This window comes from Streptococcus mitis (assembly GCF_005844455.1).
GTDB classification, from domain to species: Bacteria; Bacillota; Bacilli; order Lactobacillales; family Streptococcaceae; genus Streptococcus; species Streptococcus mitis_BF.
Genome location: NZ_SPGF01000007.1, coordinates 1 through 54279 on the forward strand (window position 1 = coordinate 1; position 54279 = coordinate 54279).

At 40.7% G+C, this 54279-nt stretch carries 49 protein-coding genes, 1 tRNA gene and 4 pseudogenes; 17 read left to right on the plus strand and 37 right to left on the minus strand.

The window, feature by feature from the left end:
* Nucleotides 1-475 (plus strand): annotated as a pseudogene (locus FGQ53_RS02375) (transposase family protein); the annotation flags it as partial.
* 69 nt (nt 476-544) lie between these two features.
* On the opposite strand, the gene hemH reads toward FGQ53_RS02375, so the two are convergent.
* The gene (hemH, locus tag FGQ53_RS02380) at nt 545-1639 is read right to left on the minus strand and encodes a ferrochelatase (protein WP_138335465.1); all 1095 of its coding nucleotides are present in this window, start codon (nt 1637-1639) and stop codon (nt 545-547) included.
* A gap of 153 nt (nt 1640-1792) precedes the next feature.
* Between hemH and pepT the strand changes: the two genes are divergently transcribed.
* A complete protein-coding gene (pepT, locus tag FGQ53_RS02385) occupies nt 1793-3013 on the plus strand; it encodes a peptidase T (protein ID WP_138335467.1) in 1221 nt (406 codons plus the stop codon).
* Nucleotides 3014-3275: 262 nt separating this feature from the next.
* Here the strand turns inward: pepT and pta are convergent, their stop codons facing one another.
* Genes pta through FGQ53_RS02405 form a run of 4 tightly spaced genes read right to left on the minus strand, consistent with a single transcriptional unit; the run spans nt 3276 to nt 6660 of the window.
* Entirely contained in the window at nt 3276-4250 is a 975-nt protein-coding gene (gene pta / locus FGQ53_RS02390) for a phosphate acetyltransferase (protein WP_138335469.1), read from the minus strand.
* A gap of 43 nt (nt 4251-4293) precedes the next feature.
* Nucleotides 4294-5190 (minus strand): RluA family pseudouridine synthase, encoded by an 897-nt coding sequence (locus FGQ53_RS02395; RefSeq protein ID WP_138335470.1) that lies wholly within the window; start codon nt 5188-5190, stop codon nt 4294-4296.
* On the minus strand, nt 5187-6005 hold the full coding sequence (locus FGQ53_RS02400; RefSeq protein ID WP_138335472.1) for an NAD kinase: 819 nt from the start codon (nt 6003-6005) through the stop codon (nt 5187-5189). The genes FGQ53_RS02395 and FGQ53_RS02400 overlap by 4 nt, the downstream gene beginning before the upstream one ends.
* On the minus strand, nt 5989-6660 hold the full coding sequence (locus FGQ53_RS02405) for a GTP pyrophosphokinase (protein ID WP_050242979.1): 672 nt from the start codon (nt 6658-6660) through the stop codon (nt 5989-5991). Before FGQ53_RS02405 ends, FGQ53_RS02400 begins: the two co-directional genes overlap by 17 nt.
* 127 nt (nt 6661-6787) lie before the next feature.
* On the opposite strand from FGQ53_RS02405, the gene FGQ53_RS02410 reads away from it, so the two are divergent.
* The 7 genes from FGQ53_RS02410 (at nt 6788) to FGQ53_RS02440 (ending at nt 11559) form a co-directional block, all read left to right on the plus strand.
* A complete protein-coding gene (locus FGQ53_RS02410; RefSeq protein WP_138335474.1) occupies nt 6788-7357 on the plus strand; it encodes a CYTH domain-containing protein in 570 nt (189 codons plus the stop codon).
* 111 nt (nt 7358-7468) lie between these two features.
* Nucleotides 7469-8428 carry a ribose-phosphate diphosphokinase gene (locus tag FGQ53_RS02415; RefSeq protein ID WP_138335476.1) on the plus strand — a complete coding sequence of 320 codons (960 nt, stop codon included), beginning with the start codon at nt 7469-7471 and terminating at the stop codon, nt 8426-8428.
* 9 nt (nt 8429-8437) lie between these two features.
* Nucleotides 8438-9553: a cysteine desulfurase family protein gene (locus tag FGQ53_RS02420; RefSeq protein ID WP_138335478.1), complete on the plus strand. Its 1116-nt coding sequence runs from the start codon at nt 8438-8440 to the stop codon at nt 9551-9553.
* A 4-nt stretch (nt 9554-9557) separates the two neighbouring features.
* Nucleotides 9558-9905, plus strand: a complete 348-nt coding sequence (locus tag FGQ53_RS02425) for a DUF1831 domain-containing protein (protein WP_000863509.1) — start codon at nt 9558-9560, stop codon at nt 9903-9905.
* Nucleotides 9906-9912: 7 nt separating this feature from the next.
* A complete protein-coding gene (locus tag FGQ53_RS02430; protein ID WP_171019062.1) occupies nt 9913-10128 on the plus strand; it encodes a DUF4649 family protein in 216 nt (71 codons plus the stop codon).
* A gap of 82 nt (nt 10129-10210) precedes the next feature.
* Nucleotides 10211-10852, plus strand: coding sequence for a redox-sensing transcriptional repressor Rex (locus FGQ53_RS02435; RefSeq protein ID WP_000653417.1), 642 nt, complete (start codon nt 10211-10213; stop codon nt 10850-10852).
* 17 nt (nt 10853-10869) lie between these two features.
* Nucleotides 10870-11559: a gamma-glutamyl-gamma-aminobutyrate hydrolase family protein gene (locus tag FGQ53_RS02440; protein ID WP_138335482.1), complete on the plus strand. Its 690-nt coding sequence runs from the start codon at nt 10870-10872 to the stop codon at nt 11557-11559.
* Here the strand turns inward: FGQ53_RS02440 and radC are convergent.
* From radC to FGQ53_RS02455, 3 genes are all read right to left on the minus strand, one after another.
* Nucleotides 11556-12236 carry a RadC family protein gene (gene radC / locus FGQ53_RS02445; RefSeq protein WP_138335484.1) on the minus strand — a complete coding sequence of 227 codons (681 nt, stop codon included), beginning with the start codon at nt 12234-12236 and terminating at the stop codon, nt 11556-11558. The two genes, FGQ53_RS02440 and radC, sit on opposite strands and share 4 nt — an antisense overlap.
* Before the next feature lie 42 nt (nt 12237-12278).
* Complete coding sequence (gene pcrA / locus FGQ53_RS02450; protein WP_138335486.1) at nt 12279-14570, minus strand: DNA helicase PcrA; 2292 nt, start codon at nt 14568-14570, stop codon at nt 12279-12281.
* 185 nt (nt 14571-14755) lie between these two features.
* On the minus strand, nt 14756-16426 hold the full coding sequence (locus FGQ53_RS02455) for a formate--tetrahydrofolate ligase (RefSeq protein ID WP_138335488.1): 1671 nt from the start codon (nt 16424-16426) through the stop codon (nt 14756-14758).
* A gap of 229 nt (nt 16427-16655) precedes the next feature.
* On the opposite strand from FGQ53_RS02455, the gene coaB reads away from it, so the two are divergent.
* The 5 genes from coaB to FGQ53_RS02480 all read left to right on the plus strand — a co-directional run bounded on the left by coaB (nt 16656) and on the right by FGQ53_RS02480 (nt 19688).
* Nucleotides 16656-17345 carry a phosphopantothenate--cysteine ligase gene (coaB, locus tag FGQ53_RS02460; protein ID WP_138335490.1) on the plus strand — a complete coding sequence of 230 codons (690 nt, stop codon included), beginning with the start codon at nt 16656-16658 and terminating at the stop codon, nt 17343-17345.
* An 11-nt stretch (nt 17346-17356) separates the two neighbouring features.
* Nucleotides 17357-17908 carry a phosphopantothenoylcysteine decarboxylase gene (gene coaC / locus FGQ53_RS02465; RefSeq protein ID WP_138335492.1) on the plus strand — a complete coding sequence of 184 codons (552 nt, stop codon included), beginning with the start codon at nt 17357-17359 and terminating at the stop codon, nt 17906-17908.
* The gene (locus tag FGQ53_RS02470; protein WP_138335494.1) at nt 17892-18455 is read left to right on the plus strand and encodes an ECF transporter S component; all 564 of its coding nucleotides are present in this window, start codon (nt 17892-17894) and stop codon (nt 18453-18455) included. The genes coaC and FGQ53_RS02470 overlap by 17 nt, the downstream gene beginning before the upstream one ends.
* A gap of 177 nt (nt 18456-18632) precedes the next feature.
* Nucleotides 18633-19160, plus strand: coding sequence for an ECF transporter S component (locus FGQ53_RS02475; RefSeq protein WP_101784782.1), 528 nt, complete (start codon nt 18633-18635; stop codon nt 19158-19160).
* A 12-nt stretch (nt 19161-19172) separates the two neighbouring features.
* Nucleotides 19173-19688, plus strand: a complete 516-nt coding sequence (locus FGQ53_RS02480) for a transcription repressor NadR (RefSeq protein WP_101784780.1) — start codon at nt 19173-19175, stop codon at nt 19686-19688.
* Here FGQ53_RS02480 and FGQ53_RS02485 read toward each other — a convergent pair.
* The 5 genes and pseudogenes from FGQ53_RS02485 to FGQ53_RS02505 all read right to left on the minus strand — a co-directional run.
* Nucleotides 19685-19837, minus strand: a pseudogene (locus tag FGQ53_RS02485) (NUDIX hydrolase); the annotation flags it as partial. The gene FGQ53_RS02480 and the pseudogene FGQ53_RS02485 overlap by 4 nt on opposite strands.
* Before the next feature lie 118 nt (nt 19838-19955).
* A complete protein-coding gene (locus tag FGQ53_RS02490; protein WP_138335496.1) occupies nt 19956-20723 on the minus strand; it encodes a class I SAM-dependent methyltransferase in 768 nt (255 codons plus the stop codon).
* Nucleotides 20724-20929: 206 nt separating this feature from the next.
* Nucleotides 20930-21397: an 8-oxo-dGTP diphosphatase gene (locus FGQ53_RS02495; RefSeq protein ID WP_138335498.1), complete on the minus strand. Its 468-nt coding sequence runs from the start codon at nt 21395-21397 to the stop codon at nt 20930-20932.
* 22 nt (nt 21398-21419) lie between these two features.
* Entirely contained in the window at nt 21420-23408 is a 1989-nt protein-coding gene (uvrB, locus tag FGQ53_RS02500) for an excinuclease ABC subunit UvrB (RefSeq protein ID WP_138335500.1), read from the minus strand.
* Between the two features lie 76 nt (nt 23409-23484).
* Nucleotides 23485-24438, minus strand: coding sequence for a CPBP family intramembrane glutamic endopeptidase (locus tag FGQ53_RS02505; protein ID WP_138335502.1), 954 nt, complete (start codon nt 24436-24438; stop codon nt 23485-23487).
* A 167-nt stretch (nt 24439-24605) separates the two neighbouring features.
* On the opposite strand from FGQ53_RS02505, the gene FGQ53_RS02510 reads away from it, so the two are divergent.
* The 3 genes from FGQ53_RS02510 to zwf all read left to right on the plus strand — a co-directional run bounded on the left by FGQ53_RS02510 (nt 24606) and on the right by zwf (nt 29149).
* Nucleotides 24606-26771, plus strand: a complete 2166-nt coding sequence (locus FGQ53_RS02510) for an ABC transporter substrate-binding protein/permease (RefSeq protein ID WP_138335504.1) — start codon at nt 24606-24608, stop codon at nt 26769-26771.
* Nucleotides 26771-27511, plus strand: a complete 741-nt coding sequence (locus tag FGQ53_RS02515; protein ID WP_138335506.1) for an amino acid ABC transporter ATP-binding protein — start codon at nt 26771-26773, stop codon at nt 27509-27511. Before FGQ53_RS02510 ends, FGQ53_RS02515 begins: the two co-directional genes overlap by 1 nt.
* Before the next feature lie 150 nt (nt 27512-27661).
* Nucleotides 27662-29149, plus strand: coding sequence for a glucose-6-phosphate dehydrogenase (gene zwf / locus FGQ53_RS02520; RefSeq protein WP_138335508.1), 1488 nt, complete (start codon nt 27662-27664; stop codon nt 29147-29149).
* A gap of 45 nt (nt 29150-29194) precedes the next feature.
* On the opposite strand, the gene ftsY is transcribed toward zwf, so the two are convergent.
* The 24 genes and pseudogenes from ftsY to FGQ53_RS02645 form a co-directional block, all read right to left on the minus strand.
* Nucleotides 29195-30484 carry a signal recognition particle-docking protein FtsY gene (gene ftsY / locus FGQ53_RS02525; RefSeq protein WP_138335510.1) on the minus strand — a complete coding sequence of 430 codons (1290 nt, stop codon included), beginning with the start codon at nt 30482-30484 and terminating at the stop codon, nt 29195-29197.
* 3 nt (nt 30485-30487) lie between these two features.
* The gene (locus tag FGQ53_RS02530) at nt 30488-31306 is read right to left on the minus strand and encodes a Cof-type HAD-IIB family hydrolase (protein WP_138335512.1); all 819 of its coding nucleotides are present in this window, start codon (nt 31304-31306) and stop codon (nt 30488-30490) included.
* Nucleotides 31306-32100 (minus strand): Cof-type HAD-IIB family hydrolase, encoded by a 795-nt coding sequence (locus tag FGQ53_RS02535; protein WP_138335514.1) that lies wholly within the window; start codon nt 32098-32100, stop codon nt 31306-31308. Before FGQ53_RS02535 ends, FGQ53_RS02530 begins: the two co-directional genes overlap by 1 nt.
* Nucleotides 32097-35636 carry a chromosome segregation protein SMC gene (smc, locus tag FGQ53_RS02540; protein ID WP_138335516.1) on the minus strand — a complete coding sequence of 1180 codons (3540 nt, stop codon included), beginning with the start codon at nt 35634-35636 and terminating at the stop codon, nt 32097-32099. Before smc ends, FGQ53_RS02535 begins: the two co-directional genes overlap by 4 nt.
* Nucleotides 35627-36325, minus strand: coding sequence for a ribonuclease III (gene rnc, locus FGQ53_RS02545; protein ID WP_138335518.1), 699 nt, complete (start codon nt 36323-36325; stop codon nt 35627-35629). The genes smc and rnc overlap by 10 nt, the downstream gene beginning before the upstream one ends.
* Nucleotides 36326-36690: 365 nt before the next feature.
* Nucleotides 36691-36762: transfer RNA gene (locus FGQ53_RS02550), tRNA-Arg, on the minus strand.
* A 66-nt stretch (nt 36763-36828) separates the two neighbouring features.
* Nucleotides 36829-37815: a GMP reductase gene (locus FGQ53_RS02555; RefSeq protein ID WP_000931191.1), complete on the minus strand. Its 987-nt coding sequence runs from the start codon at nt 37813-37815 to the stop codon at nt 36829-36831.
* Nucleotides 37816-38014: 199 nt separating this feature from the next.
* Nucleotides 38015-38794: an L-threonylcarbamoyladenylate synthase gene (locus tag FGQ53_RS02560; protein ID WP_049546504.1), complete on the minus strand. Its 780-nt coding sequence runs from the start codon at nt 38792-38794 to the stop codon at nt 38015-38017.
* A 27-nt stretch (nt 38795-38821) separates the two neighbouring features.
* Nucleotides 38822-39415, minus strand: coding sequence for a 3-isopropylmalate dehydratase small subunit (gene leuD / locus FGQ53_RS02565; protein ID WP_138335520.1), 594 nt, complete (start codon nt 39413-39415; stop codon nt 38822-38824).
* A gap of 9 nt (nt 39416-39424) precedes the next feature.
* Nucleotides 39425-40807 carry a 3-isopropylmalate dehydratase large subunit gene (gene leuC, locus FGQ53_RS02570; protein ID WP_138335522.1) on the minus strand — a complete coding sequence of 461 codons (1383 nt, stop codon included), beginning with the start codon at nt 40805-40807 and terminating at the stop codon, nt 39425-39427.
* Between the two features lie 3 nt (nt 40808-40810).
* A complete protein-coding gene (locus FGQ53_RS02575; protein ID WP_138335524.1) occupies nt 40811-41080 on the minus strand; it encodes a DUF1294 domain-containing protein in 270 nt (89 codons plus the stop codon).
* Nucleotides 41077-42114 (minus strand): 3-isopropylmalate dehydrogenase, encoded by a 1038-nt coding sequence (leuB, locus tag FGQ53_RS02580; RefSeq protein WP_138335526.1) that lies wholly within the window; start codon nt 42112-42114, stop codon nt 41077-41079. Before leuB ends, FGQ53_RS02575 begins: the two co-directional genes overlap by 4 nt.
* An 11-nt stretch (nt 42115-42125) precedes the next feature.
* The gene (locus tag FGQ53_RS02585; RefSeq protein WP_138335528.1) at nt 42126-43688 is read right to left on the minus strand and encodes a 2-isopropylmalate synthase; all 1563 of its coding nucleotides are present in this window, start codon (nt 43686-43688) and stop codon (nt 42126-42128) included.
* Nucleotides 43689-44107: 419 nt separating this feature from the next.
* Complete coding sequence (locus FGQ53_RS02590; RefSeq protein ID WP_138335530.1) at nt 44108-44764, minus strand: MmcQ/YjbR family DNA-binding protein; 657 nt, start codon at nt 44762-44764, stop codon at nt 44108-44110.
* Between the two features lie 43 nt (nt 44765-44807).
* On the minus strand, nt 44808-45440 hold the full coding sequence (locus tag FGQ53_RS02595; RefSeq protein WP_138335532.1) for a copper homeostasis protein CutC: 633 nt from the start codon (nt 45438-45440) through the stop codon (nt 44808-44810).
* A 93-nt stretch (nt 45441-45533) separates the two neighbouring features.
* Nucleotides 45534-45893 (minus strand): YbaN family protein, encoded by a 360-nt coding sequence (locus tag FGQ53_RS02600; protein WP_001220352.1) that lies wholly within the window; start codon nt 45891-45893, stop codon nt 45534-45536.
* A gap of 220 nt (nt 45894-46113) precedes the next feature.
* Entirely contained in the window at nt 46114-48201 is a 2088-nt protein-coding gene (gene topA, locus FGQ53_RS02610) for a type I DNA topoisomerase (RefSeq protein WP_138335534.1), read from the minus strand.
* Nucleotides 48202-48318: 117 nt separating this feature from the next.
* Nucleotides 48319-49167, minus strand: a complete 849-nt coding sequence (gene dprA, locus FGQ53_RS02615) for a DNA-processing protein DprA (protein WP_138335535.1) — start codon at nt 49165-49167, stop codon at nt 48319-48321.
* An 87-nt stretch (nt 49168-49254) separates the two neighbouring features.
* A complete protein-coding gene (locus FGQ53_RS02620) occupies nt 49255-49944 on the minus strand; it encodes a sugar phosphate nucleotidyltransferase (RefSeq protein ID WP_138335537.1) in 690 nt (229 codons plus the stop codon).
* Between the two features lie 11 nt (nt 49945-49955).
* Complete coding sequence (locus FGQ53_RS02625; RefSeq protein WP_138335539.1) at nt 49956-50834, minus strand: DMT family transporter; 879 nt, start codon at nt 50832-50834, stop codon at nt 49956-49958.
* Nucleotide 50835: 1 nt separating this feature from the next.
* A complete protein-coding gene (locus FGQ53_RS02630) occupies nt 50836-51693 on the minus strand; it encodes a phosphotransferase (protein ID WP_138335541.1) in 858 nt (285 codons plus the stop codon).
* A 16-nt stretch (nt 51694-51709) separates the two neighbouring features.
* Complete coding sequence (locus FGQ53_RS02635) at nt 51710-52732, minus strand: ribitol-5-phosphate dehydrogenase (protein WP_138335543.1); 1023 nt, start codon at nt 52730-52732, stop codon at nt 51710-51712.
* Between the two features lie 4 nt (nt 52733-52736).
* Nucleotides 52737-53339 (minus strand): annotated as a pseudogene (locus FGQ53_RS02640) (D-ribitol-5-phosphate cytidylyltransferase); the annotation flags it as partial.
* A 105-nt stretch (nt 53340-53444) separates the two neighbouring features.
* Nucleotides 53445-53549 (minus strand): annotated as a pseudogene (locus FGQ53_RS02645) (2-C-methyl-D-erythritol 4-phosphate cytidylyltransferase); the annotation flags it as partial.
* Between the last annotated feature and the right edge of the window lie 730 nt (nt 53550-54279).

The window sequence follows — 54279 nt, forward strand, 5'->3', positions numbered from 1 at the left end:
TGATTATGGATGCAACAGAGGTAAAAATCAATCGTCCTAAAAAAATCAACTAGCCAATTATTCTGGTAAAAAGAAATATCATGCTATGAAGGCTCAAGCGATTGTCACAAGCCAAGGGAGAATTGTTTCTTTGGATATCGCTGTGAACTATTGCCACGATATGAAATTGTTCAAAATGAGTCGCAGAAACATCGGACAAGCTGGTAAAATCTTGGCAGACAGTGGTTATCAAGGGATCATGAAGATGTATTCACAAGCGCAAACTCCGAGGAAATCAAGCAAACTGAAGCCGCTAACTCTTGAAGATAAAACCTATAACCATGTGCTATCTAAAGAGAGAATCAAGGTTGAGAATATTTTTGCCAAAGTAAAAACGTTTAAAATATTTTCAACAACCTATCGAAATCGACGCAAACGGTTTGGATTACGAATGAATTTGATTGCTGGAATTATCAACCGTGAACTAGGATTTTAGTTTCGCAGGAAGTCTAATAGTTAGATCACTAACTTAATGACATTGAGCACACAGCTAAATCCTTTTCCTTTACTCTTTCGGCAACTTGCCTGCTTTCTCTAGCATTTTCTTAATCAGATAAGGCATCTTAACATTTTCACGACCTTTTTTCTCAATCAGTTTTTTCACAAATTCTGGCATTTGTAAATCTTCAGATTCAGCCAAAATGTTTTTAGTCTCGTCTGAAGGAACTAATTCATCAAAGGTTTCTTCTTCTGGGAGAAATTCCTTAAATTCTTGATTTTCATTGGCTCTAACTGTATTGACTAAGGAATCAATTAAACGAGAATCTGTATTTGGCATTGGTGGACGATGGTAGTTTACTCCAAATTCCTGACATAAGTCATAACATTCCACATCATTGTCAAACAAGACTTCAATATGCTCACTGATGAAGCTGATAGGAACAAAAATATAATGGTCTGGATGTTCTTTCTGTTCTCTGAGATACTCTAAAACATCTGGCTTAATCCATGGAATACCTATATCACTTTCACTCTGCCAAGTGTTTGTGTATTGTTCTGAATTCAAGCCTAGTTTTTCAGCGACTAGCTTGCTATTTTCAAAAATTTGGTCGATATAAGGATCACCAAAGTCCAAGGCAAAAATGGGCACACTGTGCGCTGAAAAGATGACTTTAAAGCTATCCTGCTTTACTTTTTCTTTTAAAATCTTAGCAATTTCATCTGCCCAATAGTTTAAGAGCGCTTCTTCCTGATACCAAGCCTTAATAACCAAAAATTGAATTTGTTTGCTTTCTAAAAATTTCTCATAGCCCATGACAGAGTAGAAAGAATAATGGGGCTCCAAAATCAAGCAAATACACTGTTCAATGCCGTCTGCTTCCATCTGACCGATCACATCTGGAATAAAAGGACTGGAAAACTTATTGGCAAAATAAACACTGTATTCATTACCTAGCCTAGATTCAACCAAGGCAACCTCTTCACGCGTAATTCTTTGCAGAGGCGTGCCTCCAATTCGTACATAATTATCATATAGAGTTTGAATCTCGTGGTCTTGAGGTCTCACTCCACGACGAATATTTGTAAAAAAATCAGCCACACCTTCAAAGGTAATCTCTTCTGGCGAACCGAAAGTCATCATTAAAATTGCTTTTTTCATAATTGCTTCCTTGTGATATTTTTATCAAGTTTATTTTATCATTTATCCATTAATAAGTAAACGCCAACATAGTGAATTTCCCGAACTTCTGTCTTTTGTTTTTCTCTCTTTTCTATGATACAATGGAAAAAATGAATTCAAAAGGAGTTTTTTATGACTTATCCCAATCTCTTGGACCGCTTCTTGACCTACGTTAAGGTCAACACGCGCTCTGATGAACGCTCTACTACTACTCCAAGTACACAGAGTCAGATTGACTTTGCAACCAATGTCCTGATTCCTGAAATGAAACGCGTTGGACTTCAAAACGTCTACTACCTTCCAAATGGTTTTGCGATTGGGACCTTGCCAGCCAACAATCCGTCTTTAACACGTAAGATTGGCTTCATCTCCCACATGGATACTGCTGATTTTAATGCCGAAGGAGTCAATCCTCAGGTGATTGAAAACTACGATGGTGGTGTGATCGAACTAGGGAATTCTGGTTTTAAATTAGATCCAGCTGACTTCAAGAGTCTTGAAAAATATCCAGGACAAACGCTCATCACAACTGACGGAACAACCTTGCTCGGTGCTGATGACAAGTCAGGGATTGCTGAAATTATGACAGCTATTGAATATCTGACTGCTCACCCTGAAATCAAGCACTGTGAAATTCGTGTTGGTTTTGGACCAGATGAAGAAATCGGTGTTGGTGCCAATAAATTTGATGCAGAAGATTTCGATGTAGATTTTGCCTATACTGTTGATGGTGGGCCACTAGGTGAGCTTCAGTACGAGACATTTTCAGCAGCGGGTGCTGAATTGCATTTCCAAGGACGCAATGTCCACCCTGGTACTGCCAAAGGACAAATGGTCAACGCCCTTCAGCTAGCAATTGATTTTCATAATCAACTTCCAGATAATGACCGACCTGAGTTAACAGAAGGTTACCAAGGCTTCTACCATCTAATGGATGTGACTGGTAGTGTCGAAGAGGCGCGTGCAAGCTACATCATTCGTGATTTTGAAAAAGATGCCTTTGAAGCGCGTAAAGTAGCTATGCAGTCTATCGCTGATAAGATGAATGAAGAACTTGGTAGCGACCGTGTCACTCTCAACTTGACAGACCAGTACTACAATATGAAAGAAGTCATTGAAAAAGATATGACTCCAATTACCATTGCCAAAACTGTTATGGAAGACCTAGAAATCACACCTATTATCGAACCAATCCGTGGAGGGACAGACGGCTCTAAAATTTCCTTTATGGGAATCCCAACTCCAAATATCTTTGCTGGTGGTGAAAATATGCATGGACGTTTTGAATACGTCAGCCTTCAGACCATGGAACGTGCAGTTGATACTATCATTGGTATCGTAGCCTATAAATAATCAGTCATATCCACTCGTGATTTATACTCAATGAAAATCAAAAAGCAAACTAGGAAGCTAGACGCAGATTGCTCAAAACACTGTTTTGAGGTTGCAGATGGATGCTGACGTGGTTTGAAGAGATTTTCGAAGAGTATTAACCACACCTAATGAAGCGAGATTGACTAATAGTCATATAATAAAACGCATAGTATAAAGTTGTCAACACTTGATACTATGCATTTTTTGATTATAAATACGAATTATTTAGGATAATTTTTCTTTATTGATGAACTGCTTGGGCCGCTGTGATAAGAGTCAACTTGTAGACATCATCCGCATTACATCCACGAGAAAGGTCGTTAACTGGCTTGTTCAAACCTTGCAAAACAGGTCCTACAGCCGCAAAACCACCAAGACGTTCTGCCATCTTGTAACCGATATTTCCTGCCTCGATACCTGGGAAGATGAAAACATTTGCTTGACCAGCTACTGTACTTCCAGGAGCTTTTAGAGCTGCAGTTTCTGGAACAAAGGCCGCATCAAATTGCAACTCACCATCGATTTCGAGGCCAGGACGCAAGTCGTGAGCAATTTTAGTAGCTTCCACTACCTTATCAACGCTTTCACCAAATCCTGAACCTTTAGTAGAATAGCTTAGCATAGCAATTTTAGGCTCGATACCAAACATCTTAGCTGTGATTGCTGAGTTGATGGCAATTTCAGCCAAGGCTTCTGCATCAGGATTGATGTTGATAGCACAGTCTCCAAATAGGTAACGTTCCGTACCACGAACCATGAGGAAGGCACCTGAAGTACGAGTTACATTTGGACGAGTTTTGATAATTTGAAGGGCTGGGCGAACTGTTGAAGCTGTTGAGTGAATCGCACCTGATACCATTCCATCAACCAAGCCCAGGTAAACTAACATAACACCAAAGTAGTTGACATCTTCAACCAGAACCTTGCGTGCTTCTTCTTCAGTCATTTTACCTTTACGACGCTCCACCAAGGCAGCAACCATTTCTTCAAATTGAGGATAATTTTGAGGGTCGATGACTTCATAACCATCCATGATCCCTTCGATTTCAAGATAAATTTTAATTTTTTCAGTATTTCCAAGCAAAACGGGAATCACTTCTGTTTCTTTTACCAAGCGTTTAGTCGCTTGAAGAATACGTGGCTCTTCCCCTTCAGGGAGAACGATACGAGCATTTTTACCAACAAGGTTGGCTTTGAGACTTTCAAAAACTTCCATGAGTTTTCTCCTTTAAGATAATAAATTATACTCCAAATAGTTTTTAAAGAGTATTAGTTGATAACTGGGTAATAAGGTTACTGAAATCATCCGGCAAGGGACTTTCTAACTGCAAATTTTGCTCTAAAAACGGATGATAGAAGGATAGGTAATGGCAATGCAGAGCCTGACGTTGGATGCCGTCATTCAGACTACCACCATACAAATCATCTCCCAACAAAGGAAAACCGATATGAGAAAAATGGACTCGGATTTGGTGGGTCCGACCAGTGTGCAAACGAATATCTACCAAGTGAATATTTCCATATGAAGCCACAATCTTGTAGGATGTATGGGCATACTTTCCACCTTTAGCTACTCTTCTAGTAATAATGGAGTCTTCATCACGCGCAATCGGAGCAATAATTTCTCCTTCAGGATCTAAATATCCATCTCCTTTAACCAAAGCAAAGTAGCGCTTCTCAATAGACTTTTTCTGCAACTGTTTGTCTAATCGTGCATGGGCATAGCCGTGCTTGGCAAAGAGCATCAAGCCAGAAGTGTCCCTATCAAGTCGGGTCACAATGTGAACCTGCTGATTTTCGTAATTATGCTTGACATAGTAACCCTTGATAAAATTAGCAATGGTATTGGAATGGTTGACACTAGGAATAGAAGCCACTCCATAGGGTTTATTCAAGACTAGAAAATGGTCATCCTCATAGAGAATGTCTAGTAGGCGCTCGATTGCTTCTAGAGTTTCAAATCCTTCCTCAGCAGGAATATCGATAGTAACGCGGTCTCCAACGTCCAATAAATAAGTTGCATTTTTCGGTTGGTCATTGACCAGAATTGCACCACCTCGAAACTTAATCTTGGCCAAAAGTCCCTTAGAAACCTCGTGCTTTTTCAAAAAGGTCTTAACCTTGACGTGCTCATCTGCGATAAATTCAAACCTCATTCATCCACCTCGCCGATGAAAGCATCCTTAACACGGTTCCAGAAACTGGTATGGCTAGGAGTCGCAACAAAGTGAATCTTATGATGATCAATTTGATACTCGATTCGCTCGATATTGCGGAAAGAATACACACTATTATCCACCGAAATGGTATGGTAATCGTTTCTCGTTGGAATGAGTTCAATCTTATCCTTCTTAGGCACAATAATGGATGAACCCAGCGTTCGATAGACACGATTATTAAGGCTAGCAATTTCCGTCAACTGAAGAGCTTCAATGGTAGGGTGTAACACTGCACCACCGAGCGACTTGTTATAGGCTGTACTACCAGTCGGTGTTGAAACTGTTAAGCCATCTCCGCGAAAACGTTCAAAGGGAACACCATTGATAACAATATCTGCTACCATGGTTCGATCAGACCTGCGGATGCTGGCTTCATTAAGGGCACGAAAAATCTTGACTTCTCCATTTCCAAGAAAAACCTTCACATTCAAAACAGGATAAGAAACCCTTGCTCCAGTATCTAGCTGCAAATTAGTCATTAACTTATCCAACTCAAAATCACGATAGTCGGTATAAAAACCCAAATGTCCAGTATGAAGACCGATAAAGCGCACCTTATCAAGCTGGTCTTCGTACTTATGAAAGGCCGACAAGAGCATGCCATCCCCACCAATAGAAATGACAATGTCCGGATTGGTATCATTGAGTATAAACCGATTTCTCCTCAAACGATCTCGTAATTCATACAAAACCCTTTGACTCTGCGGTTTTCTATTGGCTATCAGATCAATTCGTTTACCTGTATTCTTCATCTGTATCGTCACTGTTTCCTACACCGTCATTTAATTTTCTACTCAAAGGATCAAAAAGAGCCTGAGCTTCTTGGATATCGTCACGAATTTTACCCATTTCTTCATCCAATTGATGAGCAATCTTGGCCGTAATCTCCAGTCGCTTCTTAATCTCCTCTGGGAAATCACCTTGGTACTTGTAGTTGAGAGAATGTTCTATTGTTGCCCAGAAATTCATAGCCAAGGTACGTATTTGAATTTCCGCCAAAATGGTCTTGGCTCCATTGATAGTATCAACCGTATATTCTACTACCACGTGATAGGAACGGTAGCCTGATGCTTTTCGATGAGTAATGTAATCTCGCTCCTGTATGATCCGCATATCCTGACGCTTGTGCAAAATCTCCACCACTTCTCGGACATCATCTACAAACTGAACCATCACACGCAAACCAGCAATATCCTGCAAATCGTGTTCCAAGGTTGCATAAGTAATGCCGCGACGGGCCATTTTTTCTTTTATACTCTCAATTGGCTTGACCCGACCAGTCACAAACTCAATCGGAGAATGCTTATTTTGCTTACGATATTGCTTACGAATACCACGAAGTTTAATCTTTAACTCACCAACAGCTTGAATGTAAGGATCTAGAAATTCTTCCCATTCTAAGGTCATATATTCTCCCTTGTTCTCATATTATCCTTCAAAAATATCTTTGATTTTTTCTCCAGATTTATATACAATAAATACAAAGCTATTATATCATAAATCCGCTTTCAACGATAAAGAAAAGGTAAGAAAAATGAAACATTTAGAAATTGAATTGAAAACACTCTTGAAAAAAGATGAATACAATCGTCTAAAAGACCAGTTCACAGACGTCACTCCTGTTCTTCAAAAAAATTACTACATAGACACGCCTGATTTTGAACTGCGAGAAAAGAAAGTTGCTATGCGCATTCGAACTTTTGAAGACTGGGCGGAATTGACACTCAAAGTCCCCCAAAGTGTTGGAAACATGGAGTACAACCAACAATTGATACTAAAAGATGCTGAAGATTATCTGAGTAAAGAAGAACTTCCTCAGGGACTGGTGCTGGATGAATTGGCTAAACATGGTATCCAAAGTAAAAAATGGCAGGTTCTTGGTTGTCTAACAACGCTTCGCTATGAAATACAAACACCAATTGGCCTCATGGCACTGGATGAGAGTCAGTACTTCGATATTAGAGATTACGAATTAGAGCTTGAAGTGGAAAATCACAAGAAAGGGAAACAAGATTTCCAGCAATTTTTAGAGGAAAATCAAATTTCTTACCAAAAAGCTCCTTCAAAATTGGTTCGATTTGTCAAAAGTATGAAAAATAGCTGAAATAATCTCCATATTTTGGTAAAATGGAAAAGATAAAATACAAAAATCCAAGTTCATATAGGCTAGGCAGATATAGCTAGGATTTAAAAAGTTTACAGAGGACGGTCTATAATGTCAGATAGAAAAAACATGAAACTTTTCGCACTAAACTCTAACCAAGAGATTGCACAGAAAATTGCCCAAGCTGTTGGTGTCCCACTTGGAAAACTATCATCACGTCAATTTTCAGATGGAGAAATCCAAGTAAATATCGAAGAAAGTGTCCGTGGTTATGATGTTTACATCATCCAGTCTACAAGTTTCCCTGTTAACAACCACCTGATGGAATTGTTGATCATGGTCGACGCTTGTATGCGCGCAAGTGCCCACAGTATCAACGTTGTCCTTCCATATTTCGGCTATGCACGTCAAGACCGTATTGCTTCACCTCGTGAGCCACTTACAGCTAAACTAGTTGCTAATATGCTGGTTAAAGCTGGTGTTGACCGTGTCCTTACGCTTGATTTGCATGCTGTCCAAGTTCAAGGTTTCTTTGATATTCCTGTCGATAACCTTTACACAGTTCCCCTATTTGCAAAACATTACTGCGATAAGGGCCTACTTGGCTCAGATGTTGTTGTCGTTAGCCCTAAAAATTCAGGTGTGAAACGTGCTCGTAGCTTGGCTGAATATCTTGATGCTCCTATCGCCATTATCGACTATCCTCAAGACGATGCAACTCGCAACGAAGGTTATATTATCGGTGATGTTGAAGGTAAAAAAGCCATCTTGATTGACGATATTCTGAATACAGGACGTACCTTCTCTGAAGCTGCTAAAATCGTTGAACGTGAAGGGGCTACAGAAATTTATGCTGTTTCTAGTCACGGTCTCTTCGTCGAAGGTGCTGCTGAACTTCTTGATAATACTAAGATTAAAGAAATTCTTGTGACTGATTCAGTAGCAACAAAAGAAAAAACTCCTAAAAACGTATGCTACATCACTGCTAGTGAGTTAATTGGTGATGCTATCGTCCGTATTCACGAAAGAAAACCAGTCAGCCCACTCTTTGCCTACAACAAAAAGAAATAAGGTGATTCTTTGATTTATTTGGACAATGCTGCAACGACTCCTATGTCAGCAGTTGCAATTTCAGCTATGACCAAGGTGATGCAAGAAACTCATGGCAATCCTTCTAGTATTCACGGTCATGGTCGTCAAGCTGGTAAACTCTTGCGTGAAGCTCGTCAGGAACTAGCCCAGTTGCTGGGAACAAAACCTCAACATATCTTTTTCACTTCTGGTGGGACTGAAGGCAACAATACTGCCATCATTGGCTACTGCCTTCGTCACCAAGAACAAGGAAAACATATCATCACAACTGCCATCGAGCACCATGCTGTCCTGGAAACGATTGACTACTTGGTTCAACACTTCGGTTTTGAAGTAACCATTATCCAACCAGAAAATCAAGAAATCACAGCCCAACAAATTCAAGAGGCCTTACGTGACGATACGATTTTGGTTTCTACCATGTTTGCTAATAATGAGACAGGAAACCTACTGCCCATTGCTGAAATTGGCCAAATACTCAAGCAACACTCTGCCGCCTATCATGTTGATGCAGTTCAGGCAATCGGCAAAATTCCTATTCATCCAGAAGAATTGGGCATTGATTTTCTCACTGCTTCAGCCCATAAATTCCATGGTCCTAAGGGAATCGGCTTTCTCTACGCATCTAGCATGGACTTTGATTCCTATCTTCATGGCGGAGACCAAGAACAGAAAAAACGTGCAGGGACTGAAAATCTAGCTGCTATTGTTAGCATGGTTGCAGCCCTAAAAGAAGACCTAGAAAAACAAGAAGAACATTTTCAACATGTACAAAATCTAGAAACTGCCTTTCTTGCAGAGCTAGAAGGAATTCAATATTATCTGAATAGAGGAGAACATCATCTTCCTTATGTTCTAAATATTGGATTTCCTGGTCAAAAAAACGACCTTTTACTCCTCCGTCTAGATTTAGCTGGAATTTCTATCTCTACTGGCTCAGCTTGCACTGCAGGCATTGTCCAATCCAGCCATGTTCTCGAAGCCATGTACGGGGCAAATTCAGAACGCTTGAAGGAATCCGTTCGCATCAGTTTGTCTCCACAAAACACTGTTGAAGACCTACAAACCCTCGCAAAAACCTTAAAAGAAATTATCGGAGGTTAGCCATATGGCATTTGAAAAAATCATTCAGTTAAAAAATTGTCGTTACGACTATACTCTTAGCCCTTCTGTAAAAAAATTCACCCTCAAAGACAACACCTTTTTTGAGACTAAGGTTGGTAACTATGAACTGACTCGCCTACTTGAAAAAGTGCCAAACAGTGGTGAAGGCTTCCAACTCAAAATCATCATTAACAAGGAACTCACAGGGGCTAAAATCAATATCACTGACAAGTTTGGTCTTCGTCTGGTTGATATTTTCAAATCAGAAGACCACCATATTCATCAGGAAAAATTCTACTTCCTCATGGATAGCTTAGTAGAACGTGGTGTCTTTACAAAATCTGAAAGATAGGTCCAAGATGTTTGAACTAACCTATAAAGATAGCTATCATGTAGAGCGGACTCTCAAGTACGAGGATTATGAATCACTCATGCTGGCTTTGTCAGGCTGTGTGACCCTACCAGATACACTTTATGTGACTTCTTTGACCTTTAAGGGCCAGGAAGTTTACCAGGGTCTGATTGGAGACCTCTACCGTTTTCTATCACATGCAGATTTTTTACATCAAAACTAAGATTTTTCTTAGTTTTTTCTTGTTTTTGTTGATTTTTTCACAATGTTTCTATAAAATAGAAGAATAGAAAGGTTGTGATTTTGTGAAAGATAAACAGTCTGCTATTCCAAAAGCTACAGCGAAAAGACTCTCTCTCTACTATCGAATTTTTAAGAGATTTCATGCAGAAAAGATTGAACGTGCCAACTCTAAGCAAATTGCAGAGGCTATCGGTATTGACTCAGCGACCGTACGTCGTGATTTTTCCTATTTTGGTGAACTAGGTCGTCGTGGTTTTGGCTATGATGTCAAAAAACTGATGACGTTTTTTGCCGATTTACTTAATGATAACTCTATTACCAATGTCATGCTAGTTGGCATTGGAAATATGGGCCATGCCCTTCTCCACTATCGCTTCCATGAGCGTAACAAGATGAAGATTATCATGGCCTTTGACCTTGATGACCATCCTGAAGTCGGTACCCAAACTCCTGATGGAATTCCTATTTACGGGATTTCTCAAATTAAGGATAAAATAAAGGATGCTGATGTGAAGACTGCTATCCTGACTGTTCCTAGCGTTAAATCCCAAGAGGTTGCCAATCTCTTGGTGGATGCTGGTGTGAAAGGGATTCTCAGTTTTTCACCAGTCCATCTGCATTTACCAAAAGATGTGGTCGTTCAATATGTCGATTTAACAAGTGAACTACAAACCCTCCTCTATTTCATGCGAAAAGAGGATTAGAAAGCGAAAATCATTTTATGAAAAAACCAGTTATTGGGATTACAGGAAACGAAAAAACTCATCCAGATGATGACATCATGATGAGCTACGCAGCAAAAGGCTTTGTGGAAGGCGTTAAAGACGCTGGAGGGATTCCCATCATCCTACCGATTGGTGATCAAGAAATGGCCTGCCACTATATTAGTATGATTGACAAGCTCATCTTGACAGGTGGGCAAAATGTTGATCCAAAATTCTATGGTGAACCAAAAAACATTGATAGCGATGACTACCACCTTCAAAGAGATATCTTCGAACTGGCCCTCATCAAGGAAGCTATTAAACAGCAAAAGCCGATTTTCTCTGTCTGCCGTGGGACTCAACTCTTTAACGTTGCCATGGGCGGAACTCTGTACCAAGATATCGAAGACCACTGGCAGGATTGTTCAGCTGAATACACAACCCAACGCTTGGTGACAGAACCAGATACTGTTCTTAGAGAAATCTATGGAGAAATCTCCCATATCAACTCCTTCCACCACCAGAGTATCAAGGATTTAGCTCCCAACTTAAAGATTGCAGCTCATGATCCTAAGGATGGTATCATTGAAGCTGTCATAAGTACGGATGATGTTGCCTTCCTCGGTGTCCAATGGCATCCAGAATTTCTATTTGAAAATCGTCCCAAAGATAAAAAACTCTTTGACTATGTCGTTAATGAACTTTAGATTAAATCTGTTTTTTCACGGTAACTAAAGTAACTAGAATGTGAGACAATCAAATGGTCCAAGAGCACAATCCCCATCAGGTCACAGGCGTCTTTTACAAGTTTTGTAACTTGATCATCATTTCGGCTAGGCGCTACCGCTCCTGAAGGATGATTATGGACCAAGATGAGAGAGGTTGCCATATGCTTGATAGCATAGTGAAGAATCTCTCGCGGTTCAGCGATACTACGAGTTGCAGAACCGATAAAAATGGTCTGTTGATGGATGATTTGATTTTGAGTATTGAGATAGAGCGCCACCAGGTGCTCTTGTTTTTTGTCCCCCAATTCCTGTTGCATCTTCTTGGCTAACTTTTGACTGCTGAGAATACTTTCCATCTCAAGGGTCTCATGTTTGTGAATACGATGCCCTAGTTCAATCATGGCTTGTAATTCTATGGCCTTAACACGACCGATGCCAGATAGACTCTGCAATTCCTGCAGGGTCATTTTTTTCAAATCTGTTAGGCTTGAAAGATTGTTCAAGACTTTTTGGGCAATTTCAAAAACACTGGCTTGCCGTGTTCCTGTTCTGAGTAAAATAGCTAGCAACTCTTGGTTACTGAGCGCTTCTACTCCTTCTTGGGCCAGTCTCTCTCTTGGTAATAGTGAATCTTCTTGGAATGAAATACTGTACATAAAAATCCTCCTCACTTTATTATTCGTGAGAAGGATGAAAAATTAGATTTTTTTCTCAATTGGGGCCACACTGGCCAAAAGTTTTTTCAAACCAACTTCTGGGAAATTGATTTTTAATTCCTGCGTAGCACCGCTACCTGAAACTTCCAGAACAGTTCCCTCTCCCCATTTCTTGTGGAGAGCAATGTCTCCAATGGACCAATTTGCCTCGCTTGATGCTGATTTTGCCCCAGCTGAAAATTGACCGAACGGCAGACCATTTGACTGGATAGATTTTGGTGCCGCGCCACGTTTACGGTCTTGGATGGCCTGGGCAAGACTCATACCTTGACCGAAGGCAAGGCCACCACTGCTATAAGATGCCTTAAAGCTTGAATTTGCAGGACGAGCCAGACCTTGATACTCAAGCAAGTCTGAACTAATTTCGTTAATAAAGCGAGTAGGACGGTTGTAGTTAGTACGACCGAAAAGCAAGCGCGAGTTGGCATTAGTCAGATAGAGAATTTTCTCTGCACGAGTAATTCCTACATAGGCCAGACGGCGCTCTTCTTCCAACTCATCTTGATCTTCAGCCGCACGACTAAGCGGGAAGACATTTTCTTCCATCCCAATCAAAAAGACAACTGGAAACTCGAGACCTTTGGCAGCATGCAGGGTCATCAAGGTCACTTCGGATGTCTCCTGACTACCTGAATCTGTGTCCGCAATCAAGGCCAAGTCATTTAAGAAACGACTCAGTTTGTCCAAACCAGTTTCCTCTTCTGGCACATCAGAGGTGTCATCAAAGTTTTTCGTAACAGAAAGGAACTCTTCGATGTTTTCTACCCGAGCCTTGCTTTCTAAGGTCGCTTGGGCATTAAGAATATCGACGTAACCTGTTCTTTCTAGAACCGCCTCAACCAACTCTGTAATAGTTAATTGGTCCAACTGCTCCCGCAAATCCAGAACCATATTGGCAAAATCCCAGATAGATTGGGCTGCCTTACCTTTGATTCCAGACAACATAATATTTGCTGAAGCATCTAGCATAGACATATTTTGCATATTGGCAAAATCACGGATTTTCTCAACAGTACCTGGGCCAATTCCACGTTTAGGCTCGTTAATAATACGTTCAAAACTAATATTGTCACTCAAATTAGCAATGAGGTTAAGATAAGCGATAATGTCACGAATTTCCTTACGGCTGTAGAACTTGGTCCCACCAACCATGGTATAAGGGATATTTGACTTGAGCAGGGCTTCCTCAATAGTACGAGACTGGGCGTTAGTACGATAGAGAACTGCAAAATCCTTGTGAAGGAAGTTTTGACTGCGACTAAGTTCATCGATGGTTCTGGCTACAAATACAGCCTCATCCAACTCGTCATTAGCACGATAGTAAACGATTTGCTCACCATCAGCATTTTGAGTCCAGAGATTTTTAGGACGGCGGTTTTTATTGTTTTTAATAATCTCATTGGCCGCTTGGAGAATGGTCTTCGTTGAGCGGTAATTTTCCTCCAACAAGACAACCTTGGCTTGAGGATAATCCTTTTCAAAATCCAAGATATTCTGCATATCAGCACCACGCCAACCGTAGATAGATTGGTCCGCATCCCCAACTACACAGATATTTTTAAAGCGCGAAGCCAAGAGTTTGACCAGTTGGTACTGAGCGTGGTTGGTATCTTGGTACTCATCAACGTGGATGTATTGGAATTTTTGCTGGTAGTAGGTCAAAACATCAGGATTTTGATCAAAAAGACGCAAGGTCAGCATAATCAAATCATCAAAGTCAACCGATTCTGACTGGCGCAGTTCTTTTTGGTAAGCCGTATAACACTGGGCCACGATTTGCGTGTACATATCGCCAGCTTGGGCAGCATAAGCCACGTCATCAATCAAATCATTCTTAGCATTGGAAATAGTCCCCAAGATGCTCCGCTCATTCCATTTTTTAGGATCCAAGTTCAACTGCTTGAGAATACGTTTCATGAGAGTTCGCTGCTCCCCTGGATCGACAATAGTAAAATTACGATTGTATCCAATATGGTCCGCATCACGACGCAAAATACGCACACACATGGAGTGGAAGGTCGCAATCAGACAGTCCTGAGTAGCTGGATTAAGGTTATAAGCACGCTCTTTCATCTCACGCGCAGCCTTATTAGTAAAGGTAATGGCCAAGATATTCCAAGGATTGACCAGCTTTTCATCAATCAGATAAGCAATGCGGTGGGTCAAAACCCGGGTCTTTCCAGAACCAGCTCCCGCCATGATCAACAAGGGACCTTCTGTCGTTTGCACCGCCTCAGCCTGACGGTCATTCATTCCATTTAATAATGCGTTCATCTTCTCCTCCTTACTCTTGAAGTCAATATTTCTATTATATCAGAATTCAGGGAAAATATCTTTACCTAGACTGATTGCTTGTAGAAGGCAACTCTTTTATCAGCTGAAAAGTAAGTCCTTGTATCTAGATAAGAAAATGAGCTTGGATAGTGTTTCCAAACTCATTTTAATTCAATTGCAATACACTAGAACAAGCCTAAAACTGTTCCGTCACTTTCAACATCCATATTGAGGGCTGCTGGTCGTTTTGGAAGTCCTGGCATGGTCATAACATCACCAGTTAAGGCAACGATGAAGCCTGCACCTAATTTTGGCACCAATTCGCGAATGGTAATTTCAAAGTTTTCAGGTGCTCCAAGTACATTTGGATTGTCTGAGAAACTATACTGAGTTTTAGCCATACAGATTGGCAATTTATCCCATCCGTTTTGAACGATTTGAGCGATTTGCATTTGAGCTTTCTTCTCAAAGTTCACTTTGCTACCACGGTAGATTTCAGTAACAATTTTTTCAATCTTTTCTTGAACAGAAAGGTCATTGTCATAAAGGCGAGTGTAGTTGGCTGGATTTTCAGAGATTGTCTTAACAAGTGTTTCAGCAAGCGCTACACCACCTTCTGCGCCATCAGCCCAAACACTAGCCAGCTCAACTGGAACATCAATTGAGGCACAGAGTTCTTTCAAGGCTACGATTTCAGCTTCTGTATCAGAAACAAATTCGTTGATCGCAACAACTGCTGGAATGCCGAACTTGCGGATATTTTCAACGTGGCGTTTCAAGTTGGCAAAACCTGCACGAACTGCTTCTACATTTTCTTCAGTCAGAGCATCCTTAGCCACGCCACCATTCATCTTAAGGGCACGAAGGGTTGCGACAATGACTACAGCATCTGGAGAAGTTGGCAAGTTTGGTGTCTTGATATCAAGGAATTTCTCAGCACCAAGGTCTGCACCAAAACCAGCTTCAGTAACTGTGTAGTCCGCTAAGTGAAGGGCTGTTGTCGTCGCCAAAACAGAGTTACAGCCATGAGCGATATTGGCAAATGGACCACCGTGTACAAAGGCAGGTGTACCGTAAATTGTCTGAACCAAGTTTGGCTTAATAGCATCCTTCAAAATCAATGCTAACGCACCCTCTACCTGCAAATCACCAACAGAAACAGGGGTACGGTCATAGCGATAACCGATAACGATATTAGCCAAACGGCGTTTCAAGTCCTCAATGTCCGTTGCCAAGCAAAGGATAGCCATGATTTCAGAAGCAACTGTAATGTCAAAACCATCCTCACGTGGAATACCGTTTAGAGGACCACCAAGTCCAACCGTCACGTGACGAAGAGCACGGTCATTCAAGTCCACAACACGTTTCCAGAGGATACGACGTTGGTCAATTCCAAGCTCATTCCCTTGGTGCAAGTGGTTGTCAATCAAGGCAGAAAGAGCATTGTTAGCAGTTGTAATGGCATGCATATCTCCAGTAAAGTGGAGGTTGATGTCTTCCATTGGCAGCACTTGGGCGTAACCACCACCAGCAGCACCCCCTTTAATACCCATGACTGGACCAAGAGATGGTTCGCGAATGGCAATCATGGTTTTCTTACCAATCTTGTTCAAGGCATCCGCAAGACCAATGGTAATGGTTGATTTTCCTTCACCTGCTGGTGTTGGGTTGATGGCAGTAACCAAAATTAATTTCCCAACTGGATTGCTCTCAACTTCACGAATTTTATCAAAGCTGAGCTTAGCCTTGTACTTTCCATACAACTCCAAATCGTCGTAAGAAATACCCAGTTTCTCAACAACATCAACGATTGGCTTCAACTCAATACTCTGTGCGATTTCAATATCTGTTTTCATTCAAAACTCCTCTAACCTCTTATATGATAATTCATTATAACACAAAACAAGATTTTTAACACCCTTAAACTCTCTAAACGTTCGTGAATATCCCTGTTTTTAAGACTTTTAGAGTCCTTTCTTAAATTTTATATGGCTTTATAGTTTGAAACTATAGTAAATCTTCGTTTTTACCAAAAATTTATCGCTTTCATTTTACTTACCGTTTATTTTTGTGTACAATAGTGCTATGAAAATTTTAGTTACATCGGGCGGTACCAGTGAAGCTATCGATAGCGTCCGCTCTATCACTAACCATTCTACAGGTCGCTTGGGGAAAATCATTACTGAAACCTTGCTTGCTGATGGGCATGAAGTTTGTTTAATTACGACAAAACGAGCTCTGAAGCCAGAAGCCCATCCCAACCTAAACATTCGAGAAATTAACAATACCAACGACCTTCTAGTGGAAATGCAAGAACGTGTCAAGGAGCATCAGGTCTTGATTCACTCAATGGCCGTATCAGACTATAGTCCTGTTTATATGACAGGGCTGGAGGAAGTTCAGGCTAGTTCCAATCTAGAGGAATTTTTAAGCAAGCAGAATCATCAAGCTAAGATTTCTTCAACTGACGAGGTTCAGGTTTTGTTCCTGAAAAAAACACCCAAAATCATCTCTCTAGTCAAGAAATGGAATCCAGCTATTCATCTGATTGGGTTTAAACTGCTGGTTGATGTTACCGAAGATCATCTAGTTGAGATTGCTAGAAAAAGTCTTATCAAGAACCGAGCAGACTTGATCATTGCAAATGACCTGACTCAAATCTCAGCAAATCAGCATCGTGCAATCTTTGTTGAAAAAGATCAGCTTCAAACAGTCCAGACTAAAGAAGAAATTGCAGAACTCCTCCTTGAAAAAATTCAAGCCTATCATTCATAGAAAGGAAAGCTATGGCAAACATTCTCTTGGCTGTAACGGGCTCAATCGCCTCTTACAAGTCGGCAGATTTAGTTAGTTCGCTTAAAAAACAAGGTCATCAAGTCACTGTCTTAATGACCCAGGCTGCTACAGAGTTTATCCAACCTTTGACACTACAGGTCTTATCACAGAATCCTGTCCACTTGGATGTCATGAAGGAACCCTATCCTGATCAAGTCAATCATATCGAACTTGGAAAAGAAACTGAACTATTCATCGTGGCCCCTGCAACAGCTAACACTATTGCAAAACTAGCCCACGGCTTTGCGGACAACATGGTGACCAGTACAGCTTTAGCCCTGCCAAGTCATATTCCAAAACTCATCGCACCAGCTATGAATACAAAAATGTATAACCATCCAGCAACTCAGGCTAATCTGAAAACATTAGAAACCTACGGCTATCAGCTGATTACTCCTAAGGAATCCCTACTAGCTTGTGGAGACCACGGAAGAGGAGCCTTAGCTGACCTCACAATTATTTTAGAAAGAATAAAGGAAACTATCGATGAAAAAACGCTCTAATATTGCACCCATTGCTATCTTTTTTGCAACCATGCTTGTGATACACTTTATGAGCTCGCTTATCTTTAACCTTTTTCCATTTCCAATCAAACCGACCATCGTTCATATTCCTGTCATTATTGCCAGCATTATTTACGGTCCACGAGTTGGAGTCACACTTGGATTTTTGATGGGACTACTTAGCTTGACAGTTAATACGATTACGATTCTACCGACAAGCTACCTCTTCTCTCCATTCGTGCCAAACGGAAATATCTACTCAGCTATCATTGCCATTGTCCCACGTATTTTGATTGGTTTGACTTCTTATCTAGTTTATAAACTGATGAAAAATAAAACTGGTCTGATTCTAGCTGGTGCCCTTGGTTCACTGACCAACACAGTCTTTGTACTTGGTGGAATTTTCTACCTTTTTGGAAATGTCTTTGATGGTAATATCCAAAAACTCTTAGCAACTGTTATCTCAACAAATTCGATTGCCGAATTAGTCATTTCCGCAGTTCTAACCCTAGCTATTGTCCCAAGGCTACAAACCTTAAAGAAATAAAAATAATCTCCGCTTTCAAGCTTGAAGGTGGAGATTTTGCTTGATGTAATTTGTGTTTTTAGTGAAATTTTTACCAATATCTAACTAAAAATGACCTATAAACCTAAGTAAATCCTTGCTTTATTGTCTTCTTTATTGTACTATACTAGTGTATATACAGATAAAAAGGAGATTCTTATGAATACACGGAAAAAGACACAATTTATGACAATGACAGCCCTCTTAACGGCTATTGCGATTTTGATTCCAATTGTTATGCCCTTTAAGATTGTCATTCCACCTGCTTCCTATACGTTGGGTAGTCACATCGCTATTTTTATTGCCATGTTCCTGTCTCCCTTGATGGCTGTTTTTGTCATCCTAGCCTCTAGTTTTGGATTCTTGATGGCCGGCTATCCCATGGTTATCGTTTTTCGAGCTTTTTCCCATATCTTTTTTGGGACTTTTGGGGCTCTTTACCTACAAAAATTCCCCGATACCCTAGATAAACCAAAAGCTTCCTGGATTTTCAATTTTGTGTTAGCGCTTGTCCATGCCCTTGCTGAAGTATTAGCCTGTGTCCTTTTTTACGCAACTTCTGGTACCAATGTAGAAAATATGTTTTATGTTCTATTTGTACTAGTTGGATTTGGCACAATTATCCATAGTATGGTAGACTATACATTAGCACTAGCTGTCTATAAAGTGCTTCGAAAACGCCGTTAAAAAGGAAAAGCTATGACAAAAGATCGCAAACATGCTCTGCTCCAACTCTTGAGAGAAGCTTCTAAAGCCCTTAATGGCCAAAGTTTGGCGGAACATTTTCATGTCACACGTCAGGTCATTGTGCAGGACATTGCAATTTTGAGAGCCGATGGCGCTCCTATCCTATCCACCAATCGTGGCTACATCTATAAGCAAATTGAAACCAATCCTTATGTTCACAAACTTTTCAAAGTGAAACATGAAGTTGAAGAAATCGGTCAAGAACTCCTTGCTATCGTAGATAATGGTGGACGTGTTCAAAACACTTTGATTGACCATCCCGTTTATGGAGAAATCGAAACCTTGCTGAAACTGTCTTGTCGCCGAGACGTGCAACATTTTCTTGAACAAGTCGAGCATTCTGACTTTAGACCTCTGTCTGAATTGACAGATGGCATCCATTACCACCTAGTCGAAGCTGAAACACAACAAGACCTCCGCTATATCGAGGAGGCCTTGGATCAGCTAGGTTATTTAGTAAAGGATTAGAAAATTTTCTTTTCCCAATCGACTTCTGTACGGCGAGGGTAGAAAAATTCAGATTTGTCCGGAACTTCCATTATCTCCATCAAAGGTAGCATATCATAGGCCAGATCCAAGTTTGGAATCTGGTCTTTTTGCACCCAAGAAAGTTCTCCAAATCCAAAAGATTGAGACCTTTATATAGAATCAGCTATAGCAGGCTCTAAAGACTATCCGCTTGATTTTATATTGAAAAGCTTCTCCTTAATTTTTCACAATTTCGTTCCCTTAATTTTACTTTCGAGCAATAAACATACCATATTCTTTAGGAATAATTAACTTACCCTTATGAAAATGTACTTCCAATCTTTTACGAATGACTTTTTCTTCTAGCGAACCTATTTCTGAAATTCCTTTAAAGGATTGGATGTATTTAACTAGATCATCTATGCTAGTTACCTGTAACTCATCATCATAGAGTAATGTATCGACAGAGTTAAAATACCTACTCAGGTAGCTTTTACCATTTTGTAAAGTAAAAGTTTTATTTTCCAAATCTTGATTAACCTCATCTTTAAATAAACTTGCCAAATAATCTACAACTCCATTTTCACCAAATGTAGCACAGTAAAAAATTTCGCCTGTTTTTAAGACTCTATTCACCTCAGAGAGAGCTTTAGGAATATCATTCACATGATGTAGAAGCATATTAGCAATAACAATATCAAACGTTTCATCCTCAAAAGAAATCTTTTGAATATCCATTATCTCATAGTTAACATTGTCTCTATTTCCAATCACTGATCTCGTTGTTCTCACCATATCTTTAGAAAAATCTGTAATAACCAACTGCTTCATTTTATCTATAGAATCACTATTACTTTTCCACAGTTCTCCTGTACCACATCCCAATTCTAGAACCTTTACTTCATTAGTGATTTGGTAGTTGGAAAATATCCAATTATTAAATCCTAATTTATTTTTTGAATACTTCTTATGCAATTCTACTCGAATATCAAGATTATCATGACTTTTATATTGTTCAATTACTTTATCAATCATTTTCTGGTACTTCCTTTCATATTTGAAGATTATACCATAAAAATAAAACAATCTCCGATTTCAAAATTGAAGGTGGAGATTGTTCAAAATATAGATCGAAAAGAATAATAAGAAATTTAGAGATATTCAGTTGACTTACACCACCATACTTAGCCTATATTCAATACCTTACTTTAAAAGATAACACCTATCGACTAATCATAGAACTAAAAAATCTCTTTCTCCCAGCCATCTTCTGTACGGCGAGGGTAGAAAAATTCAGACTTGTCAGGAGCTTCCATCATTTCCATCAAAGGTAACATATCATAGGCCAGATCCAAATTTGAAATCTGGTCTTTTTGCACCCAAGAAACTTCTCCTTCATCTGAAGAGCGAAGGGTACCAGAGAACTCAGTCGCCTTATAGCAAAAAACAATGTAGCGCCCACCAGTATCCAGAGGCCAATTTTTAATGCCGACAAGTTGAGGATTTTGGATACTTAACCCTGTTTCTTCATATATTTCACGAATAACAGACTCTGCGAAAGACTCGCCATTTTCTACATGGCCTCCTGGAAAGGCATAACCAGACCAGCGATTGGTTTCAGGAGCGCGATACTGCATCACCACGCGCTGGTTTTCGAGGTCTTCAATCAGACAAATATTTGTTAAAATCGTTAATTGGGAACGGGACATATTTTCTCCTTTAAGTACTATTCTAATCCAACGTCTTGACTTCCAGCATCATATCACGTATCTGAGCTGCTAGTTCAAAGTCAAGCACCTCAACGGCTTCTTGCATTTGTTTTTCCAGTTTCTTGACGAGTTCTTTGCGTTCTTGTTTGTTAAGGCTATTGATATCGACTTCCTTGTCTTCTTCCTTAGAAACTGCCTTGGTCACAGCAATAAGGTCACGGATTTCTTTCTTGATTGTCTGAGGTACGATACCATGCTCTTCATTATAAGCCATCTGGATTTTCCGACGACGGGCCGTTTCATCGATGGCACGTTGCATAGACTGGGTTACGGTATCCGCATACATGATGACATGCCCTTCGCTATTACGAGCAGCACGACCAATGGTCTGGATGAGACCACGTTCGTTACGAAGAAAGCCTTCCTTGTCAGCATCGAGAATAGCTACGAGACTTACTTCAGGCACATCAATTCCTTCGCGCAGTAGATTGATCCCGACCAAGACATCAAAGACACCCAAGCGCAGGTCACGGATAATCTCTGTCCGTTCCAAGGTCTTGATATCCGAGTGCATGTACTTGACCTTGATGCCCATTTCTTTGAAGTAGTCCGTCAAGTCCTCTGCCATTTTCTTGGTCAAGGTGGTGATAAAGGTTCGCTCGTTCTTTTCAACACGGGCATTGATTTCACCCAAGAGGTCATCAATCTGTCCCATAGTCGGACGGACCTCCACCTCTGGATCCAAAAGACCTGTCGGACGAATGATTTGCTCAATCACTGTCTCGGTCTGTTCATTTTCATAGTCACCAGGTGTCGCTGAAACGTAAACAATCTGGTGCACATGACTTTCAAACTCCTCACGACGGAGAGGACGATTGTCCAGAGCAGACGGCAAACGGAAACCATAATTAACCAGCATCTCCTTACGCGAACGGTCACCATTGTACATACCCTTGATCTGCCCCATAGTCATGTGACTCTCGTCAATCATAATTAAGAAATCATCTGGGAAGAAGTCAAGCAGCGTATAAGGAGGCTCTCCTTCGCTCCGTCCATCCATGTGGCGAGAATAATTCTCAACCCCATTGGTATAGCCCATCTCGCGTAGCATTTCAATATCATACTCTGTCCGCTGTTTCAAACGTTGAGCTTCTAGCAATTTGCCTTCCTTCTCAAAGACTGCTAACTGCTCTTCTAATTCTGCTTGGATTTTCGCAATCGCAACTTCCATATGGTCGTCATTGGTCACAAAGTGAGTGGCTGGGAAAATCGCCAAATGATCCACTTCGCCAAGGACTTGACCTGTCAGAGCCTCAACTTCACGAATACGGTCAATTTCGTCTCCAAAAAATTCTACTCGAAAAGCATGTTCATCACGGGAAGCTGGGAAAATCTCCACTACATCCCCACGAACACGAAATCTTCCCCGTTGGAAATCAATATCATTACGCTCAAACTGGATATCTACCAAGTCATTCAAGAGTTTATCACGAGAAATTTCAAGACCTGGACGGAGACTAACGACACTATCAGCGTATTCCTTAGGCGAACCCAAACCATAAATACAAGAGACAGAAGCTACGACGATGACATCATTACGCTCCAGAAGTGCTGAAGTAGCTGAGTGGCGGAGCTTGTCAATCTCGTCATTAACAGAGCTGTCCTTCTCAATGTAGGTATCGCTAGAAGGCACATAGGCCTCTGGCTGGTAATAATCATAGTAAGATACAAAATACTCAACAGCATTCTCAGGAAAAAATTCCTTAAACTCCCCATAGAGTTGTCCTGCCAGAGTCTTATTGTGGGCAATGACCAGAGTGGGTTTATTGACTTTGGAAATGACCTGACTCATGGTATAGGTCTTCCCTGTACCAGTCGCCCCCATCAGAATCTGAGCTTTTTCACCTCCCTCGATATTATCTACCAACTGTTCGATAGCTTGAGGTTGGTCTCCTGATGGTTGATATTTTGATACTAGTTTAAATTGATTATCTGTAATGCGGTTAATCATAAGAATCCTCTCTCTATGTGCTATTCCTATTTTAGCATACTTGTAGCATTTTCACGCAGAAAAGGACGGACCGAAGTCACATCCTTTCATTTTCTTTCTTTAATTGATGAGCGAGATAGACAATCAGCAGTAGCAAGACCAGACTTGTCATGATAGATCCTTCTATCCCAAAAGAGCCACCTGATAGCCAATCTTGATTACCTTGTGGTAAAAAGGTCATCAGCGATGTTCCTGACGGCTGACCGCTAACCAAAATCCCAAAAAGATTTCCCTGAGCAAAATTCCAAGCGCCATGAATACCAGCAACACCCCAAACTGCATCTGTTTTGAGGAGGTAAAGAGCCATGGCAACTCCGAATAAAAAGAGATTCACTAGAGATAGAGGTGTTAGACCAGAATTGCCCATATGAAGCAGGGTAAAGAATAGGCTAGATATAAGAACAGCAAGTTTTAGATTGGTTCTTGAGGCCAATTGAGGAAGGAGCCAAGTACGGGCCACCACTTCTTCTGTTGTTCCCTGTAAAATCCAAAAAGGTATTGTAAATAAAGTAAAAGCTAGCGAATAAGGATTCAAGTGAATGGACTCAAAACGATATTGCCCTAATGCTACTAAACCTAACAAGGTCAGGAGAAAAAGTGCCAGGCCTAGACCAAATCCTTTCAGAAGACTGCTGAGGAAATTTTCTCTATAAAATCCCAAGGTTCGAATAGGTCTTTTCTCAACTTTTCTAGTCCATCTGAACACCGTGTTGAGAACAAAACCAAAGGCCAGCAATTCTAAAATTAAACGAAAATCACCTGTTTTATCCGTCAAGCTCTGATGCAAGGTCTGCAAGTAGGTTGCAAGATTTTGACCAGCCTCTCCAAAATTTCTAGCAAGTCCGATGAGAGCTAACAAACTAATACCATACAGAGTATAAGCCACAAACTCTCCTATGAAGACAAAAGCAAAGGCTAACAAGGGGCTTGTGTAAATGTTTAAACTCATTTTTGAAACTTGGAAGTCATTAAATATTCTTTTGTTCTTCATATCCCTGTCCTCTTTTCTTCTATCATATACTATTATTATAGCACTTTATAGTAGCAATTCAAGAAAGAAAAGATAAATGTTATATTTTCTGACACAAAAATATAAAAATTTGCCTTTTTTTAATTTTTCTGATATAATGGGAAAATATTCGGAAAAGGAGACTAAAAATGAAGAAAAAATTTCTAGCATTTTTGCTAATTTTATTCCCAATTTTCTCATTAGGTATTGCGAAGGCAGAAACGATTAAGATTGTGTCTGATACCGCCTACGCACCTTTTGAGTTTAAAGATTCAGATCAAACTTATAAAGGAATCGATGTTGACATTATCAACAAAGTCGCTGAGATTAAAGGATGGAATGTTCAGATGTCCTATCCTGGATTTGACGCAGCGGTCAATGCGGTTCAAGCTGGTCAAGCTGACGCTATCATGGCAGGTATGACAAAGACTAAAGAACGTGAAAAAGTCTTCACCATGTCTGATACTTACTATGATACAAAAGTTGTCATTGCAACTACAAAGGCACACAAGATTAGTAAATATGACCAATTAACTGGCAAAACCGTTGGTGTTAAAAACGGAACTGCTGCTCAACGTTTTCTTGAAACAATCAAAGATAAATACAGCTTTACTATTAAAACATTTGATACTAGTGATTTGATGAACAACAGCTTGAGTGCTGGTGCCATCGATGCCATGATGGATGACAAACCTGTTATCGAATATGCCATTAACCAAGGTCAAGACCTCCATATTGAAATGGATGGGGAAGCTGTAGGAAGTTTTGCTTTCGGTGTGAAAAAAGGAAGTAAATACGAGCACCTGGTTACTGAATTTAACCAAGCCTTGACTGAAATGAAAAAAGATGGTAGTCTTGATAAAATCATCAAGAAATGGACTGCTTCATCATCTTCAGCAGTGCCAACTACATCTACTCTAGCAGGCTTAAAAGCCATTCCTGTTAAAGCTAAATACATCATTGCCAGCGATTCTTCTTTTGCACCTTTTGTTTTCCAAAATTCAAGCAACCAATACACTGGTATTGATATGGAATTGATTAAGGCAATCGCTAAAGACCAAGGTTTTGAAATTGAAATCATCAACCCTGGTTTCGATGCCGCTATCAGTGCTGTCCAAGCTGGTCAAGCAGATGGTATCATTGCTGGTATGTCTGTCACAGATGCTCGTAAGGCAACTTTTGACTTCTCAGAATCATATTATACTGCTAATACTATCCTTGGTGTCAAAGAATCAAGTACCATTGCTTCTTATGAAGATTTGAAAGGAAAGACAGTCGGTGTTAAAAACGGAACTGCTTCTCAAACCTTCCTGACAGAAAATCAAAGCAAATACGGTTATCAAATTAAAACCTTCGCTGATGGCTCATCAATGTATGACAGTTTAAACACTGGTGCCATTGATGCTGTTATGGATGATGAACCTGTTCTCAAATATTCTATCAGCCAAGGTCAAAAATTGAAAACACCAATCCCTGGAAGTCCAATCGGAGAAACAGCCTTTGCCGTTAAAAAAGGCACAAATCCAGAATTGATTGAAATGTTCAATAACGGACTTGCTAACCTTAAAGCAAACGGAGAATTCCAAAAGATTCTTGATAAATACCTAGCTAGCGAATCATCAACTGCTTCAACAAGCACTGTTGATGAAACAACAATCTGGGGCTTGCTTCAAAACAACTACAAACAACTCCTTAGCGGTCTTGGTATCACTCTTGCTCTAGCTCTTATCTCGTTTGCTATTGCCATTGTCATCGGGATTATCTTCGGTATGTTTAGCGTTAGCCCATACAAATCTCTTCGCGTCATCTCTGAGATTTTCGTTGACGTTATCCGTGGTATTCCATTGATGATTCTTGCAGCCTTCATCTTCTGGGGAATTCCAAACTTCATCGAGTCCATCACAGGCCAACAAAGTCCAATTAACGACTTTGTAGCTGGTACCATTGCCCTATCGCTCAATGCAGCCGCTTATATCGCTGAGATCGTTCGTGGTGGTATTCAGGCCGTTCCAGTTGGTCAAATGGAAGCCAGCCGAAGCTTGGGTATCTCTTATGGAAAAACCATGCGTAAGATTATCTTGCCACAAGCAACTAAATTGATGTTGCCAAACTTTGTTAACCAATTCGTTATCGCTCTTAAAGATACAACCATCGTTTCTGCTATCGGTTTGGTCGAACTCTTCCAAACTGGTAAGATTATCATCGCCCGTAACTACCAAAGTTTCAAGATGTATGCAATCCTTGCTATCTTCTATCTTGTAATTATCACACTTTTGACTAAACTAGCGAAACGCTTAGAAAAGAGGATTCGTTAATGGCAAAATTAAAAATTGATGTAAATGATTTACACAAAAGCTACGGAAAAAATGAAGTTTTAAAAGGAATCACAACTAAGTTCTATGAAGGAGATGTTGTTTGTATCATCGGTCCTTCAGGTTCTGGTAAGTCAACCTTCCTTCGTAGCCTTAATCTTCTAGAAGAAGTTACGAGCGGTCACATCACTGTGAACGGTTATGACTTAACTGAAAAAACAACCAACGTTGACCACATCCGTGAAAATATCGGAATGGTGTTCCAACATTTCAATCTCTTCCCACACATGTCTGTTTTGGACAACATTACTTTTGCTCCTATTGAGCACAAGTTGATGACTAAGGAAGAAGCTGAGAAATTGGGAATGGAGTTGCTTGAAAAGGTTGGGCTAGCAGATAAAGCTAATGCTAACCCAGATAGCCTATCAGGTGGTCAAAAACAACGTGTGGCTATCGCTCGTGGACTAGCAATGAATCCAGACATCATGCTCTTTGATGAACCAACTTCTGCCCTTGACCCTGAGATGGTTGGAGACGTACTGAACGTTATGAAGGAATTGGCTGAGCAAGGCATGACTATGATTATTGTAACCCATGAGATGGGATTTGCTCGTCAGGTTGCCAACCGCGTTATCTTTACTGCAGACGGTGAGTTCCTTGAAGACGGAACACCTGATCAAATCTTTGATAACCCACAGCACCCACGTCTGAAAGAGTTCTTGGACAAGGTCTTAAACGTCTAAGCTCAAACTGTAAGGATTTCCTTGCAGTTTTTTTCTATCTCGTATTGGATTTTTTGATTTTTCGGAAAATTATGTTAGAATTAAGTTTATGAAATGAGGTTTCCTCATACCTAGCAAGACTAGGAATAAAAATAGAAATTAGGTAGCTAGATGTCATCTAAGGTTATTGTTACAATTTTCGGTGCGAGTGGAGACCTGGCTAAACGCAAGCTCTACCCTTCCCTATTTAGACTATATAAATCCGGCAATCTTTCCGAGCACTTCGCCGTTATTGGAACTGCTCGTCGTCCTTGGAGCAAGGAATATTTTGAATCTGTTGTAGTCGAATCTATCCTTGATTTGGCAGATAGTACCGAACAGGCTCAGGAATTCGCTAGCCACTTCTACTATCAAAGTCATGATGTCAATGATACAGAACACTACATTGCTCTACGTCAATTGCAGGCTGAACTTAATGACAAGTACCAAGCTGAACACAACAAGCTCTTCTTCTTGTCTATGGCTCCTCAATTCTTTGGAACCATTGCCAAACACCTCAAGTCTGAAAACATAGTAGATGGTAAAGGTTTTGAACGCCTAATCGTTGAGAAACCATTTGGTACAGATTACGCAACTGCAAGCAAGTTGAATGACGAACTCCTAGCAACATTTGACGAAGAACAAATTTTCCGTATCGACCATTATCTTGGTAAGGAAATGATTCAAAGTATCTTTGCAGTTCGCTTTGCAAACCTGATTTTTGAAAACGTTTGGAACAAGGACTTTATCGACAATGTGCAAATTACTTTTGCAGAGCGTTTGGGTGTAGAAGAACGTGGTGGCTACTATGACCAATCTGGTGCCCTCCGTGACATGGTACAAAATCATACTTTGCAACTTCTTTCTCTCCTTTCTATGGATAAGCCAGCCAGCTTCACAAAAGACGAGATTCGTGCTGAAAAGATTAAGGTCTTTAAAAACCTCTATCATCCAACTGATGAAGAACTTAAAGAATACTTTATCCGTGGTCAATACCGTTCTGGTAAGATTGATGGCATGAAATACATCTCTTATCGTAGCGAGCCAAATGTTAATCCAGAATCAACAACTGAAACTTTCGTATCTGGTGCCTTCTTTGTGGACAGTGATCGCTTCCGTGGTGTTCCTTTCTTCTTCCGTACTGGTAAACGTCTGACTGAAAAAGGAACTCATGTCAACATCGTCTTTAAACAAATGGACTCTATCTTTGGAGAACCACTTGCTCCAAACATTTTGACCATCTATATTCAACCAACAGAAGGTTTCTCTCTTAGCCTAAATGGGAAGCAAGTAGGAGAAGAATTTAACTTGGCTCCTAACTCACTTGATTACCGTACAGATGCGACTGCAACTGGTGCTTCTCCAGAACCATACGAAAAATTGATTTATGACGTCTTAAACAATAACTCAACAAACTTTAGCCACTGGGATGAAGTTGGTGCGTCATGGAAATTGATTGACCGTATCGAAGAACTCTGGTCTGAAAATGGTGCCCCACTTCATGACTATAAAGCTGGAAGCATGGGACCTCAAGCAAGCTTTGACTTACTTGAAAAATTCGGTGCCAAATGGACTTGGCAACCAGATATCGCCTATCGTCAAGATGGTCGTTTAGAATAAAAAAATTTCCTGCAAGTTTGTGCCTTGCAGGATTTTTGATTCTGATTAGATTAAGCCTTCCAAGAGACCCTTCATAAAGTTTTCTGAGTTAAACTCTCCAATATCATCTATTTTTTCACCAAAACCAATCAATTTTACAGGAATATTGAGTTCTTCTCGGATAGCTAGAACAACACCACCTCGAGCAGTTCCATCAATCTTAGTCAAGACAATTCCTGTTAAAGGAGTGATTTTTGAAAATTCTTTGGCCTGTACAAGAGCGTTTTGACCTGTTGATGCATCAAGTGCTAAGAAGGTTTCATGGGGTGCTTCTGGCACAACACGTTTGATGATACGACCAATCTTTTCCAACTCAGCCATAAGATTGTCCTTATTTTGCAGACGACCAGCGGTGTCAATCATGAGAATATCAATACCTTCAGTCACGGCACGTTCCATGCCATCAAAGACCACGCTGGCTGGATCAGCTTTTTCAGGTCCAGTCACAACTGGAACGTCCACACGACGCCCCCATTCAGCAAGCTGGGCTACTGCTCCTGCACGGAAGGTATCTGCCGCAACCAGCATGACCTTCTTACCAGCTTGTTTGTAGCAGTGGGCTAGTTTCCCGATAGAAGTTGTTTTCCCGACACCATTAACACCGACAAAGAGCATGACTGTCAAGCCATCTTGGAAGTGGATACTTTCATCGTAGTTGCCATCCTTTTCATAAAGCTCAACCAATTTCTCAATAATAACACGACGAAGGGCGTCAGGTTTCTTGGCGTTTTCAAGCTTGGCTTCGTAGCGTAGCTCCTCTGTTAAGTTAGAAGCAACTTGGACACCAACGTCACTCATGATCAGCAGTTCTTCTAGTTCCTCGAAAAATTCTTCGTCAACAGAGCGGAAATTAGCAAAGAAGGCGTTCAAGCGAGCACCGAAGCCTGTACGAGTTTTCTTAAGGCTACGGTCATATTTTTCCTGAATAGTTTCTTCTACCTGAGGCGTTTCTGCTTCAAGAACTTCAGAACTATTTTCTTCTACAGTTTCTTCGTGTTCAGAATTCTCTTCATCTGAGACTTCTTCTGAGTTTGTCAATTCTTCTATTTCTTCTTGATGAACCTCAACAACTGGCTCTGAATCCTGACTTTCTTCAACTGTGTCTTGATTAGCCTCTTCTTCGAGCAGAGCTTCTTCAGAACTTTCAACTTCTGCTTCTTCTTGAATAATTCCCTCAGCTTCTGTTAAGGCAGGCTCAACATCTTCAGACAAATCAAGATTTTCCAGAGCTTCTTTTACAACTTCTTCGATTTTAGGTTCTTCTTTTTTTCCGAATAGACGGTCAAATAATCCCATATCTTAGTTCTCCTTTAGCACATATTCTTCGATAGACCAGGCGACAGCATCTTCATCGTTGGTCATTGGCGTCACTACATTTGCGACTGCCTTGACTTCAGGAACAGCGTTTTGCATGGCAACACCAAGCCCTGCCCATTCAATCATAGAAAGGTCATTAGCCTCATCACCACAGGCCATGACTTGGCTTTGGTCGATTCCAAGATGGCTGATTAGTTTTGCCAAACCTGTTGCTTTATGAACATTCTTTGGTGACCACTCTAGCAACATTTCACGTGATTTAAAGATTTCATATTGGTCAAACAATTCTGGAGAAATCTTCTGAATGGCTGCATCCAAGGGTTCTTGAGCAAAGGCAGTCACGCACTTATTGTAGGTCATTTGACTAGACAAGTCTTCAAAGTCCACTGGAACAAAGGTCAATGCTGGATTGAATTTGGCATAAAGACTTTCTTGGTCAGATTGAATTTGATAAACTGTTCCTTCTGAGATAGCGTCAAGAGGCAGTGATAATTTCTCTGTTTCTTCATACAAGCGTGCCACATCATCATATGAAAAGACTGTTTTATCAAGGATCTCACCTGTATTTTTCTGAACTAATCCACCATTAAAAGTAATCGTATACTCATCTTCGTGGCCGTCAGTTCCTAGCTCATGGAGAAAGAAATCCATAGCTTTTAAGGGACGACCAGTTGTCAATACGACCTTGATGCCACGATCACGTGCAGCTTTCAGGGTTGCCTTGGTACGATCCGTCAGCTTTTTATCAGTAGTCAGCAAGGTCCCATCTAGGTCTAATGCAATTAATTTTATATCTGCCATTATAATCCCTCCATATAAGCTATAACCGACTGGTCCTTATGGTGACCAATCACAATCTCTGCTAATTCTAAAATTTCTGGTCGTGCATTCTCAGGAGCTACTGGATGTCCCACAACCTGCATCATATGCAAATCATTAAGATTATCTCCAAAACCCATGACCTGATCCATTGTGATGTCAAGTTTTTTAGCTAATTCAACAATAGCCACACCCTTATCGACATAGTCCAGAACAATATCAATAGATTCAAAGCCAGTTGTCATGGCCTTAACACCAGGAACATGTTCATTGACCCAAGCTTCACCAGCTTCCAGCGTTTCTTCTGTGAAGTTGGTTGTAAATTTGAAAATGTCATCTGTGATATCTTCCAAACTTGCTACTTTTTGGATATTTTCATTATAGTGCTGACTCACTTTTAAATAGGTCTCATCAACCGTATCTAGCACATAAGAGCCTTTTTCCCCCGTCAAGAGCAGTTTATTGATATCTACATAAGGTGAAGTTTGTAGCTTTTCAAAAGTTGCCAGATAAAACTCACGAGACATGGTCGCTTCATACAAGTCTTGACCTCGATATTCTACCAAACTACCATTTTCCGCAATGAAAATAATATCATCACGAACATCAGCAAATAATTTTTCTAAAGATAGAAATCCTCGACCCGAAGCCACCGCAAAATAAATCCCTTTTTCCTTGTAGGAAGTCAAAAGAGACTTGAGGCGGTCCATATCAAAGCGCCCATTCCCATCTAGGAAGGTTCCGTCCATATCCGTTGCTACTAGTTTAATTGTCATCCTTCAATACTTTCTAAATCTTTTAACTTAACTGAAACAATTTTTGAGACACCTGATTCTTGCATGGTCACTCCATAGATAGAATCGGCCGCTGCCATGGTTCCCTTACGGTGGGTTACGACGATAAACTGGCTGTCCTTGTCAAAGCGGTTTAGGTAATCCCCAAAGCGTTTGACATTGGCTTCGTCCAGCGCAGCCTCTACTTCATCCAAGATAACAAACGGGATAGTCTTAACTCGAATGATAGAGAAAAGCAAAGCAAGAGCCGATAAGGCTTTTTCCCCACCACTCATGAGGTTGAGAGACTGAATTTTCTTACCTGGTGGTTGGACAGAAATCTCAACCCCAGCTGTCAGCAGGTCTCCCTCAGTCAAGATCAGGTCCGCCTGACCTCCGCCAAACATCTGCTTGAAGATCACTTTAAAGGACTCACGAATAGCCTCAAAGGTTGATTTAAAGCGTTCCTTGACCTCATCATTCATTTCTGTGATGGTCTCAAGAAGTAGATTTTTCGCTGATAAAATATCATCTCGCTGGCTATTTAGGAAATCCAGACGGTTGTGGACTTCTTCGTACTGTTCAATAGCATCCAAATTGACAGGCCCCAGTGAGCGAATAGCCTTCTCCAAATCCTTAACCTCTTGCTCTGCCAGATTGAGATTTTCCAATTCATGCGCCTTTTCTAGAGCTTCAGTATAGCTAATCTGGTACTGGTCTGTTAATTGACTTTGTAGATAGCGCAAGCGCTCGCTGACCTTTTCTTTCTTGGCTTCAGCACGTGTTTGCTTGCGAATCCACTCTTCATTCTGCTGGCGAGCCTGGTCCAAATGACTGGCAATATCATCCAACTGACCTTCTATATCATCCAATTCAAATTGCTTGCGAATCAAACCTTGTTGGAGATTTGTTTTCTGAGATTTGGCTTCATCAGCCTGTTGACTGAGCAAATCCGTATCAACTTTCTCAATATTATCAACCTTTTCTTGAAGAAGGCGCTGGATTTCCTCTTGATCGATATTCAGGTTGTCCAATTCCTTGCCTAAACGCTCAATATCAGCTACTTCATAACGCTTTTGTCCTTGCAGTTCTGTCTTAAACAAGCGAGCTTGTGCTACCTCTTCCTGCAAGTTTTGATAGCGTTCTTGAATGGCGTTTTTGTTAGACTTAATCTCTTCAATCTCAGCCTCCAGATTTTTCTTGTCGCTGGCGATAGTAGTAAGGCGCTCTTGGCATTTTTCCTTATCCGCTTGACAATCTCCCTCAGAAAGACGATTTAATTCCTCTTCTTGGAGTTTCCAAAGAGTTTCCAGTTCCTCAACTTGCTGACTAGTCTGCTGATAAGCGAGGGACAAGCCCTGCTCCTGAATACGAGCCTGCTCTCCCTGAGATTTGATGGCTTCTAATCTTTCTGTCAATGAAACCAGTTCATCTTGCAAGGTCTTCAAACTCGCTTCATCTGAACGCAAACTTGCTTCTTCTTCAGCGATTTCTTTTTGTAATTGCTCCAATTCTGGCTTGATAAAAATACTGTTATTCTGGCGATTGGCTCCACCTGCATAGGAACCACCAGTGCGCAGCTCTGTCCCATCCAGTGTCACCATGCGCACCTGATAACGAACCTGGCGCGCTGCTGCACGCGCATGTTCTACAGTATCAAAAATAGCTGTTGTTGCTAGCAAGTTCTTGAAAATAGCTTCCAGTCTAGTATCAAAAGTAACCAGCTCATCAGCCATACCCAGAAATCCTGGACTTGTAGCAATAGCCTCTTGGTTCTGACTAGAAATCGTACGCGTCTTGATAGTGGTCAAAGGAAGGAAAGTCGCACGACCAGCTCTATTTCGTTTGAGGAAATCAATCGCCTTGGTTGCCGCCTCTTCATCTTCTACGATGATATGCTGACTGCTGGCTCCAAGCGCAATCTCTAGAGCAGTTTGATAATGCACATCAAAGGTCAGATGCTCACTGACTGCCCCAATTATTCCACCTAGACGATCTTTCTCTTGGAGAACACTCTTGACACCTGCATAAAAGTTACTATGATTTCTTAGGATATTTTCCAAACTTTGGGCTCTAGCCTGCTTGTTTTTGAGACTATCTAGACGGTCAAAGAGTTGACTTTGTTGAACCTGATAGGAAGTTTTCTGCTCCTCTTGCTCCTTAGCACAGACTTGATAGTCGGCCAATAATTTCTGAACCTGCTCCTTGGCAGTTTCAAGCTCAGCCTTTTGCTGACCAGCCTTCTCTTTAGCTGTAGCCAACTGTTCTTTCAGCTTTTCTAATTGATCGGCTTGTTTTTGAGAAAGCTGACGACTGTTCTCCAGTTCATTTTCTATTCGTGTCAACTGGTTTGAGACATCCGCTTCTTCTTGTAAAAGAGCGACAAAGCGTTCACGTAAAATCTCAATCATCTGATCAGGATTATCTGAAAAAGCCAGCAATTCAGCTTCTAAACGATTGAGTTTTTGATTATTTTGGATTAGATTTTCTTCCAAGAGGGCTAAAGAGCTTTCTTTATCAGATTTTTCTTGGCTGAGTGAATTTCTCTTATCCTCTAAAGCAGCCAAACGGGCTTGTGCTTCCTGTTGATTCAGGGCTACTTGCTCGGACTCCAGTTTCGATAGGGCTAATTTTCTCTCTAAATCACTGATTAGACTAGTCAAATCCATCAAACTGCCTTGGTCTTTGACCATTTCAGCCTGTAAATCTTGGCGTTCTTTTTTAAGATTCTGATTTTCTTCTTCTAATTTTTCACGCTTTTGGTAATAACTAGTCAATAGTTCCTGAACCTGAGCCAACTCTTCTTCTGTCGACTCTAGTTCAGCCTTATTTTCCTTGATTTGAGCAGCCAAAACATCCAAGTAAATAGCCTTACGTTGACCTTCCAAATCTAGAAACTTACGAGCATTCTCAGCTTGTTTCTCAAGAGGCTTGATTTGATTATCCAACTCGTAGATAATGTCTTCAAGACGGTCTAGATTGTCCTGAGTTTGCTGCAGTTTGCTCTCAGTTTCTTTTCTGCGAGTCTTGTATTTTAAAACTCCAGCAGCTTCTTCGAAAATGGCACGACGTTCCTCAGGCTTGGAGTTGAAAATCTCCTCAACCTTCCCTTGGGAAATGATGGAGAAGGAATCTCGTCCCAAACCTGTATCCAAGAAAAGATCATGAATATCACGCAAACGGACTTTCTTACCGTCAATCTTGTATTCGCTATCTCCGCTACGATAGATATGGCGTTCGACCCTGATTTCTTGACCAGCATCCTTGATAAATCCGTCATGATTATCCAGAGTCACAATTACAGAAGCATAATTGAGCGGTTTGCGACTTTCGGTCCCAGCAAAGATAACATCCGGCATCTTGCCACCACGTAGGCTCTTAACACTGGACTCTCCCAAGGCCCAACGCAGACTTTCTGTAATATTCGACTTTCCAGATCCATTGGGTCCAACAACTGCCGTCACACCTTGGTCAAAGACGACCTTAGTCTTGTCAGCAAAAGACTTGAATCCCTGAATTTCGATTTCCTTTAAATACATGAATCCAGCCCTTTCTCAACGGCATTTTTGGCAGCTTCCTGCTCTGCTAATTTCTTAGAACGACCTTGACCTTGACCAATGCTCTTACCTTCGACAAGAACTTCTACATCAAAGACCTTATCGTGAGCAGGACCCGTTTCAGAAATCACCTGATAACGAATAGCCACATCACCATTGACCTGAAGTAACTCTTGAAGATGGGTTTTGTAGTCTGTAATCATCTCAAATTTGCCTGCTTCAACTTTGGGAATCATGACTTGGTAGATAAATTCCTTGACCTTTGCCACATCCTTGTCCAAAAGAAGGGCACCAAGAAAGGCTTCGAAGGCATCACCAAGAATGGTATCACGATTACGACCCCCAGACTTTTCTTCCCCTTTACCAAGTTTGATAAACTGGTCAAACTGGCAATCACGCGCAAAGCCAGCCAAACTCTCCTCGCGGACAATCATGGCACGAAGTTTGGACAAGTCCCCCTCAGGCTTCTTAGGATATTTTTTATACAGATATTCTGAAATCAATAACTGTAGAACAGCGTCTCCTAAAAATTCCAAGCGTTCATTGTGTGAAATTTTTAAGAGGCGGTGCTCATTGGCATAACTCGTATGAGTAAAGGCAGTTTCCAGTAAGTTTTTGTCTGCAAATTCGATTGCAAAATGGTTCTTTAGTACAGTTTGTAATTCTTTCATACCAACCTCTTTCTAACTGATAACAGTCCTTTTTATTATATCAAAAAAAGCCCCCTGAGTCACTTTAAAACGGGACTGGAGAGGATTTGGATATTCATTGAAATGAGATTTTCAGTTTTATACTGAGCAAACTAGGAAGCTAGCCGCAGGTTGCTCAAAGCACTGCTTTGAGGTTGTAGATAAGACTGACGAAGTCAGCTCAAAACACTGTTTTGAGGTTGCAGATAGAACTGACGAAGTCAGTAACATACCTACGGCAAGGTGACGCTGACGTGGTTTGAAGAGATTTTCGAAAAGTATTAGAGTCAAATTTGAGACAGTGTAAAGAAAAAAGCCCTATTTAAAGGCTTTTTAGGATATTTACATCCACCCTGAGGGAATCGAACCCCCATCTCAAGAACCGGAATCTTACGTGATATCCATTACACTAAGGGTGGAAACTTGTTTTATTATAACAGAAATTTGCTCTAATAACAAGTTTTTTTCTGGCCATATAGCCCGTCTTAGTGGGAAGCATCCCCATTCCAGATAGAGTTTTTCACGATAACATAATCAACGTGTTTAAGGTCAGCAACCTTGCGTCCACCTGCATAAGAGATAGCACTTTGCAAGTCCTGCTCCATCTCAGTAAGGGTGTCTTGCAAATGCCCTTTAGCAGGCAGTAAGATGCGCTTACCCTCCACATTTTTATATGCTCCTTTTTGATATTGAGAAGCTGAACCATAGTATTCTTTGAATTGTTCGCCATCGACTTCAATCGTCTTTCCTGGGCTTTCGATGTGTCCTGCAAAAAGGGAACCAATCATGACCATGCTAGCACCGAAACGGATAGACTTGGCAATGTCGCCATGAGTACGAATCCCACCATCAGCGATGATCGGTTTACGCGCGGCCTTAGCACACCAGCGTAGGGCAGCCAATTGCCAGCCACCTGTACCAAATCCAGTCTTTACCTTGGTGATACAAACCTTACCAGGACCGATTCCAACCTTAGTGGCATCCGCTCCAGCATTTTCCAATTCACGAACAGCTTCTGGTGTTCCTACGTTACCAGCAATGACAAAAGTATCCGGCAATTCTTTCTTGATGTGTTGAATCATAGAAATCACGCTATCCGCATGACCGTGAGCGATGTCAATCGTGATGTACTCAGGAGCATCAGCCTTGAGCTGGCTAACAAAGTCATACTCGTAATCCTTGACACCAACAGAAATGGAAGCAATGAGCCCTTGATCGTGCATGCGTTTGATAAAAGGAATGCGCCCAGCCTCGTCAAAACGGTGCATAATGTAAAAGTAACCGCCTTTAGCTAGTTGCTCTGCTACATTCTCATCCAAAATCGTCTGCATATTTGCTGGCACAACAGGTAGTTTAAAAGTGTGTTTTCCAAACGTAATACTTGTATCCGCTTCTGAACGGCTTTTAATGACACATTTATTTGGGATCAACTGAATATCTTCGTAATCAAAAATTGGAAATTCATTTAACATATCGATGTCTCGTTTCTTTTGTAATGACCTACCTATGCTCGCGCATCACCACGCCTTTTCCGACGTTTCCTTAATTAATTATAAACTAAAGTACAGTTTTTGTCAAATAATTTTATACATTAAATCATATCGTTCGGATTTTACTTACAAAAAATAGAACAAAGAGGAGAGATTATTTTCTCTCCACTTCTTCTCTATCCTAATAATACTCACCCTGACGGTAGTCCCATGAGTTAAAGGTATCTGACAGGTGCATCATAATCTTATCAATGTCAAGCCCTTTGCGGATCACAACTGGAGCTGGTGAAGTTGAACGCGCTCCGCCTTGTTCTGGGATAAGTTTGCCGTCTTTATCAACCATAGAAACCATCACACCTTGCTCGTAGCGAGTTTCAATCGTTTTGTCAGGTTGGATAGATGCCACATAGTCGTCTGCCTCGATGACAAGATCCACTGCTCCTTCGATACGTTCTCCGATTCCTTCTACCTTACCACGATTTCCTTTTCCAGATGGGTTTGCAGATGAGGCATAAACCATTTTACCTTCTTCCCAAAGTTTGGCAGCTAATTGTTCACCAGCTTTCCCGAATTTGATAACAAAACAGCTAGTACCACGCACATCAGTCATGAGTTCTTCACGGCCATCACCATACGCTTTAAGTTTTTCAAATGCTTCTGGTTTCCAAGGAAGGATACAACCAAGGAGAATGTCTTCGTCCCAATGTTTTTGGTAAAAGGCTTCAATTTCTGGGTTGAGTTGTGCTAAAGTGCGAAGCTCATCCATGCTACCGCAGAGAACAACACCTGGTTTGTTACGATTGCGTTCTTTAGCTGCGAACTTACGCTCAAGCCCTGCCTTATCGCTAGTCATGATGATGTAACCAACTTTAGTAGGGCAAACAATACAACCGCCCTCACCTTTTAAAATGTCATATCCTTCTTGTGAAAGTGTTCCGTTCCATTGAATGTGTTTTGTCATAGTTCTATTTCCTTTTCTATATTTCTTCTAATCCTGCCAGTAGGCTGGTCTTTGTTTTTCATATGCAGCAATCAAGTCTTCATACTGCAAAGTAATACCGATATCATCCAAACCATTTAAGAGTTTGTGTTTCCATTCGCTATCTATTTCGAAAGTGAATTCTCCAACTAGTGAGATGATTTTTTGTTGCTCCAAGTCCACAGTTACCTGATCGCTTGGTTTCAATTGGGCTAGTTTCTCTCTAACCTCTCTGGGCTGAACAATAGGCAACATGCCATTATTGAGTTCATTATTGTAATGAATGTCCCCGAAAGATCCTGCAATCACGACCTTAAAACCATAGTCTGCTAAGGCCCAAGCTGCATGTTCCCTCGAAGACCCTGCCCCAAAGTTATCCCCTGAAATGAGGATACTGGCTTTACGGTATTCAGGTCGGTTAAAGACAAAGTCAGGATCCTCAGTGTAGTTATCGTCCAGATAACGCCAAGCATACATGAGATACTTACCAAAGCCTTTCTTATCAATCAACTTGAGAAACTGCTTGGGTAGGATTTGGTCGGTGTCGATGTTATCATTCATGAGAGGAACGGTCGTTCCTGTATAAACTGTAAATTTCTCCATATCCTCTCCTTACTGGGCTTCTGGCATTTGCCGAACATCTACGAAGTGCCCTGCGATAGCTGCAGCTGCTGCCATGGCTGGACTGCAGAGATGGGTCTTAGCACCAAAACCTTGTCTGTCTTCAAAGTTGCGGTTGCTGGTTGAGGCGCAGTGGACACCATCAGGGACCTTGTCTGGATTCATCCCTAGGCACATAGAGCAACCTGGATTTCTCCACTCAAAGCCAGCATCTAGGAAAACTTTATCCAAACCCAATTTCTCCGCAGCTCGTTTAACAGGGCGAGAGCCTGGAACCACGATAGCCGTTAAGTTAGGAGCAATTTTCTTTCCTTTGACAAATCGAGCAGCCAGCTGTAAGTCACTGAGACGAGCATTGCTACAAGACCCGATAAAGATATAGCCTAGTTCAATATCCGCTGGCTTTTGACCAGGCTCCAAGTCCATGTAATTATAAGCGCGCTCATCATTCATATCCTTAATTTCTGGGAATCTACTGTCAAAGTCAACCCCCATAGCAGGGTTGGTTCCCCAAGTAACCATAGGAGCTAGGTCTGAGACATCCATCCGGATAACTTTATCGTAAATAGCATCATCATCGCTGACAATTGTTTTCCAATCAGCCACAGCCTCCTCGAAATCTTCGGGAACACATTCCCGTCCCTTGAGATAGTCATAGGTGGTTTGATCTGGATTCATGATTCCCATCTTAGATCCAAACTCGATGGACATATTGCAGATGGTCATTCGCTCTTCCATGCTCAGTGCATCAATAGCTTGTCCACGATATTCCACCACATAGCCAACACCACAGGCAACGCCGTACTTGGCAATCAAGGCGAGAATAAAATCCTTGGAGTAAACTCCCTTTTGTGGAACTCCTGTGAATTCTACCAGCATTTTCTTAGGTTTAACTTGCCAGAGGGTCTGGGTAGCAAAAACATGCTCGACCTCGCTGGTCCCAATCCCAAAGGCGATCGCTCCGAAAGCTCCGTGGGTTGCCGTATGGCTATCCCCACAGACGATGAATTTTCCTGGTTGGGTCCGTCCTGTTTCTGGACCAACCATGTGAACGATCCCCTGCTTTTCAGAACCGTGAGCAGCATGTTCGATCCCAAATTCTTCAACATTTTCAGCTAGCTTATCAATTTGAGCCTTGGAAATGACATCTCGAATATCGTAGATATTGACCGTTGGTACATTGTGGTCAAAGGTTCCAAATGTCAAGTCTGGTCGTCTCAATCTACGACCTGCATCTCGCAATCCTTGAAAAGCCTGAGGACTGGTCACTTCATGAATATAATGCTGGTCCACATACATGAGTTGGGGCTGCCCCTCTTCTCCCGTGATGACATGACGGTCCCATAATTTATCAAAAATCGATTTTCCTGCCATCCATTACCTCCAAATAAAATATAAGGCTACTAGTGTGGTTATCATCCCGAGAAACCAAACCGTTTTAAAGTACCATTTTCTAGTCTTGTGATGAAAGATGATTCCTGCCAACCAGGCACCAAAACCACCACAAGTAAAGGCTAAAATGAGTAAGATTTTCTCTGGGATGCGCCAAGCACCTCTTCTTGCCTTGGATTTGTCAATGCCATAAATCAAGAAAATCAGCAAATTCCAAATCAAGAGAGCAAGCGTGATTCCTTCATTTATCTTCATAATCTTTCAATGATGGCTTCTGTCATTTCCTTAGTCGAAGCCTGTCCCCCAATATCTCTTGTTAAAATGCCAGCCGCTAAACTAGCTTCAACAGCACGCTCGATACGCTCTGCATCCTCAAAACGTCCAAAACTATCTCTCAGCATCATGGCTACTGATAAAATCATGGAAATAGGATTGGCAATTCCTTGACCTGCAATATCAGGCGCTGAACCGTGAATAGGCTCATAAAGACTTGGCCCCTTTTCAGAATGACTGGCTGATGGCATGACACCAAGTGTGCCTGATAGAACACTCGATTCATCAGATAAGATATCTCCGAAAAGATTCTCTGTCACGATAACATCGAACTTGGCAGGATTGGTAATCATAAGCATGGCAGCTGAGTCCACCAGCTGGTGTTCCAAGGTTACATCTGGGAAATCCTGCGCGACTTCCTCAGCTACTTTCCGCCAGAATTTTGAGGTCGCTAGAACATTTTGCTTATCGATACTAGTAACGATTTTTCTGCGACTTCTTGCGATTTCAAAGGCCTTACGAATAATCCGCTCCACTTCCTCATAGCTATAGTCATTGATATCACGCGCTTTTTGCTCTTCAAGGATATGATCTCCAAAGTAAATCCCACCAGTCAACTCACGCACCACGACAAAGTCTACACCAGCAATTCGTTCTGGTTTGAGTGGTGACAAATGCTTGAGACTATCAAAGATTTTTACCGGGCGAATATTGGCATAGAGATTGAGTTCCTTACGGAGAGCCAGCAGGCCTTGTTCAGGGCGAACCGCTGCTCCATCATACTGAGGACTACCGATAGCTGCTAAGAGGATAGCATCTGCTTCCCTACTTGCCTTGAGGGTTTCATCAGGTAAGGGATGCCCTGCAGCATCAATACCTGCACCTCCGAAGGGTCGTCTGTCAATCTCATAGTCAAAACCTGTTTTTTCAGCTAGAGCTTCCAGAACCTCTAAACCAGCCTCCATGATTTCTGGGCCAATTCCGTCCCCTGCTAGAGCTACTATTTTCTTTGTCATAGCCTTCTCCTTTACACACTAGGCATATTGCGATAGGAAACGCTGCGTCCCATCTCACCAGCATTCTCTTTTTGAACAAAGGTATTAGCGTTAATATAGGCAATAGCCGAAGCCTTCAGCACATCGAAATCAATACCTGCTGCATTAAAGATGGTTTCTGTATCTCTGTTTTCAACAGTGACCAAAACCCGAGCCTGGGCATCGATCCCATCTGTTACAGCGTTAATAGTATAGGATACCAAGCGGACAGATTGGTTAAAGAACTTATCGATAGCGTTAAAGATTGCTTCAACGGAACCTTGCCCTGTCGCATTAAATTCGACTTTTTCACCATCCATATTGGCTAGGCTAACAAGCGCTTCAATGTCATTATCTGCATGAGTTTGAAGTTGTAAATCATCAAAATGGAAGCCTTCTGGATTTTCAACCATGGTTCCAGCTACCAGAGCTCGAATATCTGCATCTGTGATTTCTTGTTTCTTATCTGCCAGAGCCTTGAACTTAGCAAAGAGTGGTTTGATATCCTCTTCTGTAAAGTCTAGGGCCAATTCTCTTAGTTTCTCAACAAAGGCATGGCGACCAGACAATTTACCAAGCGGAAGGCTATTACTCTTAACACCAACCAATTCAGGTGTGATAATCTCATAAGTAAGAGGATTTTTAAGGACTCCGTCTTGGTGAATACCAGATTCGTGAGAGAAGGCATTACCACCAACCACAGCCTTGTTTTTAGGAACTGGAATACCAGAGAAGCGAGAAACCATTTCAGAAGTATTGATGGTTTCATTTAAAACAATACTGGTCTCTGCTTGGTAGTAATCTTGTCGAATATTGAGAGCCACTGCAATTTCTTCTAAAGCAGCATTTCCAGCTCGCTCCCCAATACCGTTGATAGTTCCTTCGACTCGTCCTGCCCCATTCTTGACAGCAGCAAGGCTATTTGCCACTGCCATTCCAAGGTCATCGTGACAGTGAGGCGAATAGATAATCTGACGATCTGTCTTAACATTCTCAATCAGGTGTTTGAAGATAGCTCCGTACTCTTCTGGCGTGGTGAATCCAACCGTATCAGGGATATTGATATAAGACGCCCCTGCATCAACCGCTGTTTGAACAACTTGCAAGAGGAAATCCAACTCTGTTCTAGTTGCATCCTCAGGAGAGAATTCGACCACTTCAAACTTAGAACGTGCATAGGAAACATGCTCCTTAATAGCTGCCAAAATCTCTTCCTTGCTCTTATTAAGTTTATACTTACGATGAATGGGACTGGTAGCGATAAAGACGTGAACCTGTGGATACTTGGCGTCCTTGAGGGCCTCGTAACAAGCATCAATATCAGACTTGACCGAACGCGCCAAACCAGTCACCGCTGTTTTCTTCAAGACCTTAGCAATCTCCTGCACTGCCGTAAATGAGTCTGGACTAGCCGCTGGAAAACCAGCTTCAATTGCTGAAATGCCCCATTTCTCCAGTTGCCTTGCGATGGCAATTTTTTCTTTGATTGAAAAGTTAACACCCGGCGTCTGCTCTCCATCCCGAAGGCTGGTATCTAGAAATTCAACTGTTCTCATAAGATTTCCCCTTTTCCAAATGTGGTTTTAAAAAAACATCTCGCTTAGAAGTCCAAGCGAGATGCTGATTCACTCCCGCTTGGTAAGCCAAACAGGACTAATGCTTTTTGCACTAGCCCGAGTACCTCAACAACAAAGCAAATTGATTAAACTTAGCTGTTTTCATGTTTGACTTTCTCCTTCGTTTGATATCTTGTTTAGTATTTTAGCATAGACAAAATTACTTGTCAAGAAAAAAATCCAATATTTTCTGAAAATTTCTTCAGTATAGAATATTTAGCTAATTGAAAGTTCTTGAAAGCCCTTGAAATATAGTAGGTTGAAATAAGATGTGAACAAATTGATTAGGAAAGTCAAATTAATGTATAGAAATATTTTAACAACCACGGCGTACTATTCTAGATTCAATCCACTATATTTCATTTTTTAGAGGTTAAGCTCCAACTTTTCTCTATCAATTCTAGCACCTCTTCATCTGAAAACGTATCATCAAAAGCCACACTAATCCAGTATCGTTTGTTCATATGAAAGGCTGGATAAATGCCCTTTTGTGAAAGCAACTCCGCTACTTGGTCGTGTTTGAGATTAACTGCTTCGACTAGCCCTTCTCTGCCCTTTTCAAGTTTATCCCAAGAGATTTTCATCAAAACAGCATACCACTTTTGATTGCCTTCATGTCTTAACACTGCCGTATCAGGCGATTTCTCCCACAGATACTCCAACTGGTTTCCATACTTTTCCTGAACCTGAGCCATAATACGCTTAGTCTGAGGACAGATATAATCCTGCACATCAAAACAGGCCTTCCGAATCTGGTAGAGAATCTCCAAACAAGCCTCACGGACACTTCCTACAAAACTTCCTCTCATACTTTCCATATGGACTTGAGGATATAGGTCGCCCGTTTCCTGATCAAAGACATGAAAATTCACATTATCAGCAGTGATGGACACAACCATGACAAAGTCACCTTGCAAAATCTGGCAACTATAAGTCCAAACTCCACTACTTTCTAAAAAACCATAGGCACGAGCCTTTTCTTGATTAAACTGATAGGATTTAAAAATTTCAAACATAAGTGAAAACTGCTACCAAAAGCTAGCAGTTCCTTTCTATTTTTTAAAAGACAACCTTGGTTCCATGCAATTGTGTTACACCCAGCTGGTCGATAAAGGTTTGACGGTTGTCAAGGTCAATCCCCCCACCTGGTAGAATTTCAATTTTACCTTTAGCATGTTCCAAAATTCTGTGATAGTGAGCAAAACGTTTCTCTAGCGAATCGCCAGACACACCAGCACGAGTTAAGATACGAGTTACTCCAGCTTGGCTGAGCCAGTCAATAGCCTCCAACTGGTCTTCATCACTCAATTCATCAAAGGCCATGTGGAAGACAATTTCCATCCCTTTTGATGCAGCAATTAACTTCTCCAGATTAGCTTTATCCAACTTCTTCTCAACAGTTAAAACCCCAAATACAACCCCTTGACTTCCAGCCTGTGCAGTCAATCGAATATCTTCTAGCATGATAGCAATTTCCATATCATTATAGACAAAGTCGCCACCACGGGGACGAATCATGGTCATAATGGTCGTATCGTAGTTGGTTGCCAATTCAACTGCTACCTTGGTCACTCCATAGCTGGGTGTTGTCCCACCAACTGCTAGATTGTCACAAAGTTCAATCCTTCGAGCTCCAGCCTGCATCGCTTTTTCAAGCAAGGTCACATTTTCAGCACAAAATTCGTAAATCATTTGATTCTCCTTGAAGATTACTTTAAATTTATTATATCATATCATTGTGAATATGCTTTCATTTTTATCAAGGGAAATAGTTACAAATTTTACTTATTCTTTGTCTGGAATGACCTTGAAGAGATAATAAGTGATAAAGATCGTCAAAGCTCCCAGACCGATTTTGACTGGTAATAGTGGGGCAAAATAAATGGAAATTCCCATCAAGATATAGATAGATACAATGATTTTTTTCTTACGTTCACGCGCAATAGACTTAGTCTCGCGAAAATCAGCCACATATGCTTGATAGAGCTTGGTATGATACAACCAATCTTCGAAACGCTTGGAACTTCTGGAGAAACAAGCAATAGACAACAAAAGGAAAGGCGTTGTAGGTAATAAGGGTAAAACAACCCCAACAATAGCCAAGGCCAGTGATAAAAAACCAATAATAAGATAAATAATACGCATAACTTCTCCTAGTTAATACTCTTCGAAAATCTCTTCAAACCACGTCAGCTTACATCTGCAACCTCAAAACAGTGTTTTGAGCAACCTGCGGCTAGTTTCCTAGTTTGCTCTTTGATTTTCATTGAGTATAAATTAATCTTCTTCTAGTTTCGCATACAATGATGAATTTTGTCAAGCTCCAACCAAAAAGAGCCTGAAATTCACTTTCAGGACTCTCCTCTTATTTAATCTTTTCTTCTTCGTAGTCGCCTTTACTACAAATAATCTGCTTGCCACCACCACGGACTTTTTTCTCCATGAGGAAGTTACCACATTTTGGACAGTCGCGACCAACAGGCTTGTCCCAAGAGGTAAATTCACATTCTGGATAGCGATTGCAGCCATAGAAAAGACGATTGCGTTTGGTTTTACGCTCAATGATTTGTCCCTGATGACAATTTGGACACTCAACACCAATCTCTTTCACGATTGCTTGGGTATGACGGCAATCTGGGAAATTGCTACAAGCGTAGAACTTACCAAAACGACCAAGTTTAATAACCATTGGACTACCACACACTTCACAGTCAAATCCAGCTGGTTCATCCTTGATTTGGATTTTCTCCATTTCTTCTTCAGCCTTGGCCACTTCTTTAGAGAATGGTTTGTAAAAGTCGTCAATAACACGTTGCCACTGCTCTTTCCCAACTTCGACATCATCCAGTTTACCTTCCATTTCAGCTGTGAAGGTCACGTTTACGATATCTGGGAAATATTCAACGATGAGCTTGTTGACAATTTCACCCAACTCTGTCGGTTCAAAGCGTTTGGCTGCCAGGCGAACATAGTAACGTTTCTGAATGGTTTCAATGGTTGGGGCGTAGGTTGACGGACGTCCAACCCCATTTTCCTCCAAGATCTTGATCAGTGTCGCTTCAGAATAGCGAGCAGGCGGTTGTGTGAAATGTTGCTCGGGTTTGCTATTGACTTGCTTGACCACATCTCCAACAGCCATGTCCGGTAACATCTTATTCTTGTCAGAATCATTATAAATGGCAAGATAACCATCAAACTTAACCTGACTACCATTGGCAGCAAATTGGACCCCGTTTTGAGACAATTTAACAGCCATGGTATCAAAGACAGCAGCTGTCATCTGGCTCGCCACAAAACGATTCCAGATAAGGGTATAAAGCTTAAGCTGATCCTTGTCCAGATACTTAGCAATACTTTCCGGTGTATTAAAGACGCTAGACGGACGAATAGCCTCGTGGGCATCCTGAGCTCCTGATGCATTTTTGACCTTGCTACCATGCTTAGAATACTTGCTACCAAAACGGTCCGTAATGAAACTTGCTGCTTCGTTCTGCGCTACTGGACTGATACGAGTCGAATCGGTACGCATATAGGTAATCAAACCTTGAACACCAGAACCGATATTAATTCCTTCATAGAGCTGTTGGGCAACCATCATGGTCTTTCGAGTACGGAAATTGATTTTATTAGCCGCATCCATCTGCATGGATGAAGTGGTATAGGGTAATGGAGCATTACGTTTGCGCTCTTTCTTATCCACCTGATCCACTGAAAAGTCTTTACTAGTCAGACGAGACAAGACTTCCTTAACCTCGTCATTGCTAGTCAGTTTTAGCTTTTTACCATCGACTCCATAGAAAGCAGCCTGGAATTGCTTGGTTCCCTTTTTAAAGACAGCATCAATTGTCCAATATTCTTCTGGCTGGAAGGCGTTGATTTCATTCTCACGATCAATGATGAGTTTAAGGGCAATGGACTGTACGCGCCCTGCTGATAAGCCCTTCTTGACCTTCTTCCACAAAATTGGCGAAATCGAATACCCAACCAAGCGGTCCAAGACACGACGAGCCTGTTGGGCATCAACCAAGTCCATATCAATCTTTCGTGGTTCTTTAAAAGCATTTTTGACCGCATCCTTGGTGATTTCATTAAAGACCACACGGTTGGCATCATTTTCATCCAAGTTGAGAATATGGGCCAAATGCCAAGAAATCGCTTCTCCTTCACGGTCCGGGTCACTCGCGAGAAAAACTTTATTAGCTTTTTTAGCTTCTTTTTTCAAGTCATTGATGAGAGGACCTTTTCCTCGGATATTGATGTATTGCGGTTCATAATTATTTTCAATATCGACGGACATACTGGATTTCTTCAAATCACGGATATGCCCGACACTGGCTAAAACCTTGTAGTTCCTGCCTAGATATTTCTCAATCGTTTTCGCCTTAGCAGGCGACTCCACGATGACTAGATTTTTTTTAACTGTTGATTTTTTCTTTTTTGTTGCCGTAGCCACAGTATCACACCTTTTCAAAGTAATAAACTTTATAAAGTGTAAACCATTTTGCCATCACTGTCAAGACTTAGCACCTATATATAGAAGAAAAGTTTGTCTAGTAAGCGAAATTTCGTCTTAAAATTCAAATTCTGCAAGCACATCTTGCCCGCTGGTGACCAATTTTGCTCCTTCCTGAATCAAATGATGGCAACCGTCTGATAGTCCATCTAAAATGCTACCTGGAATAGCAAAAACATCGCGGCCTTCTTCCATTGCCCGCTCACAGGTAATGAGACTACCTGAGCGCATCTTGGCCTCTGCTACAATCACGCCACGGCAAAGTCCAGCAATGATGCGATTACGGGCAGGAAAATGAAATTTCAGAGGTTGTTCGCCAGGTCCATATTCACTAAGAACCAGATGGTCATTTCCGATGTAGTCTTGCAAGCGTTTATTGGCTTTAGGATAAAACACATCTATACCTGTTCCAATCACTGCAATGGTTTTTCCACCATTCTGCAGTGCCGCCATATGAGCTGCTGTGTCAATTCCTTTGGCTAATCCACTGACAATAACCAGTGCATTTTCCAAGCCTTGAATGACTTTTTCAACTGACTTAGCTCCCTGTTTGCTACAAGCGCGACTACCCACAACCGCTACCTTAGGAAATTTTAAGATGTCAAGATTTCCTTTGTAAAATAAAAGTACAGGTGCATCGTATATTTCACTTAAATCCCAAGGGTAACAGTCATCTAAAATAGAGAAAGATGGAAATTTTTGAAATTCTTTCTCCAAATGCGCATCGTCTATCTGAAAATAACGTTCCATAAAAACAGCTGGATTTCGGCAACCTGATATATCTGCAATATCACCCAACAAAAGTTCTTGATCAACACTTTCACCGTATTCTAGCACTTTCAAAATCTGTTGATTGCTCAAACCTGATTTTTTTAACTTATAGATTTCATAGTTTGTGATTTTCATAAATAGCTCCATTCCTTTTTCTACTCATCTATCTATTCGTAAAAAAATCAAAAAACATCCGACTATTTCAGCCAGATGTTGGAATTTTTAATTTTCGTTTTTAAGAATTTCTTCTAATTTATGATAGTCTTGGACACTATCGATTTCATAGATGCTATTACCTTCTAATTCTTCAACATACACATCTAATTCTTTGATATTATCCTTAACCATGTTGTCCCAGTAGAGATCTACAAATTCACCACTTGCATATGCTTTGTCAATAAAGCCAACAATCTTCTCAGCAGTTGGAGCATCCCAGAATGAAACCCCACTCAAAATGCGACCTGCTTTGCTGTCAACAATAATGTCTTGGACCTTGTAGTCATCACCGTAAACCAAGAACCACTCGTTCGTACAGTCTTCACGATAAACGCTAAAATAGGTAGAACGTTTAAGATCGTTTCGAAACATATTTTTGAAAAGATAGTTATCTGCATCGATGACGTAGCTGTTAGCCAAATCTTCTTTTACTAGATAAAGTGAGTAAAAGTTATTGTAATCAGCATACTTGTCGTTAAAGACTAAACGGACACCATATTTTTCTTTTAGGTAGTCAAATTGTTCTTTGAGGTAACCGACAACGATGATAATCTCATCAATTCCTCTCTCTTTCAAAAACTCGATTTGGTATTCTACCAAGGGTTTTTGATTAACCTTAACCAAAGCTTTTGGGGTATTTTCGGTCATAGGGCGCAGACGAGTTCCTAATCCCGCTGCCAAAATAATCGCTTTCACATGAATCTCCTTTATTCTTTAATAATAATATAAACACCAGCCATAACAATAAGTGAAGTGATAATTGTCAGCATATCTAGCGGTGCACCTAAGAAAACAGCTGCAAATAGGACAGTCCAAACTACATAGCTCACATTCAAACCTGTTGCTTTCGCAGGTTGCAAACGATTAATAGCGATATAATAAGCTAAGTAGGAAATCATATCAAAGGCCGCAAAGACAATCAAGAGACCGAATAATTGCCCATTTGCCACTTCTGCAAATGAATGGTGAGAAAAGAGCACAATCACAAGATAGGATAAGAATGAAGTTACTTGACGGATTAGTAAGGCTTCAATTTCACTTAATTCACTTTCCATAGCATAGGAGCTGAGAACACTTTCGCTCCCCCAGGCAATGGCACAGATAAGGGCACAAAGAATCCCAATGTAAAACGAGTTAACTTGTTCAACCTTGTAGGTTTGAGCAATAATCGCTGCAATAATCAAAAAAACACCGAATACTGTATTCTTTGAAACCTTGTGTTTCAAAATGAAGAAGGCGAGCAAAACTGAAATTGCTGGGTAAATAGCCGATACAGATGAAGCTAGAGAACTACCGATATATTTAACCGCATAAAGATTGGCCTGCATACCAATTGGTCCTGCTAGCAAAGCACCGATAATTACACTTACATTTCGAATATTTAAGAAAATCGAGAGGCGAACTTTTCCTTCTTTTACCAAAAGAAAAGCTAACAAGATAAAGATACTCAAGAAATCATGAGCCGCAGCTACCACAAAAGGTGAAAGATTGGTAAAAATTGAAAAGATATAAGCACTAATTGTTAGACCTAATCCCCAGAAGATACCAGAGAGCAGACCAAAAGAAACACCATTTTTATTCTTCATCCTAACCTCCATAATAAGTCAAACCTTCGACAGCTCTTTGGTAACGATTGACACCGTAATCTCCAAAATCAGCTCCTTGAGCTTCTTTGTACACTGTCCACAAACTCCAGATAGTATCTTGCAAGATTTTATAGATACGAATCTTCTCACGTGATACAGGCGTTTTATCACTTTCATAGTAGGAAAGGAAATCATCTTCCTCTTGCTTTGTAAATTCAGACTCTAAGAAAAGAGCTGCCAAATCCCACATCGGATCATTCATAGAAGAGTATTCCCAGTCAATCAAATACAATCGACCTTGAGGTGACTCGATAAAGTTTTCTGGTACCAAATCGATATGACAGGATTTTCTATCAACACCCAAATCAGCCAGTCTTTTCTCGAGTGAAAATACATCTTTTCTTACAGCTTCATAGTTTTCATAAGGGACAGCTCCTTCAATTAAGGATTCATATTTTCTGATTTCCTCAAAAGGAGCAAACTCTCCTCTCAATTTTTTCCCTGAAGCGTGGATGGTTTGTAAAATTGGTGCAATCTTTTCAAACTTGGACTTGATAGATGTCGAATCAAGAGTTACTGCTGATTCGATATACTCATTAACTTTGATACCAGCTTCAATATCAAAAAGATAATTTTTTACATCTAAATCTAAATCTTTTAGTAGGTCAAGATTGTACTTTTCATCTTGACGATTGATCAGTTTTTCTGTCCCTTTACCAAAAAATTTAACAATGTATTGCTTATTTGTCGTTTTGGCCAAATAGTTTTGATTGGTCATTCCCCCCAGTTGTTCAACACTGAGGACTTTCTCTTCTTCACTAAGTAGGGAAGAAATTTTTTCTTTAATAATTTTCTCCACAATTAACCTCCAGTACTTATACTTCCCACTTAAACACGGTTTTAAAGGCTGTGTTTAAATCGGTTGCAAAGACACGGTGAATATCTTTAATTTCTCTTACAGGTTCTTCTAGATAAAGGATATTTTTAAGACGATTGGCAAATTTCTTGACTTCCATCATTTGGATTGCATTTTCAAAATCAATGCGACCAGAACGAGAGGAACCAACCAAGAGCAGGCCTTTTTCTAAGGCATCGCGTGTATTGATGTTGACTTTATACTCACTAACTCCCATCATAAGAATCGTTTCCTGAGGACGAATATAGCGAATCAAATCATTAATAGCTGGTCCAGTACCATCTCCACCGCAACACTCAAAAGCATGGTCAAAGGCCAAATCTTCAGGAATATTATCAGTTATATAGCATTCTTTGGCAAATGAGAAGAGTTCCAATTTTTCCCAATGACGACCAATAACCACAATCTCTGCTTCTGGCAAAGTATAGTTGATAATATTGGCAACCACAAATGCTAAACTTCCATCTCCGATAACGGCAATTCGGTCCCGCTTGCTATGAGCAAGATGCAGGAATCGATCCATAGCATGCATACCGACACTCACAAACTCTGTAATGGCTGCAACCGTGTCCTCAATGTCATTATAAGACACAACACGATCTTTGGGAAGAGAAACAAATTCTCGCATAAAGCCATCATAACCACTAGATAGGAAGTAGGTCCCAGTCATGTAGTTCTCGTAGAACTCCTTGTCACTCTGCATAGGCGGTTGATTGGGAATCATAACTACCTTTTGACCGACTTCATAAGTACCAGTTGAATCGGAAATAACAGTTCCACAAGACTCGTGAATCATCGCCATAGGAAGCTTTTTAGCCAATATCTTTGGATCGCGTTTTCCTTGGTAGTAACGCTGATCCGCATGACAAACAGCCATGTAGTTGGGACGGATAAGGATATGATTTTCTTGGTCAATAGCCTCTTCCTGGTATTTGACATTGATAAACTTAGGCTTAGTTAGTTGATAAATTTGATCAATCATTTTACTAGTCTTTCTCAATCATACTTTTTGTAATCTTCAAATCGGTCACTGTTGTGATCTTCAGATTTGAGTATTCACCCTTGGCCAAGGCTACATCTTTTCCTTTAATGACAAAGATTTTACACGCATCTGTTAAGATTTCTTTCTCTTCAGCAGAGAGAGAGCCGTAAAGGTCCATGAAGTCCTTGCAACGGAATGTTTGAGGTGTTTGTCCTTGATAAAGGTGAGCACGATTTGGAATATCTGTAATAAATTGACCATTGGTGCTTTCAACGATAGTATCAACCGCTTCTACTACTGTGTCCACTGCGTCATGATCTTGACAAAGTTTGATATTATCTTGAATCATGCGAAGTGTAATAAATGGACGAACAGAATCGTGGGTAACAACGATATCCTCTGGAGTAAGCGGAAGATAAGCATCAATGGCTTCAATGATTTTCTCAATACTTGTATTGCGGTCAGCACCACCCTTTGTAATGATGATACGTTCCTTATGAAGAGGAAGATATTTATCTACAAGATCTTCTGCATGAGAAACCCAGTCTCCATGAACCCCAACTACAATTTTTTCAATACTTGGTTCCAAGACAAATTTTTCAATTGTACAGTAGATTGAAATAAGATGTGAACAAATTGATTAGGAAAGTCAAATTAATGTATAGAAATATTTTAGCAACCATGGCGTACTATTCTAGATTCAATCTACTATATGAATCAAAATAGGTCGATCACCTAGCTCTAAAAATTGTTTTGGCAAGTTACTGATTCCCATGCGTGTGCCAGTTCCACCGGCAAGAATTCCTGCATAAATCATCTATTTTCTCCTTTGTCTTACTAAAAAACTTATTCTCTCTATTATACCACAATCTAGCCCTATCATGAAAGAAATACTAGACCTCCCTTTCTAGAATAGGAGGATTAAGCAGTTCTATTATTCAAAGAAACTAGCCCATTTCTAGTAATAATCAGGAATTCTGTAGTCATTACTAATAAATGGCTGTGAAATTTTAGAGTTCTTCAGAATAATATAGTTTCCTTAAAGAAAACTTAAAATTAAGCTTTGAAACTTCAAAGTGATTACTTGACTTATACTCAATGAAAATCAAAAAGCAAACTCGGAAGCTAGCCGTAAGCTGTACTTGAGTACGGTAAGGCGACGCTGACGTGGTTTGACTTTGATTTTCGAATAGTATTACTGTCCCTCATTTCTTATTAGCTAACTTTATGATATAATGAAAAACGAGGTAAATTGAATGAAAAGTATAAAATTAAATGCTCTATCTTATATTGAACTGCACCCCAAAAGTTAGATTTTTTCTGTCTAACTTTTGGGGTGCAGTTCAATATTCTACGTTTTTAATTTAGCTCTATAATATTACTATGGATATTATAGAACCTATTTTGTTGTAGAAAAAAAGTTCCATATGACCTATAATGAAAAGCGACTAAACAACTCATTAGAAAGATTCATATGGAACAATTACATTTTATCACAAAATTACTAGACATTAAAGACCCAAATATCCAAATTATGGATGTCATTA

Coding starts and splice junctions, on each gene's coding strand:
- hemH (WP_138335465.1), bottom strand. CDS start 1,639: ATGAAAAAAGCAATTTTAATGATGACTTTCGGTTCGCCAGAAGAGATT.
- leuC (WP_138335522.1), bottom strand. CDS start 40,807: ATGGCAGGAAAATCGATTTTTGATAAATTATGGGACCGTCATGTCATC.
- FGQ53_RS02560 (WP_049546504.1), bottom strand. CDS start 38,794: ATGACAAAACACATTCAATGGAACGGAACACTTTCACAAGAAGGATAT.
- FGQ53_RS02575 (WP_138335524.1), bottom strand. CDS start 41,080: ATGAAGATAAATGAAGGAATCACGCTTGCTCTCTTGATTTGGAATTTG.
- FGQ53_RS02635 (WP_138335543.1), bottom strand. CDS start 52,732: ATGATTGATCAAATTTATCAACTAACTAAGCCTAAGTTTATCAATGTC.
- pta (WP_138335469.1), bottom strand. CDS start 4,250: ATGGAAGTTTTTGAAAGTCTCAAAGCCAACCTTGTTGGTAAAAATGCT.
- rnc (WP_138335518.1), bottom strand. CDS start 36,325: ATGAAAGAATTACAAACTGTACTAAAGAACCATTTTGCAATCGAATTT.
- leuB (WP_138335526.1), bottom strand. CDS start 42,114: ATGACAAAGAAAATAGTAGCTCTAGCAGGGGACGGAATTGGCCCAGAA.
- FGQ53_RS02395 (WP_138335470.1), bottom strand. CDS start 5,190: ATGAGGTTTGAATTTATCGCAGATGAGCACGTCAAGGTTAAGACCTTT.
- smc (WP_138335516.1), bottom strand. CDS start 35,636: ATGTATTTAAAGGAAATCGAAATTCAGGGATTCAAGTCTTTTGCTGAC.
- FGQ53_RS02425 (WP_000863509.1), top strand. CDS start 9,558: ATGGCATTTGAAAAAATCATTCAGTTAAAAAATTGTCGTTACGACTAT.
- FGQ53_RS02510 (WP_138335504.1), top strand. CDS start 24,606: ATGAAGAAAAAATTTCTAGCATTTTTGCTAATTTTATTCCCAATTTTC.
- FGQ53_RS02455 (WP_138335488.1), bottom strand. CDS start 16,426: ATGAAAACAGATATTGAAATCGCACAGAGTATTGAGTTGAAGCCAATC.
- FGQ53_RS02505 (WP_138335502.1), bottom strand. CDS start 24,438: ATGAAGAACAAAAGAATATTTAATGACTTCCAAGTTTCAAAAATGAGT.
- FGQ53_RS02405 (WP_050242979.1), bottom strand. CDS start 6,660: ATGACCTTAGAATGGGAAGAATTTCTAGATCCTTACATTCAAGCTGTT.
- FGQ53_RS02415 (WP_138335476.1), top strand. CDS start 7,469: ATGTCAGATAGAAAAAACATGAAACTTTTCGCACTAAACTCTAACCAA.
- leuD (WP_138335520.1), bottom strand. CDS start 39,415: ATGGAGAAATTTACAGTTTATACAGGAACGACCGTTCCTCTCATGAAT.
- pepT (WP_138335467.1), top strand. CDS start 1,793: ATGACTTATCCCAATCTCTTGGACCGCTTCTTGACCTACGTTAAGGTC.
- radC (WP_138335484.1), bottom strand. CDS start 12,236: ATGTACAGTATTTCATTCCAAGAAGATTCACTATTACCAAGAGAGAGA.
- FGQ53_RS02430 (WP_171019062.1), top strand. CDS start 9,913: ATGTTTGAACTAACCTATAAAGATAGCTATCATGTAGAGCGGACTCTC.
- FGQ53_RS02495 (WP_138335498.1), bottom strand. CDS start 21,397: ATGTCCCGTTCCCAATTAACGATTTTAACAAATATTTGTCTGATTGAA.
- FGQ53_RS02480 (WP_101784780.1), top strand. CDS start 19,173: ATGACAAAAGATCGCAAACATGCTCTGCTCCAACTCTTGAGAGAAGCT.
- FGQ53_RS02555 (WP_000931191.1), bottom strand. CDS start 37,815: ATGTTAAATGAATTTCCAATTTTTGATTACGAAGATATTCAGTTGATC.
- FGQ53_RS02625 (WP_138335539.1), bottom strand. CDS start 50,834: ATGAAGAATAAAAATGGTGTTTCTTTTGGTCTGCTCTCTGGTATCTTC.
- FGQ53_RS02595 (WP_138335532.1), bottom strand. CDS start 45,440: ATGATTTACGAATTTTGTGCTGAAAATGTGACCTTGCTTGAAAAAGCG.
- FGQ53_RS02410 (WP_138335474.1), top strand. CDS start 6,788: ATGAAACATTTAGAAATTGAATTGAAAACACTCTTGAAAAAAGATGAA.
- FGQ53_RS02585 (WP_138335528.1), bottom strand. CDS start 43,688: ATGAGAACAGTTGAATTTCTAGATACCAGCCTTCGGGATGGAGAGCAG.
- FGQ53_RS02535 (WP_138335514.1), bottom strand. CDS start 32,100: ATGACAATTAAACTAGTAGCAACGGATATGGACGGAACCTTCCTAGAT.
- FGQ53_RS02490 (WP_138335496.1), bottom strand. CDS start 20,723: ATGATTGATAAAGTAATTGAACAATATAAAAGTCATGATAATCTTGAT.
- FGQ53_RS02600 (WP_001220352.1), bottom strand. CDS start 45,893: ATGCGTATTATTTATCTTATTATTGGTTTTTTATCACTGGCCTTGGCT.
- coaB (WP_138335490.1), top strand. CDS start 16,656: ATGAAAATTTTAGTTACATCGGGCGGTACCAGTGAAGCTATCGATAGC.
- FGQ53_RS02440 (WP_138335482.1), top strand. CDS start 10,870: ATGAAAAAACCAGTTATTGGGATTACAGGAAACGAAAAAACTCATCCA.
- pcrA (WP_138335486.1), bottom strand. CDS start 14,570: ATGAACGCATTATTAAATGGAATGAATGACCGTCAGGCTGAGGCGGTG.
- FGQ53_RS02475 (WP_101784782.1), top strand. CDS start 18,633: ATGAATACACGGAAAAAGACACAATTTATGACAATGACAGCCCTCTTA.
- zwf (WP_138335508.1), top strand. CDS start 27,662: ATGTCATCTAAGGTTATTGTTACAATTTTCGGTGCGAGTGGAGACCTG.
- FGQ53_RS02515 (WP_138335506.1), top strand. CDS start 26,771: ATGGCAAAATTAAAAATTGATGTAAATGATTTACACAAAAGCTACGGA.
- FGQ53_RS02400 (WP_138335472.1), bottom strand. CDS start 6,005: ATGAAGAATACAGGTAAACGAATTGATCTGATAGCCAATAGAAAACCG.
- FGQ53_RS02530 (WP_138335512.1), bottom strand. CDS start 31,306: ATGGCAGATATAAAATTAATTGCATTAGACCTAGATGGGACCTTGCTG.
- dprA (WP_138335535.1), bottom strand. CDS start 49,167: ATGAAAATCACAAACTATGAAATCTATAAGTTAAAAAAATCAGGTTTG.
- FGQ53_RS02470 (WP_138335494.1), top strand. CDS start 17,892: ATGAAAAAACGCTCTAATATTGCACCCATTGCTATCTTTTTTGCAACC.
- ftsY (WP_138335510.1), bottom strand. CDS start 30,484: ATGGGATTATTTGACCGTCTATTCGGAAAAAAAGAAGAACCTAAAATC.
- coaC (WP_138335492.1), top strand. CDS start 17,357: ATGGCAAACATTCTCTTGGCTGTAACGGGCTCAATCGCCTCTTACAAG.
- uvrB (WP_138335500.1), bottom strand. CDS start 23,408: ATGATTAACCGCATTACAGATAATCAATTTAAACTAGTATCAAAATAT.
- FGQ53_RS02590 (WP_138335530.1), bottom strand. CDS start 44,764: ATGTTTGAAATTTTTAAATCCTATCAGTTTAATCAAGAAAAGGCTCGT.